General features: G+C 64.9%; 57 protein-coding genes, 1 tRNA gene and 1 pseudogene (2 of these 59 running past the window's edge). 28 read left to right on the forward strand and 31 right to left on the reverse strand.

The annotated features are described in order from the left end of the window. On the forward strand, positions 1-97 hold the end of the coding sequence (locus tag GGR00_RS05310; RefSeq protein ID WP_184698357.1) for an MFS transporter. Its footprint begins 1,145 nt before the window's first position; the window shows 97 of its 1,242 coding nt (coding positions 1,146-1,242); the start codon falls outside the window, past its left edge; its stop codon occupies positions 95-97. A gap of 89 nt (positions 98-186) precedes the next feature. On the opposite strand, the gene GGR00_RS05315 is transcribed toward GGR00_RS05310, so the two are convergent. From GGR00_RS05315 to GGR00_RS05365, 12 genes are all read right to left on the reverse strand, one after another. After that, entirely contained in the window at positions 187-819 is a 633-nt protein-coding gene (locus GGR00_RS05315; RefSeq protein WP_246441280.1) for an outer membrane protein, read from the reverse strand. Between the two features lie 299 nt (positions 820-1,118). Then, positions 1,119-1,757, reverse strand: coding sequence for an outer membrane protein (locus GGR00_RS05320; protein ID WP_184698361.1), 639 nt, complete (start codon positions 1,755-1,757; stop codon positions 1,119-1,121). A 236-nt stretch (positions 1,758-1,993) separates the two neighbouring features. Then, the gene (locus GGR00_RS05325; RefSeq protein WP_184698363.1) at positions 1,994-4,720 is read right to left on the reverse strand and encodes a DUF2339 domain-containing protein; all 2,727 of its coding nucleotides are present in this window, start codon (positions 4,718-4,720) and stop codon (positions 1,994-1,996) included. A 26-nt stretch (positions 4,721-4,746) separates the two neighbouring features. After that, the gene (locus GGR00_RS05330; protein ID WP_055978554.1) at positions 4,747-5,265 is read right to left on the reverse strand and encodes a PaaI family thioesterase; all 519 of its coding nucleotides are present in this window, start codon (positions 5,263-5,265) and stop codon (positions 4,747-4,749) included. Then, on the reverse strand, positions 5,262-6,023 hold the full coding sequence (gene recO, locus GGR00_RS05335) for a DNA repair protein RecO (protein ID WP_184698365.1): 762 nt from the start codon (positions 6,021-6,023) through the stop codon (positions 5,262-5,264). Before recO ends, GGR00_RS05330 begins: the two co-directional genes overlap by 4 nt. A gap of 84 nt (positions 6,024-6,107) precedes the next feature. Then, a complete protein-coding gene (locus tag GGR00_RS28200; protein ID WP_210314951.1) occupies positions 6,108-6,575 on the reverse strand; it encodes an MFS transporter in 468 nt (155 codons plus the stop codon). Continuing rightward, complete coding sequence (locus GGR00_RS28205; RefSeq protein WP_210314952.1) at positions 6,521-7,276, reverse strand: MFS transporter; 756 nt, start codon at positions 7,274-7,276, stop codon at positions 6,521-6,523. The genes GGR00_RS28200 and GGR00_RS28205 overlap by 55 nt, the downstream gene beginning before the upstream one ends. 125 nt (positions 7,277-7,401) lie before the next feature. Further along, a complete protein-coding gene (locus tag GGR00_RS05345; protein WP_184698367.1) occupies positions 7,402-8,754 on the reverse strand; it encodes a PepSY-associated TM helix domain-containing protein in 1,353 nt (450 codons plus the stop codon). A gap of 54 nt (positions 8,755-8,808) precedes the next feature. Next, positions 8,809-9,201, reverse strand: coding sequence for a DUF2946 family protein (locus GGR00_RS05350; RefSeq protein ID WP_184698369.1), 393 nt, complete (start codon positions 9,199-9,201; stop codon positions 8,809-8,811). 67 nt (positions 9,202-9,268) lie between these two features. Continuing rightward, the gene (locus GGR00_RS05355) at positions 9,269-10,588 is read right to left on the reverse strand and encodes an MFS transporter (RefSeq protein ID WP_184698371.1); all 1,320 of its coding nucleotides are present in this window, start codon (positions 10,586-10,588) and stop codon (positions 9,269-9,271) included. A gap of 83 nt (positions 10,589-10,671) precedes the next feature. Beyond that, a complete protein-coding gene (locus tag GGR00_RS05360; protein WP_055978542.1) occupies positions 10,672-10,953 on the reverse strand; it encodes a metal-sensing transcriptional repressor in 282 nt (93 codons plus the stop codon). Positions 10,954-11,079: 126 nt separating this feature from the next. After that, complete coding sequence (locus GGR00_RS05365; RefSeq protein ID WP_055978540.1) at positions 11,080-11,988, reverse strand: SDR family oxidoreductase; 909 nt, start codon at positions 11,986-11,988, stop codon at positions 11,080-11,082. A gap of 91 nt (positions 11,989-12,079) precedes the next feature. Between GGR00_RS05365 and GGR00_RS05370 the strand changes: the two genes are divergently transcribed. Further along, positions 12,080-12,655 carry a TetR/AcrR family transcriptional regulator gene (locus GGR00_RS05370; protein WP_055978537.1) on the forward strand — a complete coding sequence of 192 codons (576 nt, stop codon included), beginning with the start codon at positions 12,080-12,082 and terminating at the stop codon, positions 12,653-12,655. A gap of 12 nt (positions 12,656-12,667) precedes the next feature. Here the strand turns inward: GGR00_RS05370 and GGR00_RS05375 are convergent, their stop codons facing one another. Further along, entirely contained in the window at positions 12,668-12,898 is a 231-nt protein-coding gene (locus GGR00_RS05375) for a DUF4287 domain-containing protein (protein ID WP_055979223.1), read from the reverse strand. Positions 12,899-12,927: 29 nt separating this feature from the next. Continuing rightward, entirely contained in the window at positions 12,928-13,842 is a 915-nt protein-coding gene (locus GGR00_RS05380) for a DMT family transporter (RefSeq protein ID WP_055978534.1), read from the reverse strand. Positions 13,843-13,892: 50 nt separating this feature from the next. Here GGR00_RS05380 and GGR00_RS05385 point away from each other — a divergent pair, with 50 nt between their 5' ends. The 3 genes from GGR00_RS05385 (at position 13,893) to GGR00_RS05395 (ending at position 15,479) form a co-directional block, all read left to right on the forward strand. Beyond that, on the forward strand, positions 13,893-14,444 hold the full coding sequence (locus GGR00_RS05385; protein ID WP_055978532.1) for a MarR family winged helix-turn-helix transcriptional regulator: 552 nt from the start codon (positions 13,893-13,895) through the stop codon (positions 14,442-14,444). Between the two features lie 97 nt (positions 14,445-14,541). Further along, positions 14,542-14,796: a hypothetical protein gene (locus GGR00_RS05390; RefSeq protein ID WP_055978530.1), complete on the forward strand. Its 255-nt coding sequence runs from the start codon at positions 14,542-14,544 to the stop codon at positions 14,794-14,796. Further along, complete coding sequence (locus tag GGR00_RS05395) at positions 14,793-15,479, forward strand: HD domain-containing protein (RefSeq protein ID WP_184698373.1); 687 nt, start codon at positions 14,793-14,795, stop codon at positions 15,477-15,479. The genes GGR00_RS05390 and GGR00_RS05395 overlap by 4 nt, the downstream gene beginning before the upstream one ends. Here GGR00_RS05395 and pepT read toward each other — a convergent pair. Then, positions 15,476-16,708, reverse strand: a complete 1,233-nt coding sequence (gene pepT / locus GGR00_RS05400; protein WP_055978528.1) for a peptidase T — start codon at positions 16,706-16,708, stop codon at positions 15,476-15,478. The genes GGR00_RS05395 and pepT overlap by 4 nt on opposite strands. A gap of 499 nt (positions 16,709-17,207) precedes the next feature. Between pepT and GGR00_RS28235 the strand changes: the two genes are divergently transcribed. Continuing rightward, a complete protein-coding gene (locus tag GGR00_RS28235; RefSeq protein ID WP_246441281.1) occupies positions 17,208-17,528 on the forward strand; it encodes a GNAT family N-acetyltransferase in 321 nt (106 codons plus the stop codon). Positions 17,529-17,660: 132 nt separating this feature from the next. Beyond that, entirely contained in the window at positions 17,661-18,323 is a 663-nt protein-coding gene (locus GGR00_RS05410; protein ID WP_156381318.1) for a pentapeptide repeat-containing protein, read from the forward strand. Between the two features lie 84 nt (positions 18,324-18,407). On the opposite strand, the gene era is transcribed toward GGR00_RS05410, so the two are convergent. From era to rpoZ, 7 genes are all read right to left on the reverse strand, one after another. Next, the gene (gene era / locus GGR00_RS05415) at positions 18,408-19,337 is read right to left on the reverse strand and encodes a GTPase Era (RefSeq protein ID WP_156381317.1); all 930 of its coding nucleotides are present in this window, start codon (positions 19,335-19,337) and stop codon (positions 18,408-18,410) included. Next, the gene (gene rnc / locus GGR00_RS05420; protein WP_184698376.1) at positions 19,334-20,056 is read right to left on the reverse strand and encodes a ribonuclease III; all 723 of its coding nucleotides are present in this window, start codon (positions 20,054-20,056) and stop codon (positions 19,334-19,336) included. The genes era and rnc overlap by 4 nt, the downstream gene beginning before the upstream one ends. Before the next feature lie 2 nt (positions 20,057-20,058). Further along, positions 20,059-20,805: a signal peptidase I gene (gene lepB, locus GGR00_RS05425; RefSeq protein WP_184698378.1), complete on the reverse strand. Its 747-nt coding sequence runs from the start codon at positions 20,803-20,805 to the stop codon at positions 20,059-20,061. Between the two features lie 92 nt (positions 20,806-20,897). Continuing rightward, complete coding sequence (gene acpS / locus GGR00_RS05430; RefSeq protein WP_055978515.1) at positions 20,898-21,299, reverse strand: holo-ACP synthase; 402 nt, start codon at positions 21,297-21,299, stop codon at positions 20,898-20,900. Positions 21,300-21,561: 262 nt separating this feature from the next. Further along, positions 21,562-22,140, reverse strand: coding sequence for an orotate phosphoribosyltransferase (gene pyrE / locus GGR00_RS05435; protein ID WP_055978513.1), 579 nt, complete (start codon positions 22,138-22,140; stop codon positions 21,562-21,564). A gap of 33 nt (positions 22,141-22,173) precedes the next feature. Further along, a complete protein-coding gene (locus tag GGR00_RS05440) occupies positions 22,174-24,405 on the reverse strand; it encodes a RelA/SpoT family protein (RefSeq protein WP_055978511.1) in 2,232 nt (743 codons plus the stop codon). A 193-nt stretch (positions 24,406-24,598) separates the two neighbouring features. Further along, on the reverse strand, positions 24,599-24,994 hold the full coding sequence (gene rpoZ / locus GGR00_RS05445) for a DNA-directed RNA polymerase subunit omega (protein ID WP_055978509.1): 396 nt from the start codon (positions 24,992-24,994) through the stop codon (positions 24,599-24,601). Positions 24,995-25,275: 281 nt separating this feature from the next. On the opposite strand from rpoZ, the gene GGR00_RS05450 reads away from it, so the two are divergent. Together GGR00_RS05450 and GGR00_RS05455 are read left to right on the forward strand one after the other, a co-directional pair. Next, positions 25,276-25,857 carry a LabA-like NYN domain-containing protein gene (locus GGR00_RS05450; protein WP_055978508.1) on the forward strand — a complete coding sequence of 194 codons (582 nt, stop codon included), beginning with the start codon at positions 25,276-25,278 and terminating at the stop codon, positions 25,855-25,857. Next, positions 25,857-26,519, forward strand: a complete 663-nt coding sequence (locus GGR00_RS05455; RefSeq protein ID WP_184698380.1) for a uracil-DNA glycosylase — start codon at positions 25,857-25,859, stop codon at positions 26,517-26,519. Before GGR00_RS05450 ends, GGR00_RS05455 begins: the two co-directional genes overlap by 1 nt. 695 nt (positions 26,520-27,214) lie before the next feature. On the opposite strand, the gene smpB is transcribed toward GGR00_RS05455, so the two are convergent. Together smpB and dapA are read right to left on the reverse strand one after the other, a co-directional pair. Next, on the reverse strand, positions 27,215-27,694 hold the full coding sequence (smpB, locus tag GGR00_RS05460) for an SsrA-binding protein SmpB (protein ID WP_184698382.1): 480 nt from the start codon (positions 27,692-27,694) through the stop codon (positions 27,215-27,217). Between the two features lie 228 nt (positions 27,695-27,922). Then, a complete protein-coding gene (dapA, locus tag GGR00_RS05465; RefSeq protein WP_055979217.1) occupies positions 27,923-28,804 on the reverse strand; it encodes a 4-hydroxy-tetrahydrodipicolinate synthase in 882 nt (293 codons plus the stop codon). 231 nt (positions 28,805-29,035) lie between these two features. On the opposite strand from dapA, the gene GGR00_RS05470 reads away from it, so the two are divergent. Both GGR00_RS05470 and GGR00_RS05475 read left to right on the forward strand, forming a co-directional pair. Further along, a complete protein-coding gene (locus GGR00_RS05470) occupies positions 29,036-31,078 on the forward strand; it encodes a lytic transglycosylase domain-containing protein (protein ID WP_210309371.1) in 2,043 nt (680 codons plus the stop codon). A gap of 101 nt (positions 31,079-31,179) precedes the next feature. Next, the gene (locus GGR00_RS05475) at positions 31,180-32,064 is read left to right on the forward strand and encodes an alpha/beta fold hydrolase (protein ID WP_184698384.1); all 885 of its coding nucleotides are present in this window, start codon (positions 31,180-31,182) and stop codon (positions 32,062-32,064) included. A gap of 136 nt (positions 32,065-32,200) precedes the next feature. Here the strand turns inward: GGR00_RS05475 and GGR00_RS05480 are convergent, their stop codons facing one another. Together GGR00_RS05480 and GGR00_RS05485 are read right to left on the reverse strand one after the other, a co-directional pair. After that, positions 32,201-33,316 (reverse strand): porin, encoded by a 1,116-nt coding sequence (locus GGR00_RS05480; RefSeq protein WP_184698386.1) that lies wholly within the window; start codon positions 33,314-33,316, stop codon positions 32,201-32,203. A 147-nt stretch (positions 33,317-33,463) separates the two neighbouring features. Next, positions 33,464-33,554 (reverse strand) — tRNA-Ser (locus GGR00_RS05485). 451 nt (positions 33,555-34,005) lie between these two features. Between GGR00_RS05485 and GGR00_RS05490 the strand changes: the two genes are divergently transcribed. The 11 genes from GGR00_RS05490 (at position 34,006) to GGR00_RS05540 (ending at position 46,714) form a co-directional block, all read left to right on the forward strand. Continuing rightward, entirely contained in the window at positions 34,006-35,118 is a 1,113-nt protein-coding gene (locus GGR00_RS05490) for a porin (protein ID WP_184698388.1), read from the forward strand. Between the two features lie 307 nt (positions 35,119-35,425). Beyond that, positions 35,426-36,301, forward strand: a complete 876-nt coding sequence (locus tag GGR00_RS05495; RefSeq protein WP_244487887.1) for a tyrosine-type recombinase/integrase — start codon at positions 35,426-35,428, stop codon at positions 36,299-36,301. Positions 36,302-36,533: 232 nt separating this feature from the next. Further along, positions 36,534-37,646 (forward strand): pyridoxal phosphate-dependent aminotransferase, encoded by a 1,113-nt coding sequence (locus GGR00_RS05500; protein ID WP_184698390.1) that lies wholly within the window; start codon positions 36,534-36,536, stop codon positions 37,644-37,646. A gap of 197 nt (positions 37,647-37,843) precedes the next feature. Next, positions 37,844-39,082 (forward strand): CAP domain-containing protein, encoded by a 1,239-nt coding sequence (locus GGR00_RS05505; protein ID WP_184698392.1) that lies wholly within the window; start codon positions 37,844-37,846, stop codon positions 39,080-39,082. Positions 39,083-39,165: 83 nt separating this feature from the next. Then, a complete protein-coding gene (locus GGR00_RS05510) occupies positions 39,166-40,902 on the forward strand; it encodes a type I secretion system permease/ATPase (protein ID WP_184698933.1) in 1,737 nt (578 codons plus the stop codon). A gap of 2 nt (positions 40,903-40,904) precedes the next feature. After that, positions 40,905-42,332, forward strand: coding sequence for an HlyD family type I secretion periplasmic adaptor subunit (locus GGR00_RS05515; RefSeq protein ID WP_184698394.1), 1,428 nt, complete (start codon positions 40,905-40,907; stop codon positions 42,330-42,332). A gap of 96 nt (positions 42,333-42,428) precedes the next feature. Next, on the forward strand, positions 42,429-43,073 hold the full coding sequence (locus GGR00_RS05520) for a TetR/AcrR family transcriptional regulator (protein WP_055978489.1): 645 nt from the start codon (positions 42,429-42,431) through the stop codon (positions 43,071-43,073). Further along, the gene (locus GGR00_RS05525; protein WP_055978488.1) at positions 43,039-44,202 is read left to right on the forward strand and encodes an isovaleryl-CoA dehydrogenase; all 1,164 of its coding nucleotides are present in this window, start codon (positions 43,039-43,041) and stop codon (positions 44,200-44,202) included. Before GGR00_RS05520 ends, GGR00_RS05525 begins: the two co-directional genes overlap by 35 nt. Positions 44,203-44,273: 71 nt before the next feature. After that, complete coding sequence (locus tag GGR00_RS05530) at positions 44,274-44,612, forward strand: AbrB/MazE/SpoVT family DNA-binding domain-containing protein (RefSeq protein WP_055978487.1); 339 nt, start codon at positions 44,274-44,276, stop codon at positions 44,610-44,612. Beyond that, positions 44,609-44,986 carry a type II toxin-antitoxin system VapC family toxin gene (locus GGR00_RS05535; protein WP_055978486.1) on the forward strand — a complete coding sequence of 126 codons (378 nt, stop codon included), beginning with the start codon at positions 44,609-44,611 and terminating at the stop codon, positions 44,984-44,986. The genes GGR00_RS05530 and GGR00_RS05535 overlap by 4 nt, the downstream gene beginning before the upstream one ends. Positions 44,987-45,106: 120 nt before the next feature. Further along, positions 45,107-46,714 (forward strand): carboxyl transferase domain-containing protein, encoded by a 1,608-nt coding sequence (locus GGR00_RS05540; RefSeq protein ID WP_184698397.1) that lies wholly within the window; start codon positions 45,107-45,109, stop codon positions 46,712-46,714. An 83-nt stretch (positions 46,715-46,797) separates the two neighbouring features. Here GGR00_RS05540 and GGR00_RS05545 read toward each other — a convergent pair whose 3' ends face one another. Beyond that, the gene (locus tag GGR00_RS05545) at positions 46,798-47,352 is read right to left on the reverse strand and encodes a dihydrofolate reductase family protein (RefSeq protein WP_184698399.1); all 555 of its coding nucleotides are present in this window, start codon (positions 47,350-47,352) and stop codon (positions 46,798-46,800) included. Between the two features lie 116 nt (positions 47,353-47,468). Here GGR00_RS05545 and GGR00_RS05550 point away from each other — a divergent pair. From GGR00_RS05550 to GGR00_RS05560, 3 genes and pseudogenes are all read left to right on the forward strand, one after another. Continuing rightward, positions 47,469-47,995: pseudogene (locus tag GGR00_RS05550) on the forward strand (O-acetyl-ADP-ribose deacetylase). A gap of 39 nt (positions 47,996-48,034) precedes the next feature. Beyond that, entirely contained in the window at positions 48,035-49,990 is a 1,956-nt protein-coding gene (locus GGR00_RS05555; protein ID WP_184698935.1) for an acetyl-CoA carboxylase biotin carboxylase subunit, read from the forward strand. 149 nt (positions 49,991-50,139) lie between these two features. Further along, positions 50,140-50,709, forward strand: a complete 570-nt coding sequence (locus GGR00_RS05560) for a YitT family protein (protein WP_184698937.1) — start codon at positions 50,140-50,142, stop codon at positions 50,707-50,709. A 57-nt stretch (positions 50,710-50,766) separates the two neighbouring features. On the opposite strand, the gene GGR00_RS05565 is transcribed toward GGR00_RS05560, so the two are convergent. From GGR00_RS05565 to GGR00_RS05575, 3 genes are all read right to left on the reverse strand, one after another. Then, entirely contained in the window at positions 50,767-51,429 is a 663-nt protein-coding gene (locus tag GGR00_RS05565; protein WP_055978481.1) for a peroxiredoxin, read from the reverse strand. A 162-nt stretch (positions 51,430-51,591) separates the two neighbouring features. Beyond that, positions 51,592-52,710: an ABC transporter substrate-binding protein gene (locus GGR00_RS05570; RefSeq protein ID WP_184698401.1), complete on the reverse strand. Its 1,119-nt coding sequence runs from the start codon at positions 52,708-52,710 to the stop codon at positions 51,592-51,594. Positions 52,711-53,069: 359 nt separating this feature from the next. Further along, positions 53,070-53,336: an SEL1-like repeat protein gene (locus GGR00_RS05575; protein WP_055978479.1), complete on the reverse strand. Its 267-nt coding sequence runs from the start codon at positions 53,334-53,336 to the stop codon at positions 53,070-53,072. Positions 53,337-53,774: 438 nt separating this feature from the next. Between GGR00_RS05575 and GGR00_RS05580 the strand changes: the two genes are divergently transcribed. Then, positions 53,775-54,119, forward strand: a complete 345-nt coding sequence (locus GGR00_RS05580) for a DUF2147 domain-containing protein (protein ID WP_055978478.1) — start codon at positions 53,775-53,777, stop codon at positions 54,117-54,119. Positions 54,120-54,247: 128 nt separating this feature from the next. Here the strand turns inward: GGR00_RS05580 and GGR00_RS05585 are convergent, their stop codons facing one another. Beyond that, on the reverse strand, positions 54,248-54,970 hold the full coding sequence (locus GGR00_RS05585) for a glutathione S-transferase family protein (protein WP_184698403.1): 723 nt from the start codon (positions 54,968-54,970) through the stop codon (positions 54,248-54,250). A 173-nt stretch (positions 54,971-55,143) separates the two neighbouring features. Here GGR00_RS05585 and GGR00_RS05590 point away from each other — a divergent pair, with 173 nt between their 5' ends. Next, positions 55,144-55,314, forward strand: a complete 171-nt coding sequence (locus GGR00_RS05590; protein ID WP_184117343.1) for a hypothetical protein — start codon at positions 55,144-55,146, stop codon at positions 55,312-55,314. 33 nt (positions 55,315-55,347) lie between these two features. Further along, positions 55,348-55,482 carry the 5' portion of a hypothetical protein gene (locus GGR00_RS05595; protein WP_055978476.1) on the forward strand. Its footprint extends 60 nt past the window's final position, so only the first 135 of its 195 coding nucleotides appear in the window; the start codon lies at positions 55,348-55,350; the stop codon falls past the right edge of the window.

Genomic DNA, 55,482 nt, shown 5'->3' on the forward strand with positions numbered 1-55,482 from the left:
GCTCGGCGTCGCGCTCGGCCTGTTTGCCGCCGCCGTCCACTGGCCGATCAAGGAACGCCCCGTCGCCAGGCATCCCGCACTGGTGCCGGCTGAGTAGCCTTCCTCTAGTCCTCCAAAATGCAAGAACCGGCACAACGATGTTGCGCCGGCTCTTTCATTTGAACGATCCAGACGGCAGAGCGATGCTCAGAACCGGTAGTTCAGGCCCGCCTTCAGCGTGTTGCTGTCGAGCTCGTCGGCCTGCTGGGTTCCACCCACCGTCGACCGCACCTTGCCGTAGTCGACGCGGTTGTACTCGACCTTGGCCGTGACCTTGTCGCTGATCGCCTGCTCGACGCCGGCGCCCAGCAGCAGGCCGCCTTCCCAGTTGCTGCCCGAGGTGACGTTGCTTCGGGCATCGAACTTGCTCACGCCGTAGCCCGCGGTGCCGTAGACCAGCGTGCGGTCCATGCCGACGCCGGCGCGGACCTTGGCCGCGGCGTCGAACTTGCGCTCGAGCTGGGCACCATTGGCGATGTTGTGGCGGGCGCCGTTGGAGAAGCTGGCGTCGGCCTCGGCGCCATAGACGAACATTCCGGACTGGAAGTTGGCGCCGACTTGGCCGCCCAGCTGCCAGCCGGTCTTGCTCGAGAACGGGTTCGGGAAGCCGTCATTGGAAACGCCGACATGGGCGCCGCCATAGACGCCCGACCAGTCATAGGCGCCGCTGGAGCTTTCCTGGTAATAGTCAGAAGCTACGTCAGCAGCATTGGCGACGACTGGGGTGGCAAAGGCTGCGAGGGCAGCGAAGAGAACGGGAAACAGATTCCGCTTGGACATGATGTAGTGCTCCGACATTGCTTGGGACAGCCAGGCCCTTGGCTTGGCGATCCTGTGACGGGCCACGACGCAACGGCAAACGGGGGAGGAAGTCCGCAGGCCGAGTCCCGTGCGCCATATCATTGGCGCGAGGCGACCTTCGTCGCCATTCGTTGCCGAAACCTTGCACGATTTTAATAAATGCCGATCCGACCAGGCAATCTTTCGGTAATGTTAACAGCGGGTTAATCGCATTCCTTAGCGGGCACCGAAGGCAGGCCGATTGGGCCGGGCCTGCCTTCCATGCACCTGGACCCGGCCTAGAACCGGTAGTTCAGGCCGGCCTTGACGGTGTGGCTCGACAAATCGTCGGTCCGGCGGGCACCACCCGACACCACCGAGGTGACGTCGCCATAGTCGACATAGTTGTATTCGACCTTGGCCGAGATGTTGCCGGCGAAGGCCTGCTCGACGCCGCCGCCCAGGAGGTAGCCGCCTTCCCACTTCTCGTCCGAAACGACGGTGCCTTTGGGCTTGAACTTGGCAACGCCATAGCCGGCGGTGCCATAGACCAGCGTCTTGTCGAAGGTCATGCCGGCACGAACCTTGGCGGCACCGCTCCAGGTGCGCTGCAGCTCGGCACCGCCGCCCAGCTTGTGCTTGGCCCCGCCGGAATGGCTGCCGTCGAGTTCGGCGCCGTAAACGATGACGCCGGACTGCATGTTGGCGCCGACCTGGCCGCCGAACTGCCAGCCGGATTTGCTGGAGAAGGGATTGGGAAAGCCCTCCGAGGAGACGCCGCCATGGACGCCGGCATAGATGCCCGACCAATCATGGACGGGATCGGTCTGCTGCTGTGCGTAGTAGTTCGAGGCCGCGTCAGCCGCATTGGCCATCACCGGCACGGCAAGAGGGACAAGGCCAGCGAAGAGGACGAGATACAGATTTCGCTTGGTCATGATTGAGGTGCTCCGTCAGTGACTGGGGCTGCGAAGCATGAGCTCCGCAGCCGTTGGCGGGACACTGGCGCGGCGGTAACGGGGGAGAAACCCACCGAGCCAGGTCCCGTGCACCATTTTGTTGGGGTGCGAGGGGAACCTGACCTCGGCGGATTGCGTCAACATTGCATCGAATCCAATAAAATCAAATATTTAAAGGTAATCTTCCGGTAACCTTCGTTAAGCCTTCCTTGCGTCTAGCGCGCAGCACGCGTCAGCAGGCGCTGGTAGAACAACCCGATGCCGATCAGCACGGCGCCCAGCCCTATGAAGGACAATGCGCGCAGCACACCTTCCAGTTCGGACATGTCGAACAGGAAGACCTTGGCGACGGCGATCGAGATCAGCGCCGCCGAGGCGATGCGCAGCACCTGCGACCTGAGCGTCACGCCGGCGACCAGCAGGCCGACGCCCATGGCGAGCCACAGCGCCGAGTAGGAATAGGTCTCGACCTGGCCGAGCCCGGCCCACAGGCCGATATGCTCGCCCTGGAACAGCCGGCGCACCGACAGCGTGGCATAGGCGAAAGCGAGCAGCGCGGCGACCAGCGCCAGCATCGCCGAATACCATTTCGGCCGCTTGCCCCTGGCGTAATACGCAAGGGCTGCCGCAGCCAATGCCGGCAGGAGATAGGCCAGGAACAACAGGTTGAACAGCGGGATGCTGCCCGTGCCTTCGTCGGTGAACAGCGGGTTGAGCACCAGGAAGTGCTGGCCCAGCACCGAAAGCACCGACAGCACGCCAATGGCGAGCGAGCCGTAGCGGAGCACCGGGCTCGGCGAGCGCATGTCGAGCGCCACCAGGATGCCGCCGCCGCCGAGCGCGATCAGCGTGTAGATCGCCTGTTCGGCCAGCGTCGGGGAGTTCGAGGTGATGACGCCGCCATTCATCGCATGGCGCACCAGCATCGCCACGGCCAGCAGCGAAAACAGGGCCGCCACCGCCTCCATGACCAGCCGCGGCCTGCCATTGGTGGTTCGTGCCAGCTGCCATGCAGCGAAGCCGAAGGCGATCGCCGGGATGCCGTAGCCGGGCAGGATCCAGTTGAAGACCGGCGTCGTGCCGAGCCTGTCCGCGCCGACGATCGTCGGGTCGAATCCGATGCGGGCCAGGACGGCAACCGCCGCGCCGACGCTCAGCCAGCCGAGCACCGGATATCGACGCTGCCGCGTCGCCAGCGCCGGAACCACCGCGGCAAGGCCAAGCAAGACCGTGGTCAGGCCAGAGCCGAAACCCATGTGAAGGGCAAGCAGCAGCGCCACCCCTGCCCCGCCAAACGCGAAGGAGACGGCCGGCCCGCCCTGCAGCGGCGGCTGTTCAGCGCGGGCGATCCATTCGCCGCCGGCGACGAAGGCAGCGACCAGAACCACAGCGACGAGCGCGCGCAGGACATCGCGATCGGGGTTGCCATAGGCGATCCAGAGCGAGGTGAGCACGACCAGCGGCACCGCAACGCCCCATCCGGCCCAGGCTGCCGCGCGCCAGGGTGCTGCCGCCACCTGCCGTTGCGCGCGCCACAGGCCGGTGCCGGCAAAGATGAGCCCAAGCAGCCACCCGATGCGGGTCAGCGACCTGCCGGCAACCTCGATCGGCAGGCCCTCGACCATCAGCCCGCCGATCGGCAGGTCGAGTTCGAAGGTGCCGCCCAGCGCGTTGCGCAGATAGACCAGGACCGTGGCGATGCCTGCCGCAAACAGCAGCGACACCGCGGCCGGCCGGTAAAGGGCTACCGCCAGCAAGCCGACCAGCAGCAGGGTTCCGCGCAGCGGCCCGCCGAGCGCGGCGTAGGTCGGGTGGATGAACAGCACCATGGCTGTCACGGCCACGAAAAACGCCGGCACCATCGACGGCCAGTCGAGCACCGTCGTGTCATCGCGGCGCCCAAGCCACAGCAAGGCGAGAGCCGCCAGCGTGACCGCGCTGATGAACAGGATGATGTTGAAATCGGCCAATGGCGCATCGGCGAGGTAGAGCAGCGTCCATAGGCCGGTGCCGATGAAGGCGGCCCCCATCAGCAGCGACCACCGGCGCGTCCGGGCAACGGCTGCTGTCGCCACCAGGACGATGGCGAGGTAGCCGAACAGAGCCCAGAAATTGGGCGCGGTGGAGGACACCAGCGCCGGCGTCACCATCGCGCCGAGCAGGCCGAGGCCGGCCAGGGCCTGGCCGTGGGCAAGGGCTGCGGCGATCGTCGCCACGCCGACGATGCCGAGCAGCACGAAGGCCGTGCCGGCGCCTATGAAGCCATAAAGGCCGTGCGCGGCATAGATGGTGCCGAACAGGGTGAAGGCGCCCGCCGCCGTCAGGATCGCCGGGATGTAGGCGCTGCCGCCGTTCTGGATCGGCACGCGGAAACCGGTGCGGCGGATGAACTCGCCACCGCCGACCAACACCAGCCCGAGCAGGGCCGCCATGCTCAGCCGCAAGCCGGGGCCAAACAGGCCGGATTCGATCGAATAGCGGATCAGGAACACGCCGCCGAAGGCCAGCGCCAGTCCGCCGACCCACACAGCCCAGCGCGTGCCGAGCGCGGTTTCGATGTCTGGTCTTTCCCGCGCTGGCGTCGGCCCGGCAGCAGCCGGCACACCGCCCCAGGGCCCGGGTTCGGCAGTCTCCGCCGTGGCCATGGCTGCCGCCGGAAGCTCTTCGGCGCTTTCGGGCGCTTTATCCCCGGCAATTGCCTCGGTCTCCGGCAGTGACGGTTCTTGCGTTGCTGCCTTGAGCGCTTCCGGTGGTGCCGGCTCGCTGATCGCCTCGCCCGACGTCTCTGCCGCCTTGGCGGCCGGGACGGGCACGGCGCCCGACAGCACCAGGCTGCGTAGCGCGCCGAGTTCACGCTCGAGCAGGCCGAGCCGCGACTGCTGCTTCGAGATGATGATGAACAGCGCGACGATGGCGATCACGCCCAGAAGGCTCTCAAGCATGGCCGTTCCCCCTCAGATTGGCCGGCTCACCGCGCCGCCAGATTGGCGACGGGAAAGATCGAACATGTTTCGGTACCGAAGGCCAGCAGCTTGCCGTTGCTGTCCTTCAGCGTCGCCTCGGACACGGCGAGCGTGCGTCCCTTGTGGATCACCCCGCCCTCGCATACGACCTCGCCGGTATCGGGCGTGATCGGCCGCGTCAGGTTCACCTTGAACTCGACCGTCGTATAGGCCTCGCCCCTGGCGAGCGTGCTGTGCACGGCACAACCGAGCGCCGAATCGAGAATGGTCGCCGCCCAGCCGCCATGCACGGTGCCGAGCGGGTTGAGATGGCGCCCATTGGGCACGCCGCGGAAGACCACCCGCCCCTCATCCACTTCGGTGACGGTAAAATTCATCACCCCGGCGATCGGCGGCGCCGGATAAAGGCCGTCGACAACCCGCTGGAGCAGCTCCCTTCCGGAAAAAAGATGCACGTCCTCGTGCGGGATGGTGCCCAGGCCAAGCGGCGAGACATGGCCAGGGAACAGTTCGACGTCGCTCATGCGGCGGTTTCTCCATGGGAGATGGCGCGGGCGCCATAGAATTTCCTGAGCGCCATCAGCAGGCCGCTGCGGGCATCGGGCACCTCGATGCCGCGCGGCTCGTAGACGTGGCGGGCAAAGAAGAAGCTCGACAGCCGGAACGCATCCTCGATGGCTGCGAGGTCGGCTCCTTGCCGCGCCCCGCGCCGCAGGAAAGGCGGCAGCGGGAACAGCTTGTCGCGCCATGGCTCGCCGGCGGCACGCGAGACGGCGCGGCCCGACTTCGGCGAAACATAGGTCAAGTCCTCGACGGCGCCGGTCGCGGCGCATTCGGAGAGGTCGAGGCCGAAGCCGAGTTCGTCGAGCACCAGCAGTTCGAAGCGGACCACCAGTTCGCCGACGGCTTCGGCGTCGTTGAGATGCGCGATCAGGATCGCCAGCGTTTCGTAAAGTCCGGCATGCGGGTCGCGTTCGGGCAGGAGCCTGAGATGCGCGGCCAGCGTCTGCAAGGCGTAGACGGCGACGGCGCTGTCGATTAGCCTGGCAGCATTGAGCTCGATCGGCTCGGCCTGGAAGGTGCCTAGATGCTCGTCGAGCCGCGCCCGCCAGATCAGGTCGACGCGGTTGCCGGCCTGCAGCAGCGGCTGCTGCTTGCGCGAGCGGCCGCCGCGCACCAGCCCGAGATGGCGGCCATGCGTACGCGTCATGACCTCGAGCACGGCCGAGGTTTCGCCATGCTTGCGGGTGCCGAGGATGATTCCTTCGTCGCGCCATTCCATGGCCGGACCATCAGCCGGTTGGGCGGCGAAATCAAGAACATTGGCTAAGGCCTCCGGACGAGCCGGAGCGCCCTCATTTGTCCTTCAGCGGCGGGATCGCCGCCAGCAGCAGCAACGCAACCAGCACCAGTGCGGCGGCAACGATGGCAAGCGGCAGCAGCCCCCCGTGATGAAGGGCGCGACGACAGCGGTGCCCGCCGCCGTGGTGCCGAGGATGGCGACCACCACAAGGGCCGCGCCACGGGCATCGTCGCCCTGCGAGGCCACCACGGCGCGATGGAAACCGGGTGGGCCACGGAAGCCAAGGCCGAAGTTGAACGGCACGAACAGCGCGGTGATCACCAGCGTGTTGGCGCCACCCACCAGCCCATAGCCCAGCATCGCCACGCCACCGAGTGCGGCCAGCCCGGTGCCGAACCAGATCATGCGTTCGGCGCCGAAACGCCCGGTCAGCCGGCCGGTCCAGTTGGCAGCGATGATGAAGGTGACGATGCCCGTCACCTGCATGATGATGAAGTCCTTGAGCCCGGCGCCGAGGGCCGCGACGAACACAGTCGGCGCCGCAAAGACGAGACCAGCAACGCGCCCAGCGTGAAGGCGTGGCTCACCGCATAGCGCAGGAAGGTGGCGTCGCGCAGCAGGTGGGCGTAGCCGCCGGCGCCCTTGCCCGTCGTCAGCGCCGGCAGATGCCTGCCAAGGCCGGCAACGGCGGCGGCGAGCACCAGCGCCAGCACGGCGATGACGTCGAATGACGCGGTCCAGCCGGCGAGCGACAGCAGCCATACGCCGGCCACGGGGGCGAGCGCCGGGGTCAGCGCCTCGATCGAGCCGAGCAGGCCGAGCTTGCCGACCGCGCGGTCGTCGCCGAACAGCGCCCGGATCATGCCCGGCGCGAACACCGCAGCCGCCGAACCCGCCGCGCCCTGCAGAAAGCGCAGGCCGATCAGCATGTCGAGCGACGTACTCATGCCGGCCGCAGCCGAGACCAGGCCATAGGCGACGAGCGAGGCCACCAGCAGGCGGCGCTGGTCGAAATGCGCACCCAGCGTGCCGAAGGCCAGCAGCCCGACCGCCGCGCCGGTGACGAAGGCCGCCAGCACGAACTGCGCCTGCGCATAGGTGCCGCCCAGCACCTCCGGCAGGCTCGGCACGGCCGGCAGCACGAGATCGGTGCCGGCGATGCCGAGCACCGTGCTGGTCACGATGAGTGCGAAAGCGATGCCTGCATGGCCGCCATGCTTGCCGGTGGTCATTGTCCTGCCAGTCCGTTGATGAAGGCTTTTTTCGGGACGGCGTCAGTGCCTCATGATGGGCCACGGGTCAAGCAAAGCCGTTTGGTCCAAGGCGGCCGCCGCCGTCGGGCAGCGGCCGCATCGCGTCAGGCGAAACGTGGAGGCAGCACGCGCGTGCCGGCCCAGTCGAGCGCCAGCATCGCCAGCAGCGAGATGCCGACGAGCGGAAAGACGATGCCGCCGATGGCGAGGATGGCGATCAGCCCGCGGAACACCTTTGTGTCTTCGGGCAGCGGCGGCACGCCGAGCGACCCTGCCGGACGCCGCTTCCACCACATCACCCCCGCCGATACGGCAAGCAGCACGATGCCGAGGCAGGCGGCCAGCAGCACCATTTGGTTCACCAGGCCGAACTCCTGCCCCATATGCACAGAGATGCCCCATTCCATCCACTTGCCGCCCGGGCCGTAGTCTGCAAAACCCATGTCGATCAGCGGCTCGCCGCTGTACTGGTCGAGATGGATCACCCGCTGCCGGGCCGCGTCGTCGGGATAGACCGAACCGGTGTAGACGCCCTCCGGCTTGGCCGGGATCGCGACTGCATAACCGCGATGCAGGCCGAGCCTGTCGAAGGTCTCGACCGCCTTATTGAGTCCGATCGGCGTGTCGGCGGCGACCGAGGATTCCGGCAGCCTGGCCTGCTCCAGCGACCACGACGTCTTGGAGACATGGTCGAGATGATCGCCTGACATCGGCACGTCGACGCGCACGCCCGAGGGATAGCCGAAGTTGCTGCCATTGGTCCATTCATTGACCTTCTCGCCCCAGACGCCCGACCAGGGCATGCCGGTGACTGCCAGGAAGACGATGAAAAAACCGACGAGCAGGCCGGTCACCGCGTGCAGGTCGCGCCAGAACATGCGGTTCCCGGGCTTGCCGCGCACGGTGACGACACCGCCCTTCTTGCCGCGCGGCCACCACAGATAGATGCCGGTGCCGACCAAAAGGATCGACCAGCCGCCGGCAAGCTCGATCAGCAGCCGTGCTGTGTCGCCGAAATATTTCAGGCTGTGCAGGGTGCGGATGGTCCACATGATGGTGCCGCGGTCGGGCAAGGCGCCCAGCACCGCGCCGCTGTAGGGGTTCACATAGACGGCCAGCTTGCCGAAGTCGGCCGTCGCAACCGTGATCTCGGCCGGGCTCTCCGGCGTTGCCGGGTCGAGGTACTTCACCGCCGTGCCGGGATAAGTGGCCAAGGCCGCATCCACCATGGCTTCCGGCGCAACGTTGCCCTGCTCGATGGCAACGCGCTTGATCTCGGGATAGACGAAACCGTCGATCTCGTCCTTGAACAGGTAGAGCGCGCCTGTCACGGCGAGCGTGACCATGAAGGGCAGCACCATCAGCCCGGCATAGAAGTGCCAGCGCCAGACGGCGCGATACAGATTGGACGCAGAGCGCGCGACGGCGTTCTCCCGTCCGGGGGTCGTTTCGGACATTGTTGTCTCCATAAGCGTGGAAGCGCGAGCCGCACGGGCCCGCAGGTTTCGACGTCAGATGGAGACGTGCGGAGGCGCCCTCGCCTCGGCGATCAGGCCACGCAGGCCCCGGGGTGCCGGCTGCCGCTTTTCGGCGACGACGGCACCACTCGCCTCGGGCCGCTCAAGGATGAAGGCCAGTTGCTCGCCCGGCAGGCCGGGCGTTGCGGCCGCTGACAGCTGGCACAGCGTGCCGCAGGGACACTCCGCGGGGCTGCGGGCGGGCTGTGTGTCGCCGCCTGCCGGGTCCATGCCCTCCATTGTGCAGATAACGCCGAGCGGATTGGCGGCGGAGGCGGCCATGGCGCCTGTCGCGGCACCTGAAAGCAGCGCCTGAAACAGCAGCATGAAGGCGACCATGCCGGCGATGGCGCCAGCCGACAGCCTGTCCCGCAAGATGAGCCGCATCCCCTTCATGCTAGCGGAATGACACGATTCCGCGGCAACGTCACTGCGGCACGGACGTCAGGCTGCCTCAGCCGTGGCGCGGCCATTGCGGGTGCAGCGTGTCGATGACGAAGCCATGGGCGTGGCGATGGCCGAGGCGGTGCCCGCCTTCGGCCCAGTGCGGGTCGTCGTCGGCAAGTCCGTCGTGATGGTGGTCGACGACATCGGGATCGGACGACGGCCACAGGCGCAAGGCCACGGCAACCGCCGCGGCCGCGATGCCGGCCATGATGACGAAGGTCGCCGGCAGGCCGACCTTCACGCCAAGCCAGCCGGCCAGCGGATAGGTGACCAGCCAGCAGGCATGCGACAGCGCGAACTGCGCGGCAAACAGGGCCGGCCTGTCCTCGGCACGCGACGAGCGTCGGAGCAGCCTGCCCGCTGGAGTCTGCGCCATCGAATAGCCGAGGCCGAGTATGAACCACAGCGGCAAAAGCGAAGCAAAGCCCTGCACCAGCGTGCCGGAAACGAGGCCGAGCGCCAGCAGGGAAATGCCCGCCAGCATGATCGAGCGGTCCTGCACCCGGTCGAGGATTCTCGGCAGCATCAGCGCCGCCGTCATCGAGCCTGCGCCGTAGGCGGCGAGCGCCAAGGCCGTCGCCTTCTGCGACAGGCCGTACTCGCCCTGCACGATGACGACGGTGTTGACGATCACCATGGCGCCGGAGGCTGCGACCGCCATGCTGACCGCGAGCAGGCCCTGCAGCCTGGGCGTGGCGAGATAGATGCGCACGCCGCGCGTCGTCCGCTCATAGATGCCGCGCGGCGCCGACAGCTTCGCGCTCGGCAGCGTCACCGAGACCACCAGTGCTGCCGACGCCAGGAAGCCGACGACGGTGCCGGCGAACAGTTCGTGGAAGCTGACCACCGTCAGCAAGGCGGCCGCCAGGATGGGGCTGACAAGGCTCTCGAGATCATAGGCCAGCCGGGTCAGCGACAGCGCGCGGGTATAGTCCTTCTCGTCGGGCAAAACGTCGGGGATCGTCGCCTGGAATGCCGGGGTGAAGCCGGCCGAGGCCGACTGCAGCACGAAGATCAGGACATAGACCTGCCAGACCTCGGTGACGAAGGGCAGAAGCAGCACCACCGCCGCGCGCACGAGATCGAGGCAGACGAGCATCGAACGACGCGGCAGGCGTTCGGCAAAGGCTGCCGCGACGGGTGCCACGGCGACGAAGGCGATCATCTTGATCGCCAGGGCCGTGCCGAGCACCACGCCGGCATCGGGCCCCGCCAGTTCGTAGGCCAGGAGCCCGAGCGCAACGGTGGCAAGGCCGGTGCCCAGCAGCGCGATCAGCTGCGCCGCGAAAAGGTGGCGATAGGTTCGGTTGGAAAGGATCTGCAGCATCGTCGCCCTGGCGGTGTTCGGCGGCCCGAGGGCCAGTCAGTCCTTCGGCATCCGACGTGGCCGCAGAACGGCCGCGGCGCGGCCTAGAGGTACTTGGTGATTTCCTTGAATTCGTCGATCGACTGGCGCTGCTGGCGCGGCAAGGTTCCGACCGCGTCTTCGAGGCAATGGTCGAGATGATCCTGGATCAGCGTGCGCTTGGCCTGTCCGACCGCCTTCTCGACGGCATGAAGCTGCTGGGCGATGTCGAGGCAGGGGCGGCCCGCATCGATCATGGCGATGATGCCGCGCAGATGGCCCTCGGCCCGCTTCAACCGCTTGACCGTGTCGGGATGGGAGGCGTGGTGGTGAGCATGTTCCGTCATGTCCAATTGCTATCCCCCCGGAGGGGATACGGTCAAGGCCAGATATCACCATGAATCAAGCTTCGCGACCGGACCGAGCGCCCAGGCACTGGCTCGGAGCAAAGCTCCGATCGGAAATGTCTGTGCTCAGCGATAACCCGTCGTATCCGCCGGCTTGCCCGCATCCTGCACCTCGACGACATAGGGCCATGCATTGGGCCTGGAGCCGTCGAGGTCGGTGAAGCCATAGACCTGCGCCAGTCCGCCGCTCGACAGCGACTGGCCGTTCCAGCGCGCAACGTCGGGGTCGGCGGCGAGAGCCGCCACCGCCCTGCCGACGAAGCGCGGCGTTTCGGAGATGGCGAAATGCGGAACATTTTCGAGCGCGTCGCGCCAGTTAGCTTCGGTCACGCCGAAATGCTCCAGCATCATTTCCGAGCGCAGCCAGCCCGGCGTGATCGCTACCGAGGTCGCGCCATGCGGAGCGAGATCCTTGGCATGGGCCCAGGCCATGCGCAGCACCGCCGCCTTGCACAGGTCGTAAAACGGCGACAGGCGGTAGTTCACGGCATTGTATTCGGCCGTGCCGTCGGTCACCTCGACCAGCAGCCCGCCCGACTTCTCGATCATCAGCGGCAGCGCGTGATGGGCGGTGATCAGATGCGTATCGATGGATAGCCTCAGCATACGGAGGCCGTTGTCGAGATTGTGGTCCCACACCGGCTTGTTCCACTCGAACAGCTTCTCGCCGCCCCAGATGTCGTTGACCAGGATGTCGAGCCGGCCCTGTTCCTTGCGGATTCGGGCGACGAGATCGCGCACCTCGTCCGACACCAGATGGTCGACGCGCACCGCGATGCCTCTGCCGCCCAGCGCATCGATGGCCTCCGCGGTTTCCTCGATCGTCTCGGGCCGCTGGTATTCGGATTGCCGGTCGCGGGTCGTGCGCCCGGTCACGTAGACGGTGGCGCCGGCCGCGCCCAGTTCCATGGCAATGCCCCTGCCCGCGCCGCGGCTGCCGCCGGCGACGAGCGCCACTTTCCCTTGCAGTGTCATCGATCTCTCCCGAAATTGTGTCGGTCGAAGGCTGGAAATCACCTTTAGGGCGATATATAAATGAATATTCGTTTATAAATTAACGGTCAATATGCCCCGCCCCAAGACCCTTTCCGACCATGACGTGCTCGTCGCCGCTTCCCGGCTGCTGCATGACAACGGCCCCGATGCGCTGACCTTCGAAAGCCTCGGCCGTGCCTGCGGCCTGTCGCCGGCGACGCTGGTGCAGCGCTTCAAGTCCAAGGCCAGGCTGAAGCAGGCAACGCTGCTGCATGCCTGGGACGGGCTCGACGCCAGGACGGCAGCGCTGGCCGCCTCGACGCCAAGGACGCCCGAAGGGGCGATCGAGCTGCTTGTCGGCCTGTCGGATTATGGCGGCATCGAAACCTATGCCGAAGGTCTCTTGGTGCTGCGCGAGGATCTGCGCGATCCCGTACTCCGGGCCCGCGGTGCTACCTGGAAAGTGGCGCTGTCAGCCGCCCTCGACGAGCGCTTCACTGATGTTGCCACAGCACCCCGCGGCATCGGCCTGCTGATGGCCTCGCAATGGCAAGGCTCGCTGTTGTGGTGGGGTTTCGACCCGCAGGGCAAGGTCCAGGACTTCGTCGCCGCCGGCCTGCGCGGCTTCGTTTCCGCCGTGCTGGCCGAGCCGGCAAAAGCCGGCTGATCCAGTCCGTTGCTACTTGTCGCCGGGCTTCTTCTTGCCGCTCAAAAGCGCATAGACCGCCATCGAATGGCCGTGGCCGAGGGCGAACTCGTCGCGCAGCCATTCGATGATCTGCCCGGCCTTGACGCCTGGCTTCAGCTTGCCGCCGTCGGAAAATCCCTTGCCGTCGGCGAGCGCTGCCAGTTCCTCCGGCCCCTTGCCGGTCTTGGTCTTGATGGTGTCGAGATAGGCCTGGAAAGACATGTCGTTCTCCTCGTTGACGATTGAATTGATCAGGCGCACTTGCGGTTGGCCAGCACACCGCCGGCGATGATCGCGGTAAGCCCCACGACCGACAGCATGGTCAGCACGTCGTTGAACAGCAGGGCTGCCAGCACCACGCCGAAGCCCGTGCCCCAATAGCCGAGTTGGCTGAAGAACACCGGCCCGCCGATCTCCTGCAGGCGGAAGTTGAGCAGGTAGGAGCTGGCTGACGTCGCCACCATGCAGCCGATCCAGAACAGGATGTCGCGGTCGAGGAAGATCCAGCTCGACGGCGCCTCGAAGAACGGCGCCACCAGCGCCACCATCAGGCTGGAGCTCAGCAGGATGCCGCAGGAGAAGGCGAGCGCCGACGAGCCCTTGGGCCAGTAGGCCGTGCGGATAATGTTGCCGGCGGCGGCGCAGGCCGGAATGATGATGCCGAGCAGCACCCAGACGGTCTGCGAGAAGTCGATCTCGGCGATCTGCTGCTGCACAAGCGCGGCCATGCCGGCAAGACCGATCAGGATGCCGGCGAAGCGCCTGAGATACATGCGCTCGATGCCGAGCCCGGCGGCGAAGCTCATCGTCAGCAGCGGCGACAGCGAATAGACGGTCGAGGTGTAGGCCGGCCCGACGCGGTCCACGATATAGTAGCCGAGCACGGTCGGGATGGTGAAGCTGATGATGCCGAGCACCAGGTAGAGCACGAGATGGCGCCGCTCGCGCGGGATGCCCTGCCCCGACGCGGCCAGCAGCGGCAGCAGGATCATGCCGGCGCCGACATTGGCGACCAGCGCCAGCTGGAACGGCTGCATGCCGGCATTCAGCGCCGCCTTGGAGATCATGATGCGGGTGGCGAAGACGAGGCCGCACAGCGCTAGCAGCAGCAGAGGCGAGCGCGCGGCATAGGCCACCGGGGTGCGGAGAACTTCCTGTTGCGTCATGGTCGACCTCGAGATATCTTAGTACTAAGATAAATGACGGAACTATCTTAGTGTCAAGACATCTCGACGAAAATATCGGGGAACCGGCCAGCGACGGCCTGCAGGACGGCATCGACGCGCGCCGGGCACAGTGGGCGCGGGAACTGCCCCATCTCGACACCCGCGGCATGGCGATCCTGGGTCGCGCCCGCTGGATCACGCTCGCCGCCCGCCCCGAGATCGAGGCGATCTTCGCCTCCCATGGGCTCGACAGCGGCGAGGCCGACGTGCTGTTCACGCTGCTGCGCTCGGGCCCGCCCTACCGGCTGCGCCCGACCGAGCTCTACAAGTCGATGATGATCTCGTCGGGCGGCGTCACCAACCGCATCGCCAAGCTGGTCAAGGCTGGCCTGGTCAGGCAGGTGGCCTCCGACGGCGACGGCCGCAGCCTGCCGGTGGAGTTGACGGAGGAAGGCATTTCCCGCGCCCGCGAGGCCTTCGAGGCCGACATGGCGGTGGAAACGCTGATGCTGGAAAGCTTGAGCTGGGATGAACAGGCCCAACTCGCCCGGCTGCTGCGCAAGCTGGCGCTGTCGCTCGGCAGTGCGCCGGCGCTGGAGTGAACCTGGCCAAGCACCTGCCCCGGCTGGCGCTACCGGTCACCGAGATCGGCACGCCACAGTGCGCCCGGAATCACCGACCGCATCACGGGAAACGAGAATGAACCGCGACGATCTTGCCACAATGCTGAGCCAGCAACCGACCGCGAAGGCGCTCGATAAGCCCTGGGGTCTTGTAGCTGCCGGCCGGCCGCTTTCGGTCAAAACGCCCCTGCGGGCGGCCAGCAACACCAAGACGTTCGTCGCGGCCTGTTATTCGCCAGCCTCCGGCATCGCCGTCGCCGACTTCGCCACCAATCGCGAGGCCCGCGGCGCACTGGTGTCGATCGTCGAGCAGGTGCTGGCCGAAGCATGATGACAGCTTCCGAAATCGAAGACCTCGCCCGCTTGTTTGCACCGCACGAGACGCTGCTCGCCGGCCTGCTGGCGCGCTGGGACGGCGCCATGGCCGAGGGCGACGGCTCGCATGACCGCTCGCACCTGATGCGGGTGTGGGCCCTCGTCTGCCGGATCGCGGCGACGGAACCGGGCGCGGACATGGAGGTGCTTGCGGTGGCGACGCTGTTCCACGACTGCGTTGCCGTGGAGAAGAACTCGCCGCAGCGCGCCATGGCCTCGCGCCTGTCGGCCGATGTGGCGCGCGGGCTCTTGCGCCAGGCCGGCTGGCGTGCGGAGCGTAGCGAGGCGGTCGCCCATGCCATCGATGCGCACAGCTTCTCGGCCAACATCGAGCCGCGCAGCCCCGAAGCGGCCATCCTGCGCGATGCCGACCGGCTCGACGCGCTGGGCGCGCTCGGCATTGCCCGGGTGTTCTACGTCGCCGGACGGCTGGGATTGCCGCTCTACGACGCGAATGACCCGTTCTCGCAACGCCGCCCGCTCGACGACAGGCGCTTCGCGCTCGACCATTTCGAGACCAAGCTGTTCCAACTGTCGTCAGGCCTGCTCACCGCCGCCGGCCGCAAGATCGGCCGCCAGCGCACGGACCTGATGAGGGAGTTCGTCGCGGACCTCGGCCGGGAAATTGCGGGCGCCTAGGCCCGCTCTTCCCAGACCCTGGCCAGTTCGACGATGGTCTTCACCGCCTTTTCCATGTCCTGGCGGCTGACCCATTCGAGCGGCGAGTGGAAGGCATGGCCGCCGGCGAAGATGTTGGGGCATGGCAGGCCCATGAACGACAGGCGCGAACCGTCAGTGCCGCCACGGATGCTGCCGCGCACCGGTTCCATGCCGGCGCGGCGAATGGCCTCGACGGCGTTCTCGACGATCTCGGGGTGGCGGTCGAGCACCACCTTCATGTTGCGGTACTGCTCCTTGACGGTGAAGCTGTAGGTCGAGCCGGGATAGGCCGAGACAACGTCGCTGACGATCTGTTCGAGCATGGCCTCCTTTTCGGCCAGCCCTTCGTCGCGAAAATCGCGGACGATCAGGCTGATCGTCGCCTTTTCCATCGAGCCGCTGACGCTGGTCGGGTGGACGAAGCCCTGCCGGCCTTCGGTCGTCTCGGGCGCCATGTCCCTTGGCAGCCGGTCGATGATGGCACCGGCGATCTTGATGGCGTTCTCCATGCGACCCTTGGCAAGACCGGGATGCATGGCGACGCCCGAGATCGATATCTCGACGCCGTCGGCGGAGAACGTCTCGTCCTCTATGGTGCCAGCCGTCTCGCCATCCATGGTGTAGGCGAAGGCTGCGCCGAGCTTGGCGAAGTCGACCTTGTCGACGCCGCGGCCGATCTCCTCGTCGGTGGTGAACAGGATCTTGACCGTGCCGTGCCTGATGTCGGGATTGTCGACCAGAACCTTGGCCGCCGCCACGATCTCGGCGACGCCGGCCTTGTCGTCGGCGCCCAGCAAGGTCGTGCCGTCGGTGGTGACGATGTCGTTGCCGATCTGGTTGTTCAGTTCGAGATGCTCGCTCACCCGGATGACGCGGGAGGGATCGCCCGGCAGCACGATGTCGCCGCCGGCATAGTTCCGGATCACCTGCGGCTTGACATTGGTGCCGGTGAAATCAGGGGCGGTGTCCATGTGCGAGCAGAAGCAGATCACCGGCACCTGCTTGTCGCTGTTCGACGGGATCGTGGCGTAGACGTAGCCATGCTCGTCGAGATGCGCATCGCCAAGGCCGATCGCCTGCAGTTCCTCGACCAGCAGGCGGCCGAGGTTCTTCTGCTTTTCGGTCGACGGCTGGGAGGTCGAGCTTCCGTCGGCTTGGGTGTCGATGACGACGTAGCGCAGGAAACGGTTGAGAACGGTATCGGTCATGGCAAGGTCCAGTGCAATCGGTCGGGCCTGTATAACCGCCCGCGCCGCCGGGGTGAATGCGTTTCTCCGTGCCAGCCCTTGTGCCAGCAGCCCGACGCATGCCGCTTCCGGTTCCGAGGGGCGACGAGTTCCTCGGTGTGAAACCATCCCAAAGCCAGCCGACGAATTCGGACGGCCGATGAAACCTTCGCCAACGTTGCGCGTGCAGGTTGTCGTGCCTTCCCAAACAGCGAGCCATCCCCTATCCGCAGCTTGACCCACACTGGATAGAATGGACCGAACGTGATCAGACCGGCCAGACTGACGGATGCCTCCAGCCTCGCCGCGCTCGGCCTGGAAGTCTGGCTGAACACCTACATTCGCAACGGCGTCAGTGCGTTCTTCGCCGACTACGCCCTGGATCATTTCACCGCCGCCCGCTTCGAAGGGATCCTGACGCAGGCTGGCCAGACCATCCTCGCAAAACACCGTCGGCATCGACGGATTCGTCCACGTCTCGTTGGGTTCGCCGGCGCCTGTAGCGGGATGCTCCGACCTCGAAATCTCGACGCTCTACGTCCAACCCCGCCACCAGGGCTCCGGCGCCGGCGCAAGACTGCTCGCGGAAGCCCTGCGATATTGCGCTGCTGCCAGCCGGCCGGATGTCTGGCTCACGGTCAATGCGGAAAACACCCGCGCCACGGACTTCTACCTGAGAAAGGGCTTTGAGAAGGTCGGGGAAACGCGTTTCCAGATCGCCGACCAGTCCTACCCGAACCATGTTCTCCGATACGGGTTTCGTCCAGCCGACAGCATCTCCAGCCAAACCATTGATGGCTAGATCATGCGTCCGGCCACGTCGCCATCGACGCCGGGGCTCCCGCGACAAGCAGCTTTCCTCGTCCCGAACTGCTAAGCAAATGGTGTCGTCAGAATCAATCGAACACGAGGCCCTTTGCCTCGCAACGAGATCATGCCAAGCACTCCGGAAGACCACACAGCCCTCCCCGGCCGCCTCGCCGCAGGCCAGAAATCGTTCAGCGGCCTCGACCTGCTCGGCACTTCGCTTGCGCGCCTCGATCTCAGCGGCTGCGAATTCGTCGACTGCAACATGCCGGAATGCAACTTCGCGGCGACAAATCTGGCGGACAGCCGATGGATCAACTGCCGCATGTCGCGGGCGAAGCTTACGTCCATCGATGCGGTCGACGCACAATTCGAGGGCTGTGACCTGTCGAACACCGACTGGACGCGCTCGCGGCTCAACACCACCGCTTTCCGTCGCTGCAAGCTGACCGGCGCGACCTTCGCCGACTGCTCGATGAACGGCATCGACTTTCAGGAGTGCCGGCTTGTCAGCGTGTTCCTGTCAGGCGTTTCGTTTCGCCGCAAGACGCTTGAAAGCCTCGATTTCAGCGACGCCGACCTCAGGAACTGCGACTTCCGCGAAGCCGTTTTCGATGGCTGCAGCCTGCGCGGTGCTGCCCTGCGTCTGTGCCGCTTCGAAAGCGCCGACCTGCGCGGCTGCGACCTCGGGCCGCTCAAGCTCAACGATGCGGCATTCCTGAAAGGTGCCGCCATCTCGAAAAGCCAGGCGACGGATCTCTTGCGCAACCTCGGGCTTCAAGTGCTGTGAGGCATGGCCGCCGACGCGGACATGCGGCCTCGGCTCATGCTGACAGGCCCGAAGACTTTGGGCGACCAGGAGACTGGTTGCAGCTTAGTGCGGGAAATCCAGTCCCATTTCGCGGTAGCGCTCGGGATCGTCGCCCCAGTTCTCGCGCACCTTGACGAACAGGAACAGGTGCACCTTCTGCTCGAGTATGCCGGCGATCTCCATGCGCGACGCCTGGCCGATGGCGCGGATGGTCTCGCCCTTGTGGCCGAGCACGATCTTCTTCTGGCTGTCGCGCTCGACAAAGATCACCTGTTCGATGCGGACCGAGCCGTTCGGCAGCTCTTCCCACTTTTCGGTTTCGACGTGAGACGAATACGGCAATTCCTGATGCAGCCTGAGATAGAGCTTCTCGCGGGTGATCTCGGCCGCAAGCTGGCGCATCGGCAGGTCGGAGATCTGGTCCTCGGGATAATACCACGGACCCTCTGGCAGGCGCTTGGCCAGGAAGTCGAGCAAATCCTTGCAGCCGGAGCCGGTCAGCGCCGAAACCATGAAGGTGCGCTCGAACTCGACGGCCTCGTTGGCGGTCGCCGTCAGCTTCAGCAGCTTTTCGGGATCGACCCGGTCGACCTTGTTGAGGATCAGCACCTTGGGCTGGCGCACATCCTTGAGGCGTTCGAGGATGGCTGCCGCGTCGCCCTTGATGCCGCGTTCGGCGTCGATCAGCACCAGAATGACGTCTGCGTCCCTGGCCCCGCCCCAGGCGGTGGTGACCATCGCCGTGTCGAGGCGACGCTTCGGCTTGAAGATGCCCGGCGTGTCGATGAACACAATCTGGGCGTTGTCGTGGGTGGCGATGCCACGCACGATGGCGCGCGTTGTCTGCACCTTGTGGGTGACGATCGACACCTTGGCGCCGACGAGCCGGTTGACCAGCGTCGACTTGCCGGCATTGGGCGCGCCCAGAAGGGCAACGAAGCCCGAGCGGGTGGCACCCGTCGCGGGCGTGGCGGTCTCAGGGGCATCGGTCACGATGCGGTCTCCTCGTTCTTCCATACGCCCTGGCGCACCAAGAGGGCGGCGGCGGCGTTCTGCTCGGCCTCGCGCTTGGAGCGGCCGGTGCCTGTGGCGGGCAACAATTGGCCGACCCGCACGCTCACCGAAAAGACGGGGTCGTGATCCGGGCCGGTGCGGCTTTCGATCTGGTAGGCAGGCACTGAAGTCGACGCCTGGTGCGCCCACTCCTGCAATTCGGTCTTGGGGTCGCGGCGGGCCGCGCCTGCGGCTTCGGCACGCGGCTTCCAGAATTTGTGGATGAAGCGCTTGGCGGCGTCCATCCCGCCATCGAGATAGACGACGGCAAGCAGCGATTCCAGCGCATCCGCACGCAGGTTGACGCGCTTGCGCTCGGCGAGGTTGCGCACCTCGCTGCCGGCGCGGATCAGCTCGGCGAGGCCGATCTCGTCGGCGATCTGGGCCAGGGCCTCGGCATTGACCAGCGCGTTGAGCCTGACCGAAAGCTCGCCTTCGGGCGCGTTCGGGAAGTCGGCCAGCAGCATGTCGGCAACAGCCAGCCCGAGCACCCGGTCACCCAGGAACTCGAAACGCTCATAGTCGACGCCGGCATGGGCGCTGCGCGCACTGCCATGCGTCAGCGCCCGTTGCAGGCGCTGGTGGTCGCGGAAGATGTGGCCGGTGCGGAGTTGCAGCGCGTCGGCGAGTTCCGTTGCGGTGAGCCGCTTGCCAGCCATGCCTATCGGACGAAGTTGAACAGGCGCGAGGCGCGCATCTCGGTCGGCCACTTCCAGATTTCCAGCGGGCTTGCACCGTTGGCGATCGAGAAGAAGATGATGTTGGCGCGGCCGACGAGGTTTTCACCCGGCACGAAGCCGACATTGAAGCGGCTGTCGGTCGAGTTGTCGCGGTTGTCGCCCATCATGAAGAAATGACCTTCGGGCACGACGAACTCGCGGGTGTCGTCGCCGATCGCGTTCGGCGTCAGGTCGAGCGTGTCGTAGGAAACGCCGTTCGGCAGCGTCTCGCGATAGACGTCGACCGGGCGGTTGACCTCGGTGATGTCGGGATTGTCGATCTGGCCGACCTTCTCGCGCGCAACGGCGGTACCGTTGATGTAGAGCTGGCCTTCCTTCATCTGGATGCGGTCGCCCGGCAGGCCGACGACGCGCTTGATGTAGTCGAGCGAAGGGTTGGGCGGGAACTTGAAGACGACGACGTCGCCGCGCTCGGGATCCGAGCCGAAGATGCGGCCGTTAAACAGGTTGGGCGACAGCGGCAGCGAATAGCGCGAGTAGCCGTAGGCCCACTTGGTGACGAACAGATAATCGCCCTCGAGCAGCGTCGGCCGCATCGAACCCGATGGGATCGAGAACGGCTGGAACAGCAACGTCCGGATCACCAGGGCGAGCAGCAGCGCCTGGACGATGACGCTTACGGTCTCGCCCAGCCCGCCGGACTTCTTCTGTTTTTCAGCCACGCTCATGTCGTCCTCGATTGTAGGTCGCGATGGGTATAAGGGCTCGCCGTCGCCGGGGCAATGTCCCAGCCGCCGCCAAAACCTTAAGATAGTGGCCGTTATTCGACCGACAGCGCCTCGATGATCACAAAGGCTTGCGCGAGGGGAAAATCGTCGGTGATGGTCAGGTGGACCACGGCGCGATGGCCGTCCGGCAGCATCGCTGCCAGCCGCTTCGCCGCGCCGCCGGTCAGTTGCATCGTCGGCCGCCCGCCCGGCAGGTTGACCACGCCCATGTCGCGCCAGAACACGCCCTCGGCAATGCCGCAGCCGAGCGCCTTGGAGCACGCCTCCTTGGCGGCGAAACGCTTGGCATAGGAGGCGATCCGGCCGCGGCGGCTCTCGGCGCGCTCCTGTTCGACGTCGGTGAAGATGCGCTGGACAAAACGCTCGCCATGCCTGGCGATCGATTTTTCGATCCGCCTGATGTCGACGAGGTCGCTGCCGATGCCGAGGATCATGGCTGCTCCACAGTATCGCGAAGGCCAGAGCTTATCCGCATTTCTGAAGACGGGCGCGAGGCAGACGCCCCCCTCGCCCCGTCCTTCACGGGGAGAGGGTATGGGTGAGGGGCAATCTTGCTGCGTTTCCGCTGCCCCTCATCTGCCTGCCGGCATCTTCTCCCCGTGAAGGACGGGGAGAAGACCGCCGTCCGCAGCGCCGCGCCACATTCTGCACCGCTGGGCAAATGTCCTGGCGCGATCAGGCTCACCGCCATCCGCCTCAGATATTCCGGCTGCCCGGCTTTACCGCCGGGATCGCCGCCAGTTCCGGCGGCAGCTGATCGGCCGGATAGGCCGGAACCTCGTATTCGGCAAGCGCGATCAGCGGCACGCCGACATCGGTCTTTCCCGCCGAGCGGTCGATGATGCAGGCGGCGGCCACGACCTCGGCGCCGAGCTCGGCCAGGCAGGCAATGGTCTCGCGGATCGACAGGCCGGTTGTGACGATGTCCTCGACGATGACGACACGGGCGCCTTTCTCTATTTCAAAGCGGCGCAGACGGAAGGTGCCCTGCTCTCGCTCGACCCAGATCGCCGGAACCTTCAGGTGGCGTGAGGTCTCATAGGCCGGGATCAGCCCGCCGATCGCCGGTCCGACGACATAATCGATGTCGCCGGCGACATCGGCACGGATCTTGTCGGCCAGCGCCTTGCACAGCACCTCCGTCTTGTCGGCGTGCATGAAGACGCGCGCCTTCTGCAGGAAGGTCGGGCTGCGCAGGCCCGAGGTCAGGATGAAATGGCCTTCCAGAACGGCACCGGCCGAGCGGAAGATGTCGAGGACGTCGCTTGTCTGCATCGGTTTCGTCTTTCCTGTCGCGCGGCCCCGCCGTCAGCCATTGACGCGGCGGGCGTCGCTGACGCTGGTGTTTTCCTTGAGCTGGGAGATCAGCCGGTTCAAGTGCTTGAGGTCCCAGACCTCGAGATCGAGCAGCATTTCGGTGAAGTCGGGCGCCGTGCGCACCATCGACAGCGTGTGGATGTTGGCGTCGTTGGCCGCCACCACCTGGGCGATGTCGGCGAGCGAGCCCGGCGCGTTGATCGCCGTCACCGTCAGGCGTGCCGGAAAGCGCTCCTTGGAGTCCTCGTCAAGATCCCAGCGCACGTCGATCCAGCGCTCGGGCTGGTCGTCGAAGGCCATCAGCGACGGCGACTGGATCGGATAGATGGTGATGCCGGAGCCCGGCTGCATGATGCCGACGATGCGGTCGCCCGGCACAGCGCCTTCCGGCGCAAAGCGCACCGGCAGGTCGCCGCTGACGCCGCGGATCGGAACGGCCGGTCCCCAGCGCTTGCTTTCCTTGCGCGGCGGCGTCGACGAGCGTCCCGGGATCTGGAACAGCATGCCCGCGGCGTTGCGGATCTTCGACCAGCCTTCCTCGCGCGGCTTCGCCGACTGGGTGACGCGCTCTTCCTTGTAGTCGGGGAAGACGGCGCGGACGACGTCGTTGGACGACAGCTCGCCGCGGCCGACCGAGGCCAGAACGTCCTCGATGTCCTTGCGCGCCAGCCGGTGCAGAACCGGCTTCAGCCCGTCCTTGGTGAACTTCTTGCCGGCGCGCTCGAAGGCGCGTTCGAGGATGCGGGTGCCGAGCCCGGAATATTGCTTGCGGATGGCGTTCTTGGTCGCCCGCCGGATCGCCGAGCGGGCCTTGCCGGTGACCACGATCGATTCCCACGCCGCCGGCGGCACCTGCGCCTTGGAGCGGATGATCTCGACCTCGTCGCCGTTCTTGAGCTCGGTCATCAGCGGCATCACCCGGCCGTTGACCTTGGCGCCGACGCAGGTGTCGCCGACATCGGTGTGCACCGCATAGGCAAAGTCGATCGGCGTCGCGCCCCGAGGCAGCGCGATCAGCATGCCCTTGGGCGTGAAGCAGAAGACCTGGTCCTGGAACAGTTCGAGCTTGGTATTTTCGAGGAAATCCTCGGGATTGTCGCCGTCGGCGAGCTGCTCGATCGTCCGCCGGAGCCAGCCATAGGCATTGGTTTCCTTGGAGATCTGGTGCTCGGCGCCGTTGGTCTTGGGCACGTTGTCCTTGTAGATCGAGTGCGCCGCGACGCCGTACTCGGCGACCTTGTTCATCTCGCGGGTGCGGATCTGCAACTCGATGCGCTGGCGCGACGGACCGACGATGGTGGTGTGGATCGAACGGTAGTCGTTCTGCTTCGGCGTCGAGATGTAGTCCTTGAACCGCCCCGGCACCATCGACCAGGTGGTGTGGATCGCGCCGAGCGCGCGGTAGCAGTCCTCGACGCCGTCGACGACGACGCGGAAACCGAAGATGTCGGACAGTTGCTCGAAGGACAGCGCCTTGGTCTCCATCTTGCGGAACACCGACCACGGCTTCTTCTGCCGGCTCTTCACCGTCGACTTGATGCTGTATTTCTCGAACTGCGCCGACAGCGCCTTTTCGATGTCGGCGAGCACGCCCTTGTTACGCTCGGAGAGGTCGGCCAGCCGCTCGGTGACGGTGCGGTACGCCTCCGGATTGATGTAGCGGAAGGCCAGCTCTTCCAGCTCCTCGCGCATGCCCTGCATGCCCATGCGTCCGGCCAGCGGCGCATAGATGTCCATCGTCTCCTCGGCGATGCGCAGGCGCTTGCTTTCCGGCACGTGATGCAGCGTGCGCATGTTGTGCAGCCGGTCGGCGAGCTTGACCAGCAGCACGCGCACGTCCTCGGAGATCGCCAGCAGCAGCTTGCGCAGATTCTCCGCCTGCTCGGCCTTCTTGGAGACGAGGTCGAGTTTCTTCAGCTTGGTCAGGCCCTCGACCAGCCTGCCGATGTCGGGGCCGAACAGCTCGTCGATCTCGGCGCGCGTCGCACTGGTGTCCTCGATGGTGTCGTGCAGCAGGGCGACCGCGATCGTCGCCTCGTCGAGATGCATGTCGGTCAGGATCGCCGCCACTTCGAGCGGGTGCGAAAAATAGGGATCGCCCGAGGCGCGGCGCTGATGGCCATGCTTCTGCATGGCATAGACGTAGGCCTTGTTGAGAAGTGCCTCGTTGACGTCAGGCTTGTAGCGCTGGACGCGCTCGACAAGCTCATACTGACGCATCATGGGCGGCTTCCCGTAACTCGAAATGAATCATGCGCCGCAAGGGCTTGCGACGCATGTCATAGATAAACACTGATGTGGCGGCGCGGAAGTGCCGATTGGCCGGTTTGGCGCGCGTTTTGGCGCGACACGAGACCTTTTTGAGAATTCGCCCCGCCGTCTCAGGTGGCCGGCAGGGTAGAATTCTCGACAGGTCTCAGTAGTCGTCGCTCTTTTCCGGTGCCACCAGGCTCTCGATGCCGGCGAGCAGGTCTTCTTCCGACATGCGGTCGAAGTTGATGTTCTCTTCCGGCTCGTCGCTGTCGACGGCGGAGGCCGTGGTCTGGTCGGCAGGCTCGGGCGCCTCCGGCTCGGGCTCGTCGACCTCGACGTGCTTCTGCAGCGAGTGGATCAGGTCTTCCTTGAGATCGTCGGGCGAAAGCGTCTCGTCGGCGATTTCGCGCAGCGCCACGACCGGGTTCTTGTCGTTGTCGCGGGGAAGCGTGATCTGCGCGCCCTGCGAGATCTGGCGGGCGCGATGGCCGGCGAGCAGCACCAGCTCAAAGCGGTTGTCGACCTTGTCAATGCAGTCTTCAACGGTTACGCGGGCCATGAAGTGCCCCTTTCATGCATGGATTTGACGGAAAGCTGGCGCGTGCATTAACCTGAAAGGCCGCGCAATTCAAGCGTGAAGCCTGCTTCGCCTTCCAAGCGACAGCGTCGCGCCACCGGCCCACCCACAATTATTTTACCGCTTCACAACCCTGCCCCTCTTGGAATGATGCACCACGGGCGATATTTGCCGCATTGGGGCAAGTCATTGATTTGGGGAGAAACCGGGCGCTCGATATTGACGTATTTGGCGACAGCCTATTTCAACGAGGAAATTTTCCTATGTTTGATCCGCGCGAGAAAATCGCACTCTTTATCGACGGAGCCAACCTGTACGCGACCTCCCGCGCGCTGGGCTTCGACATCGACTATCGCAAACTGCTTTCCAGCTTCCAGAAGCGCGGCTACCTGCTGCGGGCCTATTATTACACCGCCCTGGTCGAGGACCAGGAATACTCCTCGATCCGCCCGCTGATCGACTGGCTCGACTACAATGGCTTCAAGGTCGTCACCAAGCCGGCGAAGGAATTCACCGACGCCACCGGGCGACGCAAGATCAAGGGCAACATGGACATCGAACTGACCGTCGATGCCCTGGAACTCGCCGATGTCGTCGACCACTATGTCATCTTCTCCGGCGACGGCGATTTCCGCACGCTGGTCGAGGCCCTGCAGCGCCGCGGCCGCAAGGTCTCGGTGATCTCGACCATGGCTTCGCAGCCGCCGATGATCTCGGACGACCTGCGCCGCCAGGCTGACCACTTCATCGACCTGATGACGCTGAAGGGCGACATCGGCCGCGAGCCTTCGGAGCGCCCGGTCCGCAAGGTCGACCCCGTTGATCCGGCGACCGACGACATTTGATGCTGTCGTCGCCTGCCCTGCCCGTCGATCCCGACCGGGATTGCCCGCTCTGCCCGCGCCTGCATGATTTCATTGCCGGCTGGCGGCAGCGCGAGCCGGGCTGGTACAACGCGCCCGTCAGCAGCTTTCTTCCGCCCGAAGGCGAAGACAGCGTGCGCTTCCTCATCGTCGGTCTCGCGCCGGGCGTACGCGGGGCAAACCGCACCGGGCGGCCGTTCACCGGCGACTATGCCGGCGACCTGCTCTACGCCACGCTGAAGCGCTTCGGCATGGCCCGCGGCGAATTCGAGGCGCGGCCCGACGACAGCCTCGAACTGATCGGCACGGCGATCACCAATGCGGTGCGCTGCGTGCCACCCGACAACAAGCCGGTCGGCGCCGAGATCAACACCTGCCGCACCTTCCTGGTGCCGACGATCGCACGATTCCGCAACCTGAAGGCCATCCTGACGCTCGGCTCGATCGGCCACCAGTCGACCGTTAGGGCGCTCGGCGCACGTGTCGCCGCCGTTCCGTTCAAGCATGGCGCACGCTCCGACGTCGGCGGCATCGCGGTGTTCTCGAGCTATCACTGCTCGCGCTACAACACCAATACGGGCGTTCTGACGGAAGAAATGTTCGTCAATGTTTTCCGCGACGTAGCCAAATTCCTGCAGGAATAGAGTCAGCCCTGCGACGTCCGAGCACGGTTTTCCGGCGGATAAGTCACTGATATTTCCTTACTTTTTAGCTTCCCTGCCAACCTTCTCACGGTCGGAACCGACATTTTCCCACCGCACCCTGTCAGCAACTCTGTCAGCATGCCGCGTGGATAGCCGCCCGCCTTTTTCCACCCCCCTCTCAACCTCCCGTATCATCACCCTCGCGATCTTCCACGGGACTCCGGTGCGCACCGGGCAACGGGGGGAAGCGCCGGTGCCGGGCTGGCAGGAGGTCGGATCTTCTGCTGGGTGATGAGCCCCCAAGCCTGGGCCTTGCTGGCGGCCTGCGGAAACCCCGCTGCCGCGAAGAGCGGGGCAAGAACACCGGGCGGGGCGCGAACGTCGCGCCACATAAAATACTATCGGAAGGCACGGCCTCGCGCCCCGCTTCCCGAACTTCCTCATCCTGAGCTTGTCGAAGGATGACAATGGCCAGGCGCGAAAGCGAGCGTGGCGGTGAACAAGCTTGGCTTCTTCTCCCCGTGAACGGGGGGAGGTCCAGGCAAGAGGATGAGGGGTAGCGCAAATCTCTGATGCGGCACGCGCCCAGCGCAACCCCCATCCTGAGCCCAAGCGCAGCCCTCATCCTGAGCCTGTCGAAGGATGGGATGACGAGGCGCCTGCCTTCTCCCACGTGGGAGAAGGCAATACCCGGCCTACCCGCGCTCCTTGAGCAGACGGCCCTTCTCGCGGTTCCAGTCGCGCTGCTTTTCGGTCTCGCGCTTGTCGTGCAGCTTCTTGCCGCGCGCGACGGCGAGCAGCATCTTGGCCATGCCGCGATCGTTGAAGTAGATCTTGAGCGGCACGAGCGTCATGCCTTCTCGCTCGATGTTCTGGGCCAGCTTGGCCATCTCGCGCTTGTTGACGAGCAGTTTGCGGCGGCGCCGCGTCTCATGGTTGAAGCGGTTGGCCTGGAGATACTCCGGCACATAGGAATTGATCAGCCAGAGCTCGCCGCCCTCGAACGAGGCGTAGGACTCCTGGATATTGGCCTGGCCGAGGCGCAGCGACTTGATTTCGGTGCCGGTCAGGACCATGCCGGCCTCGAGCGTGTCGAGCACCTCATAGTTGAAGCGCGCCTTGCGGTTTTCCGCGGCGATCTTGTTGTTGGGGTCGGACTTCTTGCCCTGGCTCATGGCATCGCAATCTGTTTGGTGCGTCCTTCGGGGCGCCCCCTCGACAAGCCGGGGGGTGCACTTTCAGGGCGAGGAGGTTGCCGCGACAGTCCGGGCCGGACGCTGGAATCGCGACCTGGCGGACGAAGCGGAACGGCTTGCCTCATTCTGAGGCGCGGAGCCTCGGGAACGCACGATCCAAAGAGCCCTACATGGCTGCGGGGAAGCTATTCCGCAACCCTTGTGGGTTCAGTTGATGAGGCCGGCGTGCTTCATCGCCGTGTCGATCTTCTCGGCGGTGGACGCCTCGACGGTCATCAGCGGCGAGCGCAGCACGTTCTGGATCTTGCCGAGGCGCGACAGGGCATATTTCGCACCCGATGCGCCGGGCTCGATGAAGATCGCCTTGTGCAGCGGCATCAGGCGGTCCTGCAACTCGAGCGCCTTGTCCTTGTCGTTGGCAAGGCTCGCCTGCTGGAACTCGGCGCAAAGACGCGGCGCGACGTTCGAGGTCACGGAAATCGCGCCGACGCCGCCATGGGCGTTGAAGCCGAGCGCCGAGGCATCCTCGCCCGACATCTGGATGAAATCCTTGCCGCAGGTGATGCGCTGTTCGGAGACGCGCTCGACCTTGCCGGTCGCGTCCTTGACGCCCTTGATGTTCTTGAAGTCGTGCGCCAGCCGTCCCATCGTCTCGGGCGTCATGTCGATGACCGAGCGCGGCGGGATGTTGTAGATGATGATCGGCAGCTTCGTCGCCTCGGCACAGGCGGCGAAATGCGCATAAAGCCCGCGCTGGGTCGGCTTGTTGTAATAGGGCGTGACGACCAGTGCGGCGTCGGCACCAACGCTTTCGGCGAACTTCACCAGGCCGACGGCCTCTTCGGTGTTGTTCGAGCCGGCACCGGCAATGACCGGCACGCGGCCGCGGGCGACCTCGACGCAGATCTTCACCACCTGGCGATGCTCGTCATGACTCAGCGTCGGCGACTCGCCGGTGGTACCGACCGGCACCAGGCCGTTTGTGCCTTCGGCGATCTGCCATTCGACGAACTCGCGAAAGGCTTTCTCGTCGAGACGGCCATTCGTGTCGAATGGTGTCACGAGCGCGGTGAATGAGCCTCTCAGCATATCGTCCAACTCCAGGAACCCTACGGTTTCACGGTCTGTTTGATGTCGCCGGCTTTCTAGCCGAAAGCGGGGCCGCGCACCATAGTCTCGACACCAATTTGCGGCAAGTGTGAGCGCCACTTATATGAGTTCGAATCGAACGACCGCGCTAACCTTTCATTAACCGGCTCTTCACCAGATAAACCTAGTCTCGAACGATCCGCTCCCGACCACACCCCGCAAGGATAGGGAATGACCAAGATCATTCCGGCAGCCAGGCCGCATCATCTCGCGCTTTTGAGCGCTCTTTTGACCCTGGTGCCCCTGCCCGCCGGGAGTTCCAGCATCGACCCGCAGGCGACATCGGCCCTGCCGTTCGCGTCGATCGGCAAGCCGGATGCGGTGCGCGCGGCCTTCGGCACGATCGATCAGCTCAAGAACGGGCTCGACGCCCTGTCCAGCGGCGATTTCACGCAGGCCCGTGCGGTGCGCGACAGCCTGCCGGCGACCGCGCTCGACCGCCACATCCTGATGTGGGCGATCGCCATCAATGGCGGCGACAAGGTTCCCAGCGCCGACATCGCGGCTGCCGCCCAGGCGCTGCCATCGTGGCCGGGCCTCGCCACGCTGCGCCGCAACAGCGAACGCGCCATGGCGCGCGAGGCGCCGGCCCCGCGCGTCGTCGTGCGGGCCTTCGCCGGCAGCGAGCCGCAGACCGTCCAGGGTGCGATGCTGCTCGCCCGCGCCCAGGTGGAGCTCGGCGACGCCAAGGCGGCGCGCGCAACCATCGCCCCGTTCTGGCGCACCGAAAAGCTCGAGGCCAAGCAGGAAGTCGCGGTCCTCGCCGAATTCGCAGCACTAATCCCGGCGGCCGACCACCGCATCCGCATGGAAAGAATGCTCTATGCGGACCGGGTCAACTCGGCGGCCCGCGTCGCCGAACTGGCCGGCGCCAAGCCGCTGGCCGACGCCTGGTCGGCGGTCATCAAGGGCGACAAGAAGGCGGCGGCGCTGCTCGAAGCCGTACCGGCAAGCCAACGTTCGGCCGGCTATTTCTTCGCCAAGTCGCGCTACCTGCGCAAGCAGGACAAGTTCACCGACGCAGCCGCCGCCATGCTCAAGGCGCCGAAGGACAGGGCCAGCCTGGTCGATCCCGACGCCTGGTGGATCGAACGGCGCGTGCTGTCGCGCGAATTGCTCGATGCCGGCGACATCAAGACCGCCTACCGGATCGCTGCGGCGCATTCGGCCGAAAGCCCGACCAATGCCGTCGAAGCCGAGTTCCATGCCGGCTGGTATGCGCTGCGCGGCCTGAACGATGCCAAGACTGCGTCGGTCCATTTCGAACGCATCGCCAAGATTGCCGGAAGCCCGATCTCGCTGTCGCGCGCCTATTACTGGCTCGGCCGGGCGGCCGAGGCCGGCGGCCCGGGCAACGCGAAGGACTATTTCGCGCGGGCCGCCACCTACGGCACCACCTTCTACGGCCAGCTCGCCGCCGAAAGGATCGGCCGCAAGGCGCTCAACGTCGCCTATCCCGCACCAACCGCCGCCGACCGCCAGACCTTCGCCCAGCGCGAGGCCATCAGCGCGATCACGCGGCTCGAAGGCGCAGGCTACCCCGCCTATGCCGAGATGCTCTATCGCGATCTCGCCGCGCAGTTGAACAGCCCGGGCGAATTGGCGCTTCTCGCCAACATGGCCGAGAGGCAGGACAACCACTATCTCGCCCTGCGCGTCGGCAAGATTGCCGCCCAGCGCGGTCTCGACGTCGGAGCATTGTCGCATCCGGTCGGCGTCATCCCGACTTCGGCAAACATCTCCGGCTCGGGCAAGGCTCTTGCCTATGCGATCGCGCGGCAGGAAAGCGAGTTCAAGGTCTCGGCGGTTTCCAAAGCCGGAGCGCGCGGGCTGCTGCAGCTGATGCCGGGCACGGCAAAGGACCTGGCGAAGAAGGCCGGCCTGGCCTATTCGCAGGATCGCCTCACCTCCGACGCGGGCTACAACGCAACCCTGGGCGCGAATTTCCTCGGCGAGCAGCTTGGCCGCTTCGACGGCTCCTACGTGCTGACCTTCGCCGGCTACAACGCCGGCCCGCGCCGCGCCGACCAGTGGATCGCGCGCTATGGCGACCCCCGCGGCAAGGACATCGACACGGTCGTCGACTGGATCGAACGCATCCCGTTCTCGGAGACCCGCAGCTACGTCCAGCGCGTCATGGAGAACTATCAGGTCTACAAGATGCGGCTGTCGGGCAGCTACGACATCAATGGCGACCTGATGAACGGCCGCTGAGGCGCAGTTGTGCCTGCCTCCATGCCGATTTGACCTCGCCCCGGGGCTTCGCTAGCTAGTTCGGGCAAGCGCGGCGGCGCTCTGGGTGGAGAAGCGGCGCGATGGTCAACGGGAACGGCTTTTCAGATTTCTTCTACGCGTCGCAAGACGGCCTGAAGCTTCATGCACGGATATATGGCGATAGCACTCGAGGCGGCTTGCCGGTCGTCTGCCTGCCGGGACTGACGCGCAACGCACGCGATTTTCACGAGCTGGCGCTTCGCCTTGCCAACGATCCGGAAAATCCCTGTCGAATCATATGCTTCGACTATCGTGGCCGCGGACTGTCGGCCTACGATCCGAACTGGCAGAACTACAATGTCGGGGTCGAGACGGCGGACGTCATCGCCGGTCTCGACGCGCTGGGCATCGATGAAGCCGCCTTCATCGGCACGTCGCGCGGCGGCCTGATCATCCATGTGCTCGGCGCGATGCGCCCTGCCCTGATCAAGGCAGCGGTGCTGAACGACATCGGCCCGGTGATCGAAGCGGCCGGACTTGCGCACATCCGTTCGTACCTGGAAAACGCCCCTCGCCCGGCCGATTTCGCCGGTGCGATCGAACTGCAAAAAACCATCCACGGCGCTGCGTTTCCGGCGCTGGCCGAGGCCGACTGGCAGCGATTCGTCCGCGCCATCTATCGCGACGAAGACGGCAGGCCGGTCGCCGACTACGACCCGGCCTTGATCAACACGGTTCTGGCCATGGATCTGACCCAGCCGCTGCCAGATCTGTGGCCGCAGTTCGAGTCGCTGGCATCGATCCCGATGCTCGTAATCCGGGGTGAGAATTCACGACTGCTGTCATCGGCAACGCTGGACGAGATGGGGCGGAGACATCCGCAATTCGAAGCGATGACGGTTGGCGGCCAGGGTCACGCGCCATTGCTTGAGAGCGGGGATTTGCCTGACCGGATCGCCGGGTTCCTGAGCGAAAGCTCAGCTTAGCCCATCTATACCTGTTGTCGCCAAATGCCGGCTGAGCACACCGCCGGGTGCAGGCGACCGGATCCACGGCACATTTCACAACGAAAAAACCCGGCGGTTGCCCGCCGGGTTTTCCTCAGATCAGCAGATGAGCTGATTAGAACGAAGCGTCGAGACGCAGGAAGCCCGAGAACACGCCGTCGTTGTCTGGGTTGGCGACGGTGGCCTCATAGCTGTCGCCGTCGTTGTAGTTGAGCGCCAGCTTGGCACTCAGGTTTTCGACGATCGTGTAGTCGATGACGGCGCCAATTGCCCAGTCGTCGGCACCGCTCGACATCGTCTGGCCGGTAGTGAAGTTACCGAAATGGCGATCCGAGAAGTACTGAGCACCAGCACCGATCGACAGCTTGTCGTTGACGGCATACTTCAGGTAGCCGCCGAGCGACCACTCGTAGCCGGAGTAGTGATCGAGCAGGCCAAGCCAGGTTGCGCCGGATTCATAGGTTGCAATCGCCTGGATGGTCAGAGCGTCGGTCGCCTTGACGTTCGCAACGCCCTTGAGGGCGAACTCTTCGAAGCGGTCGTCATAGGCGGCGAAAAGGTTGACCGAACCCCAGCCCTGCGACACCGACACCTTGCCGACGACGAGCGGCATGTAGTCATAGTTGCTGTCTTCTTCTTCCAGGCTGAGCGACACTGCGATGCCGTTGCCGGCGTCGAAGGTGTAGCGGATCTGGTTGATGAAGTCGCCGCCGCCCTTGTCGAACTCGCCGGCGAGGGCACCGTCCCACAGGGTGTCGTTACGACCGACCATCAGGCCGCCGAGTTCGAAGAAGGCATAACGGAGGCCCATGGCCGAGTCGTCCGAATATGCGCGAAAGCCAACGCCATTCGGCGCAGCGAAGGTGCCGCCGTCGTTTGCCCATTCAACTTCGATGAAGCGACGGAACGTGCCGTATTCGGTTTCCGAACGGGCGTCGAGGTTGACGCGAGCCTTGGTCGTCTTGCGCCAGCCGTTTTCACCCTCGTCAACCGCTGGGGTCGCCGAGTTATCCTCGACGTTGTCGAAGCCGATCTCGTAACGAACGAGGCCGCCGATCTTGAGGCAGGTCTCGGTGCCGGGGATGTAGTAGAAGCCCGCGCCGTAGACGTCGCAGATGCGGACGTATTCCATGGGTTCCGGCTCAGCGACGACGACAGCGTCGGCCGCACGAGCGCCGGAGACTGCGAGCAGAGCCGCAGCGGAGCCGAGAAGAAGGCTCTTAATGTTCATTTTCTGACCTCCAGTCAGAATCGCGATCGCAAGCCGAAAAACGGACGAACAAGCGAGCACGATAGCGCCGCAATCGCTGGCCGTTTCGACGCAAGCGATTGAAATAGCGATTGTTTCTGGAGTTCTTGAGATTTGACGGCTTGAAGCTGGCGGAGAGGATGGGATTCGAACCCACGAGAAGCTTTTGACCTCTACTCCCTTAGCAGGGGAGCGCCTTCGACCACTCGGCCACCTCTCCGTTGCGCGCTGGATAAAGAAAAGGTGCGGCACAATCAATAAGGCTTTGCGTCAATCGACGGGAAAAAGCGCTGTCTGCCTGGCGAATTACGAATCGGCCGCGCAGCTGCTGTCGCCGAATGCCTTGGAAAAGGCCTACGATTCGAAGCTTGGCACTGTCCCGCATTGCCTGGATGCCCAGAAATGCGGTGTCGAAACGGCGCCATTTCTTAATGAGTTCTTTATGGGGGGTATCAAATCGTGTCATTTGTGCAACATCGCCATGCGATAGAGCGCCGGGACGCCCTTGCCGGTTGCGTTGGTTGTTGAACCGCGGCGGCTCATGGGTAATGTCGGGGTCGAAGAGGGAGCGCGGTGCGCATCTTTTTCAAACGGGGATGGGGCAGGGAACGCTGTCCTTCAGCAAAAAATACCCAGACCCTCTTTTGAAACTTTTGACTGGAGGTCAGAAAATGAACATTAAGAGCCTTCTTCTCGGCTCCGCTGCGGCTCTGCTCGCAGTCTCCGGCGCTCGTGCGGCCGACGCTGTCGTCGTCGCTGAGCCGGAACCCATGGAATACGTCCGCATCTGCGACGTCTACGGCGCGGGCTTCTACTACATCCCCGGCACCGAGACCTGCCTCAAGGTCGGCGGCCTCGTTCGTTACGAAATCGCCTTCGACGACGACGATGACGGCTGGAAGAAAGAGACCCGGGCCCGCGTCAACCTCGACGCCCGTTCGGAAACCGAATACGGCACGTTCCGTCGTTTCATCGAGCTTGAATATTCCAACAACGGCGGCTCCACGGGCGAGACGTTCTTCATCGATCCCGATACTGGCCTCATCGATTCGTCGGGTGGCTACACCGGCGATTCCTCGACCACGAAGATCCGTTACGCCTTCTTCGAACTCGGCGGCCTGATGGTCGGTCGTAACGACACCCTGTTCGACGGCGACCTCGGCGGCGAGTTCGACTCCGGCGGCGGCGACTTCGTCAACCAGATCCGCTACACCTTCGACGCCGGCAACGGCATCGCAGTGTCGCTCGGCCTGGAAGAAGAAGACCGCAACTTCGACTACATCCCGCTCATCACCGGTAAGGTTTCGGTGTCGCAGGGCTGGGGTTCGGTCGACCTGTTCGCCGGCTATGACGATCGCTTCGAAGAGTTCGCCCTCAAGGGTATCGCTCGCATCAAGGCGACCGACGCTCTGACGGTTGAACTGCTCGCAGCCTACGAGTCGGGCGCTACCTGGTTCGGCCTAGAAGACTTCTACTCGGGCTACGAGTGGTCGGTCGGCGGTTACCTGAAGTACCAGGTCAACGAGAAGCTGCGCGTCGGCTTCGGCGGCCAGTACTTCGCTGATGCCCACGCCGGCACGTTTGCCGCTGACGGCACCGCCCTCACCACTGTCTCGACCGGCCTCGACGACTGGCAGATCGGCGCAGTCATCGACTACACGATCGTCGAGAACCTGAACGCCAAGCTCGCCCTCAACTACGGCGACGGCGACAGCGGTCGCTTCAACGATGTCAACGGCGACGGCTCGTTCAACGGCTTCCTCCGTCTCGACGCCTCGTTCTAATCGACTGACGTCGTAAGCAATAAGGCGGCCCGGGCTTCGCAAGAATCCCGGGCCGTTTTTCTACCAGCGGAAAGTGCTGGGAACCTGCGTGAACGAAGGAGGAGATTGACGCTGTAAGGCACGGTTCACGACAGGGGGAACGAAATCGTGATGTTCCCACAGGCTTGTCGTCAGCCGCCGTCATCTTGTAGGCCGCCACTCACTGGAGTACCCATTGCCTCCAGTCACGGGACGGTTGCCGACACTCATTATGAAGAAGTCAACTTCACGGAACGATATTATGAGCGGCCATCATTCAGCCGCCCTGATGACTAATTGCAAAGTCACATACAATTTCAGCACTATCAAAGAAGTAAAGTCATTCAGGGTTTTAGAACTTTTTTCTCAGTACAAAGATATTTTATGGGATGACGGAAAGCACAAGTACAATGTCAGCTCCTTTATCGGCGAGATCGACGAGGTTCTTCTAGGCGAACGCTTCAGTGCATTCTCCCAGGAAACGCTCGACGGCCTGATAGGCTCCCTGCGCCAACGCGGTAACAGCAACGCGACCATCAATAGAAAGATGGCCGCTTTGAGCAAACTACTGCGCAAGGCCTATAAAATGGGTGACATCCACAGCCTGCCGGAGTTCCGTCGCCAGAAGGAACGGGCGGGACGAATCCGCTTTCTCGAGCTCGAGGAAGAGGACAGGCTTTTTGCTGCCATCAAGGCCAAGAGCGAGGACGCCTATCGGCTTTCCGTGTTCCTGGTCGATTCGGGCTGCCGGCTCGGCGAGGCGATCGGCCTCATCTGGAACGACATCCAGGACACCCGCGTCAGCTTCTGGATCACCAAATCCGGACGCAGCCGCACCATCCCGCTGACCGCACGCGCCCGAGAAACGACCAAATGGCCGGCCGATCGCGGACCCCGGCCGAAGGGCCCGTTCGCGATGCTGACGCAGCCGCAGTACCGGGCGATCTGGAACGAGGCCAAGGCGGAAGTGGGCCTGGGTGCCGACGACCAGGTGGTGCCGCACATATTGCGCCACACCTGCGCCTCGCGCCTGGTGCAGGGCGGCATCGATATCCGTCGCGTGCAGATGTGGCTCGGCCATCAGACCTTGTCGATGACCATGCGCTATGCCCACCTGGCGACGAACGATCTCGACCGCTGCGTGGTGGTGCTGGAACGGCACTGAGGCTGGCGGACCCGCCGGGACCTGCGGCGGGCCGAAACGGCCCGTCGTGAATATCGCATTCGGCCCACGCCTCCAGGGGCTTGGCCGTCATATCCTGGTGTTGTCGGTTATCGGGCACACCGATCCACCGGCAGCAACAAAGCTCTGCACGTCGCGGCTTTTGTGTCGTATAGGCAGGTGACTTCGTCGGCGCAGGCGCCGGCGTTCTGTTCGTTTCATCAAGAGTTGCCTCATGTCCATGCGCCCGCCGCTCACGCCCGTCATCCGTGCCCTTCCATCGACCGTGCCCTTCGTCGGGCCGGAAGCGCAGGAGCGCGACCGCGGCAAGCCGTTCCGCGCCCGGATCGGCGCGAACGAGAGCGGGTTCGGCCCCTCCCCGCGCGTCGTCGCGCGCATGGCGGAGGCTGCGGCCGAGATGTGGAAATATTGCGACCCCGACAACCATGACCTCAAGGTCGCGCTGGCGCGCCATCTCGGCGTCGCCGTCGAGAACGTGGTCGTCGGCGAAGGCATCGACGGCCTGCTGAACCTGGTGGTTCGCATGTACGCGACGGAAGGTACGCCCGTCGTCACCTCGCTCGGCGCCTATCCGACCTTCAATTTCCATGTCGCCAGCGTCGGCGGACGCCTGGTGCCGGTGCCATTCCGCGACGACAGGGAAGACCTCGAAGGGCTGCTGGCGGCCGTGAGGCGCGAGAACGCACCGGTCGTTTACCTGTCCAATCCCGACAATCCAATGGGCAGCTGGTGGGAAGCGGGCGACATCCTGCGCTTCATCGAGGCGCTTCCCGAGACGACGACGCTGATCCTGGACGAGGCATATGGCGAGACCGCGCCCGCCTCGGCGCTGCCGCCGGTCGACATATCGCGCCCCAATGTCGTGCGCATGCGGACCTTCTCCAAGGCCTATGGCCTTGCCGGCATACGCTGCGGCTATGCCTTCGGCGATGCCGAGGTGATCGCCAGCTTCGAGAAGGTGCGCAACCACTACGGCGTCAGCCGGATGGCGCAGATAGCCGGCGAGGAAGCGCTTGCCGACCAGGCCTATCTGGCCGAGGTGGTCGCCAAGGTGGCCGCCGGACGCGAGCGCATCTCGGCGATCGCCAGCGACAACGGGCTGAAGCCCCTGCCCTCGGCGACGAATTTCGTGGCCATCGACTGCGGCCGGGATGCCGCCTTTGCACTCGAGGTGATGCGCAACCTGCTGGCGCGCGACGTCTTCATCCGCAAGCCGATGGCGCCGGTGCTCGACCGCTGCATCCGGGTCAGCGTCGGCCTCGAGCACGAACTCGACATCTTCGCCGAAGAGCTACCGAAGGCAATCGCGGCCGCCCGCGGCGCCTGAGCGCAAAAAGACGATTTCAACCGTCGATAGACGCAGCGCCAGCCGCAGCATACGGCTGCGCGAAGATATATGCGCATATCCTAATTTATTCATTCGAGCGCCGCATCATCAACACAGTTCCTGCCTAGGCCGGTTTTCGGGCGGAACGGGACATTTTGGGGGTCCAACAGCAATCTAGAACCAACCGGGGAGACCCTATGCCTCAGCACAGCGCCAACGAGCAGTACTTGCTCGAGCTCATCAACGCGGAGCGCGCCAAGACCGGCGCCCAGCCTCTGGCATTCGACAACGACCTCAGCGAAGCCGCTGAAAATCACGACAGATGGATGCTTTCGGCGGACGTCTTTTCGCACACCGGTTCCGGCGGCACATCGCCGACGACGCGCATGAAGGCGGCCGGCTACACGCTCAGCGGCTCGTGGGCGACCGGCGAGAACATCGCCTGGGCGACGACCCGCGCACCGACCGGCTACACCGACGAAGTGAAGCTGCTCCACACCAACCTGATGAATTCCTCCGGACACCGGGCGAACATCCTCAACCCGAATTTCCGTGAGGTCGGCCTCGGCTTCGAGGTCGGCGACTACAAAGGCCGTTCGAGCGCCTTCGTGACGGAAGATTTCGCCAAGACCGGTTCGGACCTGTTCCTGACCGGCGTTGCCTTCGACGACAAGGACGGCGACCGTTTTTACGATCCGGGCGAAGGATTGGGTGCGATCGCCGTGACGGCCAAGAACGCCGCCGGCCAGACCTTCAAGACCACGACATCGGCCGCCGGCGGCTATGACCTGGTGCTGAAGCCCGGCACCTACACGGTGACCTTCTCGGGCGCCAACATCGCGACGTCGACGCAGACGGCGACGATCGGCACCAAGAACGTCAAGAAGGACCTGATCGACCCGGTGATGAAGTCGGGCACGCTGGCTGCCACCGAGACCGCAGACGACGCAGGCACGGCTGCACCGACCGCGCCGACAAAGTCGGTCGACGTTGCCGACACCACCGATACGGGCAACGCCGGCGGCAACAGTGCCGGCGGCAACCCCGCCAGCACCTGGCTCGCCGACTTCTTCAAGAAGATGGACCATTTCGGCCAGGACCAGGGCACGCGCAGCGACCCGGGCACGCGTGGCGAACGCGAGGTTGCCGGCTCCGCCGACGCTTCGGCCAAGAAGACGGTGGCGCTCGACGGCGACCACTTCAACTTCAGCTCGAAGGTGGCCGCGCACATCAATGCCGACCAGGTCAACGATACTGCCGACGGCGGCCATGTCCAGCAGGCTGTCGATCATGCGATCGCGGCGCTGCAGGCGCACCTGCCTTCGGACGGCCACGGCGTTGCCGATGCGGGCGATGCCGCCCAGGCGGCAGTCGCCAAGATCTTGGCGCAGATGGCCGCACATTCGGGCCACCAGAACGCCGACGTCGCCGCCTGACCTTTCTTGCGACCTAAGAGGCGGGCCTCGTTTCGGCGAGGCCCGCCGCATTGCAGCCGAGCGGCTGCCATGGGGGATAAGTCCTGACCCACCCGCTTGCGAATGACCCGAACCGCCGCTCCGAGCTGCGCGATGCGCTCGGCTCCTTCCGCGGCACGTTCGTCGCCGTTGCCGGCTTCAGCGGCCTGATCAACATCCTTATGCTGTCCGGCTCGCTGTTCATGCTGCAGGTCTACGACCGCGTGCTGCCGAGCCGCAGCGTGCCGACGCTTGTGGCGCTGATCATCCTCGTGGCCGTGCTCTACGCCTTCCAGGGCGTGCTCGAAGCGGTGCGCGCCCGCGTGCTGACGCGGATCGGCGCCGGAATCGACGAAATCATCAGCGGCCGCGTGTTCAACTGCATCGTGCGGCTGCCGTTGCGCACGCGCGACCGCGGCGAAGGGCTGCAGGCGATGCGCGACCTCGACCAGGTCAGCGGCTTTCTCTCCGGCGCCGGACCGGCAGCCCTGTTCGACCTGCCGTGGATGCCGCTTTATGTCGGCATCTGTTTTCTCTTTCATCCGTGGATCGGCGTCGCGGCACTGATCGGTGCGCTGCTGCTCGTGGCCCTGACCGTGCTGACCGACCGCCTGGTGCGCGGGCCGACCAAGGCGATGTCCGGCTTCAGCACCCGGCGAAGCGCCATCGCCCAAGCAGGCGCCCGCAATGCCGAGGTTCTCGTCGCGATGGGCATGAGCGACCGGCTGGCAACGCGCTGGAGCAAGGCAAATGGCGACTTTCGCGAGGCGCAGGAGCGCGCCAGCGACCTGACCAGCGGCTTCGGCTCGGTGTCGCGCATCCTGCGCATGATGCTGCAGTCGATGGTGCTGGCGCTGGGCGCCTACCTCGTCATCTACCAGCAGGCGACGCCGGGCATCATCATCGCCAGCTCGATCCTGACATCGCGTGCGCTGGCGCCGATCGAACTCGCCATCGCGCACTGGAAAAGCTTCCTCAACGCGCGCCAGAGCTGGCGCCGCCTCGACGACCTGTTCGCAGCCATGCCGGCCGGCGAAGGCGGAATGGACCTTCCGGCACCGGCCGCCGAACTGGCCGTAGAAGGCGTCAGCGTCGTCGCGCCGGGCGACCGGCGGCTGGTGGTGCAGGATGCAGAGTTCTCGCTGCAGGCAGGATCCGGCATGGGCGTCATCGGCCCCAGCGGCTCGGGAAAATCCTCGCTGGCGCGTGCGCTGGTCGGGGTGTGGCCGCTGATGCGCGGCAAGATCAGGCTGGACGGCGCTGCACTGGAGCAATGGCCGGCACAATCGCTTGGACGCCATGTCGGCTACCTGCCGCAGGACGTCGAGCTGTTTGCCGGAACCGTGGGCCAGAATATTTCGCGTTTCGAGGACGAGGCGCCATCCGAGACGATCATCGCGGCGGCGAAGGCAGCCGGCGTGCATGACATGATCCTGCGTCTGCCCGAGGGCTACCAGACCGAGATCGGCGAAAGCGGGGCTGCACTCTCCGCCGGCCAGCGCCAGCGCGTGGCCCTGGCACGCGCGCTCTATCGCGATCCGTTCCTCGTCGTGCTCGACGAGCCCAATTCCAATCTCGATGCAGCCGGCGACCAGGCCCTGACGCAGGCCATCGAGCGCATCAAGGCGCGCGGCGGTATCGTCATCGTGGTCGCGCACCGGCCGAGCGCGCTCGCGGCCCTGGACCACCTGCTGGTCCTCGGCGGCGGCAGGCAGCAGGCATTCGGCCTGAAGAGCGACATCGCAAGGCAGGCACTGCAACCCGTGCCGGTGCCGCTCCATGCAGTGGGAACGGCGGGCTGACAATGACATTGGTAACGACCCATTCCGCGGCAGACCGGCTGAAGGCAGCGCGGGATCTTGCAGCGTCGGTGAAAACACAGGCGCTTGCGCTGCTCGACAGGGGCGCCAAGCCGATCGAAGGCGCATCGCCGCAACAGCAGCGGCTGCGCCATGCCATAAGACGAAACGTGCGGCTGGGCGGCGTTGCCGCGCTGGCGCTGGTCGGCGGGCTCGGCCTGTGGGCAGCGACAAGCAGCCTGTCGGGCGCTGTCGTGGCTGCCGGCCATCTGGTGGTCGATTCGAACGTCAAGGCAGTCCAGCATCCGCAGGGCGGCGTGGTCGGCGCACTGAACGTGCACAATGGCAGCGTGGTTTCGGCCGGCGAGGTGCTGGTGCGGCTGGACGATACCGTCGCCAAGGCCAATCTTGCCATCGTCGACAACGGCCTGGACGAGCTGATTGCGCGGCGGGCCCGCCTGACCGCCGAGCGCGACGGGGCTGGCGAGGTTACCTATCCCGAGGAACTGACAGCACGTGCCTCCGATCCCGGCATCGCCCAGCTGATTGAGGGCGAAAACAAGCTGTTTGCACTCCGACGGCAGGCGCGGGATGGCCAGGTATCGCAGTTGCGCGAGCGCATTGCCCAGTTTCGCCAGGAAATCTCCGGCATCGAAGCCCAGCAGAAGAGCAAGCAGCAGGAGATCGCCCTGATCAAGGTCGAGCTCGACGGCATGGAGGAACTGTGGAAGAAGAAGCTGGTGCCCATTTCACGGCTGGCGGATCGCCAGCGGGCGCAAGCGCAACTCGACGGCGAGGACGGCCAGTTGACGGCAGCGGCAGCGCAGACGCGCGGCCGGATCAGCGAGACGGAACTCGCCATCATCCAGATCGACCAGGACATGCGCAGCCAGGTGGCGAGCGACCTGCGCGAGATCGACGCCAAGGCGGGCGAATTGCGGGAACGACAGGTCGCCGCCGAACAGTCGCTGAAGCAGATCGACATCCGTGCACCGCAGGCCGGCCGCGTGCACCAGCTGGCCATCCACACGGTCGGCGGCGTCGTCACCCCCGGCGAAGCGATCATGCAGATCGTGCCGACGGCGGACGCGCTGGTGGTGGAAGCCCGGGTCGCGCCGCAAGACATCGACCAGGTGCGCATCGGCCAGCCGGCGACGCTCCGGCTGTCGGCCTTCAACCAGCAGACCACACCCGAGGTGGACGGCACGGTCGACCGGGTTTCGCCCGACATGATCGAAGACCAGAAGGCCGGGCTCTCCTATTATGCCGTGCGCATTGCCCTGTCGGCCAGGAGCCTGGAACAGGCCGGGAGCCCCGACCTCAAGCCCGGCATGCCGGCCGAGGTGTTCCTCAAGACCACCGACCGGACGGTGCTTTCCTATCTGTTCAAGCCACTGACCGACCAGGCCAGCCGCGCATTCCGCAGCGACTGAGGCACACCAGCCCCGATCCAGGGCGCGCCCAACGATGCCTCTTGAATTAATTTAACGTTCGTTTTATTAATTGGCCCATCCGGGAGGAATGGCTCAATGGCGCGGACGGCGGGTTCGGACGGCGGCAGGACGGAAGCGGCAATCCGCGACGCAGCGGTGCTGCTGATCGCGCGCCATGGCTACGAGGCCGTGACGATGCGCCAGTTGGCCGCCGAAGTGGGCGTGCAGGCGGCGGCGCTCTACCGCTATTTCCCCACCAAGGAAGACCTGCTCCGCACGCTAATGCGCGAGCATATGGAAGCGCTGCTCGGCACCTGGGAAAGCGCGCGCCCCGACAATGACGACCCGGTGGCGCGCCTGACCGCCTTTGTCGCCAACCATATCCGTTTCCATGTCGAACGCCGGCACTCCACGCATGTCTCCAACATGGAACTGCGCAGCCTTTCGCGCGATAATCTGACCGGCATCCTCAAGCTCCGCACCGCCTACGAGAAGGAGCTCAGGACGATCCTGCGCGACGGCGCGGAAGCTGGCGTGCTGGAGGTCGACGATACCGGCCTGACCGCGATGGCCATCATTCAAATGATCACCGGCGTCATCGTCTGGTTTCGTCCCGATGAGAGGCTGTCGGTCGACGAAGTGACGGCGACCTATCTTGCAATGACCATGCGCCTGACCGGCGCCAAGACCAACACGGAGCACAGTCATGTACGACAAGACGCTGAACTTCGGGCTCGGTGAGGACATAGACAGCCTGCGCGAGATGGTGCGGCGCTTCGCCCAGGAGCGCATCGCGCCGATTGCCGCCGACATCGATCGTTCGAACGAGTTCCCCGCGCATCTGTGGCAGGAACTCGGCGCGCTCGGCCTGCTGGGCATCACCGCCGAAGGCGAATATGGCGGCTCGGAAATGGGCTATGTCGCTCATGTCGTCGCCGTGGAGGAGATCTCCCGCGCCTCGGCTTCGGTCGGCCTGTCCTATGGCGCGCATTCGAACCTGTGCGTGAACCAGATCAAGCGCTGGGGCACGCCGGAGCAGAAAGCCAAGTACCTGCCCAAGCTGTGCTCCGGCGAGAATGTCGGCGCACTCGCCATGTCGGAAAGCGGCTCGGGTTCCGACGTCGTGTCGCTGCGCCTCAAGGCCGAGAAGCGCAACGACTGCTATGTGCTCAACGGCTCCAAGATGTGGATCACCAACGGTCCCGACGCCGACACGCTGGTGGTCTATGCCAAGACCGATCCGGAGCGGAAATCGCGCGGTATCACCGCCTTCATCATCGAAAAGACGACGAAGGGTTTTTCGGTGGCGCAGAAGCTCGACAAGCTCGGCATGCGCGGTTCCAACACCGGCGAGCTGGTGTTCGAAAATGTCGAGGTGCCGTTCGAAAACGTGCTGCACGAGGAAGGCCGCGGCGTCGAAGTGCTGATGTCGGGCCTCGACTACGAACGCGTGGTGCTGGCCGGCGGGCCGATCGGCATCATGGCCGCCTGCCTGGACGTGGCGGTGCCCTACGTCCATGACCGCAAGCAATTCGGCCAGCCGATCGGCGAATTCCAGCTCGTGCAGGGCAAGCTCGCCGACATGTATTCGACGATGAATGCCGCGCGCGCCTATGTCTATGCGGTGGCGGCAGCCTGCGACCGCGGCCAGACGACGCGCAAGGACGCTGCCGGCTGCGTGCTGTTTGCGGCGGAGAAGGCAACGCAGATGGCGCTCGATGCGCTGCAACTGCTCGGCGGCAACGGCTACATCAACGACTATCCCACGGGGCGCCTGCTGCGCGACGCCAAGCTCTACGAGATCGGCGCCGGCACCAGCGAGATCCGGCGTTGGCTGATCGGGCGCGAGATCATGGCGGAAGGGGCATGACAGCGCACGTTTGTCGCTTTTTGCCATTCATGGCATAATCTCGCTTTCTGCCACAGATCGGGATTCATGCCATGACTGAGCCAGAGATACCGGAGGGTTTCGCCGAAGAGCCGCAGAAGCCCTACAGCTCCAGGATCCGGGATGAACTGCTGCGCAAGCCGCCGCGTTTCGAACGCCTGCGCGTGGGCGATGGTGGTCGCCTCGTCATCCCAGCAGCGATGCGCGAGGAAATGGGCATCAAGCCCGGCGACGATCTCGTTGCGCACGTCGAGGATGGAGAACTGAGGCTGATCTCGCACCAGATGGCCCTCACCCGGGTCCAGCAAGAAATGGCAAAGTACAAGAAGCCGGGCGAGAGCGTGGTCGACGAGTTCCTCGCGGAACGTCGGGCCATGTGGGGCGAAGAATGATCGTTCTGGACACCTCTGCAGTCCTGGCGGCCATGCTGCAAGAATCGGGAGCAGAACGGGTGCATGCCATCGTCGACGAGAGCATCGTCTGCACCGTCAATGTCACGGAGATCATCTCCAAGCTTGCCGACAAGGGCTACGACGAGATCGAGGTCCGGCAACAATACGAGAATTTGCGCCTTCAGGTGGCCCCTTTCGACCACCACCTTGCACTGATCGCCGGGCACCTTCGGCCAATGACCCGCCACAAGGGCCTGTCGCTGGGCGACCGGGCGTGCCTGGCGCTCGCCATCCGGGAGGGCGCGACAGCCTTTACCGCCGACCGCAAATGGGCCGACCTCGACGTCGGCTGCAGGATAGAGATCATACGCTAGAGCACCGACGATGCTGGACTTCGCCGAAATTACGAGGCTAGTGCGTTAGATTCGCCACCCCACCATGACTGCTACGCGCCCTGGGCGCAGCAGCGCATGGGTATCACTCCAAGAGGACAAATGCCGACGCTCCACTCCCTGCTCTCCCCCTCCTCCGAAAGCTTCAAGGCCAATGCCGCGCGCCTGCGATCGCTGGTGGCCGACATCGGCGAAAAGGCGACGACGGTAGAGCGCGGCGGCTCGGAAGACGCGCGCAAGCGGCACGCCTCGCGCGGCAAGCTCCTGCCCAGGGAGAGGCTGGCGCAGTTGCTCGACGCCGGTTCGCCGTTCCTCGAGGTCGGCCAGTTCGCCGCCTGGGGCCTCTATGGCGGCGACATCGCCTCGGCGGGACTGATCGCCGGCGTCGGCCGCGTCGAGGGCACCGAATGCATGATCGTGGTCAACGATGCCACGGTGAAGGGCGGTACCTACTACCCGATGACGGTGAAGAAGCACCTGCGAGCGCAGGAGATCGCGCTGCAGAACAACCTGCCCTGCATCTACCTAGTCGATTCCGGCGGGGCCAACCTGCCCAACCAGGACGAGGTGTTTCCCGATCGCGACCACTTCGGCCGCATCTTCTTCAACCAGGCCAACATGTCGGCAGCGGGCATTCCGCAGATCGCCTGCGTGATGGGCTCGTGCACGGCGGGCGGCGCCTATGTGCCGGCGATGTCGGACGAAACGATCATGGTGCGCAACCAGGCGACGATCTTCCTCGCCGGTCCGCCGCTGGTGAAGGCGGCGACGGGCGAGGACGTGAGCGCCGAGGAACTGGGCGGCGCCGACCTGCACACGCGCGTCTCGGGCGTCGCCGACCACTATGCCGTCGACGACGAACACGCGCTGGCGATCGTCCGGCGCATCGTCAAAAACCTGAATCGGAAGAAGGACATCGGGCTGGTCCTGAAGAAAGCGATTCCGCCGCTTCATGCGCCGGAAGAGGTCTATGGCGTCATTCCCGCCGACCTGCGCCAGCCCTATGACGTGCGCGAGGTGATCGCGCGCGTCGTCGACGGCTCCGAGTTCGACGAATTCAAGCAGAACTACGGCACCACGCTGGTGACGGGCTTCGCCCACATCCACGGCATGCCGGTGGGCATCATCGCCAACAACGGCGTGCTGTTTTCCGAGAGCGCGCTGAAGGGCGCGCATTTCATCGAGCTGTGCTGCCAGAGGAAGATTCCGCTGGTGTTCCTGCAGAACATCACCGGCTTCATGGTCGGCGCAAAATACGAGGCCGGCGGCATCGCCAAGGACGGCGCCAAGCTGGTGACGGCGGTGGCAACCGCTCAGGTGCCGAAGGTGACCATCATCATCGGCGGCTCGTTCGGCGCCGGCAATTACGGCATGTGCGGCCGGGCCTATTCGCCGCGCTTCCTGTGGATGTGGCCTAACGCCCGCATCTCGGTGATGGGCGGCGAACAGGCGGCGACCGTGCTCGCCATGGTCAAGCGCGACGGCATCGAGCGCAAGGGCGGCAGCTGGTCGAAGGAAGAGGAAGCCGAGTTCCGCGCCCCGGTCCTGGAAAAATACGAGCGCGAAGGGCACCCGCTCTATTCGTCGGCCAGGCTTTGGGACGACGGCATCATCGACCCGGCAAGGACGCGCGAGGTGCTGGCGCTCAGCCTGTCGGCAGCACTCAACGCGCCGATAGCCGACACCAAGTTCGGCGTCTTCAGGATGTGACGGCAGGGCCGCGCCCCGTGAGGGCATGGCACCATCCGGGGAAGGATTCAGAAGCCTTGAGCGATCGCCCGCAACATGACGGCCTAGGCAGCAGCCTGCGGCAGGTAGCGCAGGATGACGCCGCCGTTCTTGAGCGGCGTGGTCTGGGTCAGCTTCATCGCAAGCTCGCGGCCGGGCTTGAACAGCGGGTTGCCGGCGCCGAGCAACACGGGTGCGATGCACAGCCTGTACTCGTCGACAAGGCCATTGGCGAGCAAGGTGTCGAGCAGGTCGGCGCTGCCGAACACGAAGATGTCCTTGCCCGGCTCGCGCTTGAGACGCTCGACGGCGGCAACGAGGTCGCCCTCGAGAAGGCGGCTGTTGTTCCAGGTCACCTGCGCCAGCGTGCGGGAGGCGACCGCCTTCTCGCTGTTGTTCATCATGTCGGCGATGGCGCCGGTCTCCTGGGTCCAGTAGCTGGCCATGCCCTCGTAGGTCTTGCGGCCGAAGAGCAGCGTGCCGAGCTCCTCGCCCTGGGCCAGCGAGAAGGCCTCGAGCTCTTCGCCCCAGACGACGTTGTGGAAGCTCAAATCCCAGGGGCTCTTGCCCTCGAAATAGCCATCGAGGGTCATGACGTTCCAGGCGACGATCCTGCGCATTTCGGCTCCTCCTCCATGCTTTCGTTCTGCAACCTGTCATTGGATCGCATAACTGATTTCGATGTGCAATCAGTTTTGCCTTTGACGACGACCGGCCTCGGCAAGGCGGTGGCGGCATGAGAGCGCGCATCTCGGTCATCGTCGCCGACATCACGACGCTCGAGGTCGACGCCATCGTCAACGCGGCCAACGCGTCCTTACTGGGCGGCGGCGGGGTGGACGGCGCGATCCTCGTGCCGCGGGGCCAGAGTTGCTGGCCGAATGCCGGCAACTGGGCGGTTGCGACACGGGCGACGCGAAGATGACGGGCGGCTACCGACTGAAGGCGCCGCACGTGATCCACGCCGTCGGCCCGGTCTGGCACGGCGGCGGTGCCGGAGAGGCCGACCTGCTGGCATCCTGCTACACGCGCGCCTTGCAACTCGCCACTGAGCACAGCCTGACAAGCATCGCCTTCCCGGCAATCTCGACCGGCATCTACGGCTATCCCAAGGATGAGGCGGCAGGCGTGGCCGTTGCCGCCGTATTGCGCCACCTCGGCGCCAGGCAGTCGCCGGAGACAGTGGTGTTCTGCTGCTTCGACGAAGCTGCCGCCGCTTTCCATCGCGCCGCGCTCGACCCTCTCGGGGGCGACGATGAATAGCGCGCCGCTTCCAATGACCCACTTCGTATCGGGGGAATGATGTTCTCGAAAATCCTCATCGCCAATCGCGGCGAAATCGCCTGCCGCGTCATCCGCACCGCCCGCAAGATGGGCGTGAAGACGGTTGCAGTCTATTCCGACGCCGATGCGCGGTCGCTGCATGTGGCGATGGCCGACGAAGCCGTGCATATCGGCGGCTCGCCTGTCGCCGAAAGCTACCTGCGCGGCGACGTCATCATCGCGGCGGCCAAGGCGACCGGCGCCGAAGCGATCCATCCCGGCTACGGCTTCCTCTCCGAAAACCCCGACTTCGTCGACCAGGTGACGGCGGCCGGCCTCGTCTTCATCGGCCCGTCGGCGGCCTCGATTCGCGCCATGGGGCTGAAGGATGCAGCCAAGCGGCTGATGGAAAAGGCCGGCGTGCCGGTGGTGCCGGGCTATCACGGCGAGGCGCAGGAGATCGTCATCCTTGCCAGCAAGGCACGCGAGATCGGCTATCCCGTGCTGATCAAGGCGCGCGCCGGCGGCGGCGGCAAGGGCATGCGCCGGGTCGACCATCCCGACGACTTCTCCGACGCGCTGTCGGGCGCGCGGCGCGAGGCCAAGGCCGCCTTCGGCGACGACCGCGTGCTGGTCGAGAAATACGTCGACAAGCCGCGCCACATCGAGGTGCAGGTGTTCGGCGACAACCATGGCAATGCGGTGCATCTGTTCGAACGCGACTGCTCGGCGCAGCGCCGGCACCAGAAGGTGATCGAGGAAGCCCCTGCCCCCGGTATGACGCCGGAACTGCGCACGGCGATGACCGACGCCGCGGTGAAAGCCGCCAAGGCGATCGGATATTCGGGCGCCGGCACGATCGAGTTCATCGTCGACGCCTCGGACGGGCTGAAGCCGGACCGGTTCTGGTTCATGGAGATGAACACGCGCCTGCAGGTCGAGCATCCGGTGACGGAAATGGTGACGGGCGTCGACCTTGTCGAGTGGCAGTTGCGCGTGGCGGCGGGCGAGGAACTTCCCGTCGGGCAGGACGGCATCGGGCTCGATGGCCATGCCTTCGAGGCGCGGCTCTATGCCGAAGACCCGGCCAAGGGTTTCCTGCCGGCGATCGGCACGCTGCACCATCTCAGCTTTCCGTCCGAAAGTGCGGCCGGCACCGACATCCGCATCGAAACCGGCGTGCGCCAGGGCGATGCCATCTCGCCATTCTACGATCCGATGATCGCCAAGGTGGTGACGCATGGCGCCGACCGCACAACTGCACTCGACGCGCTGGCGGATGCCGTCTCGCGCACGGAGGTGGCGGGGTCGACCACCAATGCGGCGTTCCTGGCAGCCCTTGCCCGCGACCCTGACTTCGCGTCGGGCGATGTCGACACCGGCCTGATCGAGCGCAAGCAGGACGAACTCACCACATCCGCCGCGCCGGGCAGCCGCGCGATCGCGCTTGCCGCATTGGCGGCGACCGGAGCAACCACACCAGCCGACTCGGACGATCCCTGGTCGGGCCTTGCCGGCTACGCCCACTTCAATCCGCTGGTGCGGCGGACGGCGCTGTCGTTTGGCGGCACCGAGATCGTCGCCCACATTTCGGCCAGGCCGGACGGACGCTTCGACGTCAGGCCGGAGGGCGGCGAAGCCTTCGTGCTTGCCGCCGAAACAACGGAAGCCGGCGCCACCGTCGCCGCCTGGCCCGGCCACGTCACCGTGTTCGAGAACGGCCGTTCCTTCGACTTCGCGATCAGCGATCCGTTCGCCCGGGCCGCCGAGATCGGCGAAGGCACGTCGAGCATGCGCGCGCCGATGCCGGGGCTGGTCAAGCTGGTGCGCGCGGCCAAGGGCGACAAGGTCACCAAGGGACAGGCAATGCTGGTGCTCGAGGCGATGAAGATGGAACACACCATTACCGCCACCCATGACGGGGTGATCCAGGAGATCGCCGCGGAAGGCGCGCAGGTGACGGACGGAACGGTGCTGGTGCGCTTCGAGGAATAGTGCCGCCGTTTGCGAAAGCGCAACTCCAGCCCGAAAATGGGTTTCGATCTTCGGGCTGACGCCTTAGAGCTGCAGGGCAGCGACCAACGACAGGCGACCCCGTGACCGAAACCAGCAGCGAAGCCATCCCGCATGGGCTCTACGAGGATATGCTGGCGCTGCTGACCGGCACGATGCTGGTCGCGCTGGGACTGGTGCTCTACACCCATGCCGGGCTGATCACCGGCAGCTCGGCCGGGCTGGCGCTGCTCATCCAGTATGTCACCGGCTACGGTTTCGGTGCGGTCTTCTTCGTCATCAACCTGCCGTTCTATTATCTCGCGGTAAAACGCATGGGCTGGCCGTTCGCGCTACGCACCTTTGCCGCGGTGGCGCTGATCTCGGCCTTGTCGCGGCTGACGCCGGAATGGATCGGCATCGCGCATGTCGAACCGCTCTATGCGGCGGTCGCCGGCGGCGGGCTGATGGGCATGGGACTGCTGATCCTGTTCCGCCACCGCGCCGGGCTCGGCGGCTTCAACATCCTGGCGCTCTACCTGCAGGACAATTACGGCATCCGCGCCGGCTATTTCCAGCTTGCCGTCGACCTCAGCATCCTGGTCGTATCACTGTTCTACCTCGACTGGACGAAGGTGGCGCTGTCGGTGGCGGGCGCGGCGGTGCTCAACCTGATCATCGCCATCAACCACCGTCCCGGCCGCTATGTCGGCATGAGCTGACGCAGCAAACAAAAAAGCCGCGCCAAGGGCGCGGCCTTCGCTGCAATCCGTTGCGGATCAGTGCGTGGTCGGCTGCTTGGTCTTCCTGAGATAGGGCAGCACGCGCTCGAACGAGCCGAAGCGCTTGATGGCATCCTCGTCGGACACGGCGGCGGTGACGATGACGTCGTCGCCCTGCTTCCACTGCACCGGCGTTGCCACCTGATACTTGGCGGTCAGCTGGATCGAATCGAGCGCGCGCAAGATCTCGTCGAAGTTGCGGCCGGTCGACATCGGATAGGTCAGCGTCAGCTTGACCTTCTTGTCGGGCCCGATGACGAACACCGAGCGCACGGTGGCATTGTCTGCCGGGGTGCGGCCTTCCGAGCTGTCGCCGGCACCGGCCGGCAGCATGTCATAGAGCTTGGCGACGGCAAGCGTCGGATCGCCGATCATCGGGTAGTCGACCTTGTTGCCGGACAGTTGCTCGATATCGGCCTTCCACTTGTGGTGGTTTTCGACCGGATCGACCGAGATGCCGATCATCTTGGCGTTGCGCTGGGCGAAATCCGCCTTGAGCCCGGCCATGTAGCCCAGTTCGGTCGTGCAGACCGGGGTGAAATCCTTGGGGTGCGAAAACAGCACGGCATAGCCGTCGCCGATCCAGTCGTGAAAGCTGATCGGGCCTTCCGTGGTGTCGGCTTTGAAATCCGGGGCGGTGTCGTTGATACGAAGGCTCATGGCTCGGTTCCTCCTGAAATCGACGCACGAAGCGACGTCGCAGCCAAAACGGCGCGCATATGACGTCCGAGTGCGAATGCGCCATCTTGCGCCAAGCCCACGAAAACGACAATGGCCGGGAAAAGCCCGGCCATTGGAACAATTCGGACTTTCCAGGAAAACCTACTGCTGGATCGGCGCGTACTTGCCGTCATGCCACTGGTTGATGTCGTAGCTGGCGTTCTTCAGGTCGCCCTTCTCGTCGAAGACCACGTCGCCGACGACGGTGCTGATCGGCTTGCCATCCTTGAGCGCCTCGGCGACCTTCATCGGATCGTCGGTGCCGGCGCGTTCGATGCCCTGCGCGAAAGCCTGGATGGTGGCGTAGGAGAACAGGGTGAAACCTTCCGGCACGAAACCGCCGGCCTTGATCTTCTCGACCGCTTCCTTGGCTTCGGGCTTGGCCTGCGGATCGGACGGGAAGACGAACATCGTGCCTTCGCCGGCCGGACCGGCGATCTGCCAGAATTCAGGCGAGGCGATCGAGTCCGGCATGATCAGCTGATACTTGAAGTTCTGCTCCGCCGACTGGCGCAGGATGAGGCCGGCCTCGGGGTGGTAGCCACCGAAATAGACGACATCGGCCTTGAGTTCCTTGAGCTTGGTGACGAGCGCCGAATAGTCCTTCTCGCCGGCATTGATGCCTTCGTACAGAAGCTCGGTGAGGCCCGCGGCATTCATCGTCGTCTTGACGGCATCGGCCACGCCCTGGCCGTAGGCGCTCTTGTCGTGCAGCACGACGACGTTCTTGCCCTTGTACTTCTCGGCGATCCACGGCCCGATGAAGGCCCCCTGCGCGTCGTCGCGGGTGTAGAGACGCATGATCGTCGACCAGCCCTTGGCGGCCGCATCGTCGGTCATGATCGGGTTCGACGACGCCGGCGACATCATCAGCGCGCCGCTCTCGGCATAGACGGCGGAGGCCGGAATGCTCGAGCCCGAGCAGGCGTGGCCGTCGATGAACTTGATGCCGTTGGCAACGATGCGGTTGGCGACTGAAACCGCCTGCTTGGGATCGCAGACGTCGTCCTCGACCGAAAGCTTGAGCTGGCGACCCAGGACGCCGCCCTTTTCGTTGATCGCCTTGACCGCAGCCTCGGCGCCCTGGCGGAACTGGTCACCGATATTGGCGAGCTGGCCGGTCATCGGCCCGACGACGGCGACGGTGATGTCTTCGGCAAATGCCACGCCGGCACTGAGCGACAGCGCGAGCAATGCGCCAACTGAACGTTTGAAATGCATTCTTCCCTCCCCCTGAGCGCGCCGGCGATGCCGCGCGCCATCAAATGCACTGGAAACCTCCCACCCAGCTTGTGCCTTGTCTTGGCGCATGGGCGTCGGAGCATTGTGCCTGCAAGCGGCACTGGCGGCAATGATGCCGGCAGCCGGGTCGCCGACTGGCCAAAAACAAAAAGGCCGCGCCGATCTTGTTTCGATCGGTCGCGGCCTTTTTCGTGGAGGACGTCGCGGAGCGTCTTTGGCCCCGTCGCAGTCCGCCTGCCCTGTCATGCGTCGCGCCTCGCCCGTCCTTCAGACCGTCGCGTTGTTGTTGTTGGAAGCCGCCATGCCGGCGACCTCGATCTTCCCCCCGAAAGCGGTGTTCAGTGCGTGGTCATCCATTCGCGGGCTTCGCGCAACGCCTTGACGATGTCGAGCTTGGACATCGAGCCGGACAGTTCCGAGCGCAGCTCCGCGGCGCGGGCCGAGCCCTTGATCGCGGCGATGTTGAACCATTTGTGGGCGGCAATGACGTCGACCTCGCAGTCGCGGCCGGTCGCATACATCATGCCCAATTCCAGAAGAATGTCGGCCTGAGCGGTGGAACCCATCGCGCCGAAGCCAGCATCAAAGATTTCGAAACGTGCCATTTTCTTATCCCCTGTCTGTCTCCCGAGAGCGGGCTCGCTGGTGTCCCCGGAGCTGCTCTTTCGATGCTTCCGAAGATGCCGCCCAGCCTTGAATCCGTCGTTAAATGGCGTGCTTAATTCCAGGAAAACAAACCTCAAACAAAGGGTAAACCTCGGAATTCATTAAGGATAGGAACCGTTGCACCGGTTGGGATTTGGAGAAAATGCGATGAAAATTTGCGCGCGGACGCGAAAGTCTTTGATAACCACGCCCAGCTTTCATCCGTCGCCATCGGTGAATTTCGGGGTCTCATTCCGGCGTTTTCGGGCCGCAAAAATGCGCCCAGCTTCCGCAGCGGCACCGCTTTTGTTTTCGCCGGAGCTGCATTACGCTTACGTTTGCGTAAACGTCAGGCGGGGGAGATGCCTGTGAGCAAGACACCAACCGGGAGGACTTCAATGTTTCGCAAGATGAGCGTGGCCGTGGCGGCCACGATGATGCTGGCCGGCGCGGCCCATGCCGATCCGATCGAAGGCAACTGGAAGACCGAAGCCGGCTCGACCGCCGCGATCGCGTCCTGCGGCGGCAGCTTCTGCATCACGCTGAAGGACGGCAAGCATGCCGGCAAGAAGATCGGCACCTTCAACGCCGATGGCGACAGCGCCTATTCGGGCAAGATCACCGATCCGGCCAACGACAAGACCTATACCGGCAAGGCCAGCCTTGCCGGATCGAGCCTGAAGATGAAGGGCTGCGTGCTTGGCGGCCTGATCTGCAAGACCCAGAACTGGTCGAAACTGTAAGAGCGAACGAGTGAGTAGTGAGTAGTGGTCCGGCCCAGGCCGAAGCTACAACCCTCAAGGACCCACTATTTCACTATTCACTATTCACTATTCACTATTCACCATTCGCTATTCCCCAATCGCCTCCCTCACGCCCTCGCCCGCTGGCCGAACAGCACCTTCTGGGCTTCCTTGTCGTCGGCGAGGTTGCGGCGGTGGTCTTCGCCGACGGAGATGCCCTTGATCACCGCGGGGCGCGCCATCAGCGTTTCGAACCAGCGCTTGAGGTGCGGGAAGTCGTCGATTTCCTGGCCCTGGTTCTTGTAGGGCTTGACCCAGCCGAGCGAGGCGATGTCGGCGATCGAATAGTCGCCGGCGAGGAACTCGCGGTCGGCGAGGCGCTTGTTCATCACCCCATAGAGGCGATTGACCTCGTTGGTGTAGCGGTCGATGCCATAGGCGATCTTCTCCGGCGCATATTGCCGGAAGTGATGTGCCTGGCCGGCCATCGGCCCGAGGCCGCCGACCTGCCAGAACAGCCACTGATCGACCTCGGCGCGACCGCGCTCGTCCGACGGATACAGCTTGCCGAACTTGCGGCCGAGATACTGCAGGATCGCACCCGACTCGAAGATCGAGATCGGCTCGTGGCCCCACTTGCCGTCGGCGCCTGGACCCTCGGGGTCGACGATCGCCGGCATGCGGTTGTTGGGCGCGATCTTGAGGAATGACGGCTCGAACTGCTCGCCCTTGCCGATGTTGATGTATTTGACCGTGTAGGGAACGCCGAGTTCCTCCAGCATGATCGAGATCTTCCAGCCGTTGGGCGTGGGCCAATAATAGAGCTCGATCGGCAGTGTCTGGGTGGTCATCCCGCAGTCTCCGTTGATGGTCGATGGACTGGAGATATGCGCGGGCCGCTGAAACGCAACCCTGCGAACGTCTTAAGCACCGTCAATAAATTTGAACCGAAGATGAACGGAGGTCTCAGAACCCGTTCAGTCGCGGCCGGGCATATTCCCTCGCATTGAAGGGAAAGACACCAATGCTCGCTCGCCGGTTCACCATCGTCTGTCTGCTCAGCGCCCTGTTCGGCATCGCATTCGCCACCATCGTCGCCGAGACCAGCCGGCCCGCCCGCTCCTGGGACATCGGCAGTGTGGTGCCTTGTGTCTTCGAAGAGGGCCTGACCTGCAAACCGCCGCACAGCAAATAATCGAACCAACTGTCCGAGACGAAAGAAACGCCAATGACCCGCACCGCAACCCAGATCAGAAAGACGCTCCGGCTCCTGCCGCGGGCCGCGCTGATCCTGATGGTTCTCGCCGCCCCGGTGCTGGCCGTGCCGCAGTTGCGCGCCGACAACGGTTCGACGATCGAGGCG

It is taken from the genome of Aminobacter aganoensis (assembly GCF_014206975.1).
Classification (GTDB): domain Bacteria; phylum Pseudomonadota; class Alphaproteobacteria; order Rhizobiales; family Rhizobiaceae; genus Aminobacter; species Aminobacter aganoensis.

Excerpts from the sequence above, each read along its gene's own strand:
- GGR00_RS05555 (WP_184698935.1), top strand. The coding sequence starts at position 48,035 with ATGTTCTCGAAAATCCTCATCGCCAATCGCGGCGAAATCGCCTGCCGC.
- GGR00_RS05545 (WP_184698399.1), bottom strand. The coding sequence starts at position 47,352 with ATGCGCAGGATCGTCGCCTGGAACGTCATGACCCTCGATGGCTATTTC.
- GGR00_RS05395 (WP_184698373.1), top strand. The coding sequence starts at position 14,793 with ATGATGACAGCTTCCGAAATCGAAGACCTCGCCCGCTTGTTTGCACCG.
- GGR00_RS05590 (WP_184117343.1), top strand. The coding sequence starts at position 55,144 with ATGCTCGCTCGCCGGTTCACCATCGTCTGTCTGCTCAGCGCCCTGTTC.
- GGR00_RS28205 (WP_210314952.1), bottom strand. The coding sequence starts at position 7,276 with ATGACCACCGGCAAGCATGGCGGCCATGCAGGCATCGCTTTCGCACTC.
- GGR00_RS05410 (WP_156381318.1), top strand. The coding sequence starts at position 17,661 with ATGCCAAGCACTCCGGAAGACCACACAGCCCTCCCCGGCCGCCTCGCC.
- GGR00_RS05480 (WP_184698386.1), bottom strand. The coding sequence starts at position 33,316 with ATGAACATTAAGAGCCTTCTTCTCGGCTCCGCTGCGGCTCTGCTCGCA.
- GGR00_RS05580 (WP_055978478.1), top strand. The coding sequence starts at position 53,775 with ATGTTTCGCAAGATGAGCGTGGCCGTGGCGGCCACGATGATGCTGGCC.
- smpB (WP_184698382.1), bottom strand. The coding sequence starts at position 27,694 with ATGAGCCAGGGCAAGAAGTCCGACCCCAACAACAAGATCGCCGCGGAA.
- GGR00_RS05315 (WP_246441280.1), bottom strand. The coding sequence starts at position 819 with ATGTCCAAGCGGAATCTGTTTCCCGTTCTCTTCGCTGCCCTCGCAGCC.
- GGR00_RS05515 (WP_184698394.1), top strand. The coding sequence starts at position 40,905 with ATGACATTGGTAACGACCCATTCCGCGGCAGACCGGCTGAAGGCAGCG.
- recO (WP_184698365.1), bottom strand. The coding sequence starts at position 6,023 with ATGGAATGGCGCGACGAAGGAATCATCCTCGGCACCCGCAAGCATGGC.
- GGR00_RS05370 (WP_055978537.1), top strand. The coding sequence starts at position 12,080 with ATGCCCCGCCCCAAGACCCTTTCCGACCATGACGTGCTCGTCGCCGCT.
- GGR00_RS05495 (WP_244487887.1), top strand. The coding sequence starts at position 35,426 with ATGACTAATTGCAAAGTCACATACAATTTCAGCACTATCAAAGAAGTA.
- GGR00_RS05540 (WP_184698397.1), top strand. The coding sequence starts at position 45,107 with ATGCCGACGCTCCACTCCCTGCTCTCCCCCTCCTCCGAAAGCTTCAAG.
- GGR00_RS05585 (WP_184698403.1), bottom strand. The coding sequence starts at position 54,970 with ATGACCACCCAGACACTGCCGATCGAGCTCTATTATTGGCCCACGCCC.
- GGR00_RS05325 (WP_184698363.1), bottom strand. The coding sequence starts at position 4,720 with ATGCTTGAGAGCCTTCTGGGCGTGATCGCCATCGTCGCGCTGTTCATC.
- GGR00_RS05320 (WP_184698361.1), bottom strand. The coding sequence starts at position 1,757 with ATGACCAAGCGAAATCTGTATCTCGTCCTCTTCGCTGGCCTTGTCCCT.
- GGR00_RS05450 (WP_055978508.1), top strand. The coding sequence starts at position 25,276 with ATGTTTGATCCGCGCGAGAAAATCGCACTCTTTATCGACGGAGCCAAC.
- rpoZ (WP_055978509.1), bottom strand. The coding sequence starts at position 24,994 with ATGGCCCGCGTAACCGTTGAAGACTGCATTGACAAGGTCGACAACCGC.
- GGR00_RS05360 (WP_055978542.1), bottom strand. The coding sequence starts at position 10,953 with ATGACGGAACATGCTCACCACCACGCCTCCCATCCCGACACGGTCAAG.
- GGR00_RS05390 (WP_055978530.1), top strand. The coding sequence starts at position 14,542 with ATGAACCGCGACGATCTTGCCACAATGCTGAGCCAGCAACCGACCGCG.
- GGR00_RS05380 (WP_055978534.1), bottom strand. The coding sequence starts at position 13,842 with ATGACGCAACAGGAAGTTCTCCGCACCCCGGTGGCCTATGCCGCGCGC.
- GGR00_RS05520 (WP_055978489.1), top strand. The coding sequence starts at position 42,429 with ATGGCGCGGACGGCGGGTTCGGACGGCGGCAGGACGGAAGCGGCAATC.
- GGR00_RS05470 (WP_210309371.1), top strand. The coding sequence starts at position 29,036 with ATGACCAAGATCATTCCGGCAGCCAGGCCGCATCATCTCGCGCTTTTG.
- GGR00_RS05535 (WP_055978486.1), top strand. The coding sequence starts at position 44,609 with ATGATCGTTCTGGACACCTCTGCAGTCCTGGCGGCCATGCTGCAAGAA.
- GGR00_RS05570 (WP_184698401.1), bottom strand. The coding sequence starts at position 52,710 with ATGCATTTCAAACGTTCAGTTGGCGCATTGCTCGCGCTGTCGCTCAGT.
- dapA (WP_055979217.1), bottom strand. The coding sequence starts at position 28,804 with ATGCTGAGAGGCTCATTCACCGCGCTCGTGACACCATTCGACACGAAT.
- GGR00_RS05455 (WP_184698380.1), top strand. The coding sequence starts at position 25,857 with ATGCTGTCGTCGCCTGCCCTGCCCGTCGATCCCGACCGGGATTGCCCG.
- GGR00_RS05560 (WP_184698937.1), top strand. The coding sequence starts at position 50,140 with ATGCTGGCGCTGCTGACCGGCACGATGCTGGTCGCGCTGGGACTGGTG.
- GGR00_RS05350 (WP_184698369.1), bottom strand. The coding sequence starts at position 9,201 with ATGCGGCTCATCTTGCGGGACAGGCTGTCGGCTGGCGCCATCGCCGGC.
- GGR00_RS05345 (WP_184698367.1), bottom strand. The coding sequence starts at position 8,754 with ATGTCCGAAACGACCCCCGGACGGGAGAACGCCGTCGCGCGCTCTGCG.
- acpS (WP_055978515.1), bottom strand. The coding sequence starts at position 21,299 with ATGATCCTCGGCATCGGCAGCGACCTCGTCGACATCAGGCGGATCGAA.
- GGR00_RS05530 (WP_055978487.1), top strand. The coding sequence starts at position 44,274 with ATGACTGAGCCAGAGATACCGGAGGGTTTCGCCGAAGAGCCGCAGAAG.
- GGR00_RS05440 (WP_055978511.1), bottom strand. The coding sequence starts at position 24,405 with ATGATGCGTCAGTATGAGCTTGTCGAGCGCGTCCAGCGCTACAAGCCT.
- GGR00_RS05330 (WP_055978554.1), bottom strand. The coding sequence starts at position 5,265 with ATGAGCGACGTCGAACTGTTCCCTGGCCATGTCTCGCCGCTTGGCCTG.
- GGR00_RS05525 (WP_055978488.1), top strand. The coding sequence starts at position 43,039 with ATGTACGACAAGACGCTGAACTTCGGGCTCGGTGAGGACATAGACAGC.
- rnc (WP_184698376.1), bottom strand. The coding sequence starts at position 20,056 with ATGGCTGGCAAGCGGCTCACCGCAACGGAACTCGCCGACGCGCTGCAA.
- lepB (WP_184698378.1), bottom strand. The coding sequence starts at position 20,805 with ATGAGCGTGGCTGAAAAACAGAAGAAGTCCGGCGGGCTGGGCGAGACC.
- GGR00_RS05475 (WP_184698384.1), top strand. The coding sequence starts at position 31,180 with ATGGTCAACGGGAACGGCTTTTCAGATTTCTTCTACGCGTCGCAAGAC.
- GGR00_RS05565 (WP_055978481.1), bottom strand. The coding sequence starts at position 51,429 with ATGAGCCTTCGTATCAACGACACCGCCCCGGATTTCAAAGCCGACACC.
- GGR00_RS05575 (WP_055978479.1), bottom strand. The coding sequence starts at position 53,336 with ATGGCACGTTTCGAAATCTTTGATGCTGGCTTCGGCGCGATGGGTTCC.
- GGR00_RS05490 (WP_184698388.1), top strand. The coding sequence starts at position 34,006 with ATGAACATTAAGAGCCTTCTTCTCGGCTCCGCTGCGGCTCTGCTCGCA.
- pyrE (WP_055978513.1), bottom strand. The coding sequence starts at position 22,140 with ATGCAGACAAGCGACGTCCTCGACATCTTCCGCTCGGCCGGTGCCGTT.
- GGR00_RS05505 (WP_184698392.1), top strand. The coding sequence starts at position 37,844 with ATGCCTCAGCACAGCGCCAACGAGCAGTACTTGCTCGAGCTCATCAAC.
- pepT (WP_055978528.1), bottom strand. The coding sequence starts at position 16,708 with ATGACCGATACCGTTCTCAACCGTTTCCTGCGCTACGTCGTCATCGAC.
- GGR00_RS05375 (WP_055979223.1), bottom strand. The coding sequence starts at position 12,898 with ATGTCTTTCCAGGCCTATCTCGACACCATCAAGACCAAGACCGGCAAG.
- GGR00_RS05365 (WP_055978540.1), bottom strand. The coding sequence starts at position 11,988 with ATGACACTGCAAGGGAAAGTGGCGCTCGTCGCCGGCGGCAGCCGCGGC.
- GGR00_RS05355 (WP_184698371.1), bottom strand. The coding sequence starts at position 10,588 with ATGCTGCAGATCCTTTCCAACCGAACCTATCGCCACCTTTTCGCGGCG.
- GGR00_RS05500 (WP_184698390.1), top strand. The coding sequence starts at position 36,534 with ATGTCCATGCGCCCGCCGCTCACGCCCGTCATCCGTGCCCTTCCATCG.